Source organism: Rhizobium sp. N122 (genome assembly GCF_002211295.1).
In the GTDB taxonomy this organism is placed as follows: domain Bacteria; phylum Pseudomonadota; class Alphaproteobacteria; order Rhizobiales; family Rhizobiaceae; genus Rhizobium.
This window is the reverse complement of record NZ_LOKU01000015.1, coordinates 1-55,347: the sequence shown is the minus strand read 5'-3', so window position 1 is coordinate 55,347 and position 55,347 is coordinate 1. Positions and strand designations below refer to the sequence as shown.

General features: G+C 61.8%; 58 protein-coding genes and 2 pseudogenes (1 of these 60 only partly in view). 32 read left to right on the top strand and 28 right to left on the bottom strand.

The genetic code is table 11. From position 1 onward, the window contains the following. Nucleotides 1-1,867: the 5' portion of an ATP-binding protein gene (locus ATY75_RS13625; RefSeq protein ID WP_088937959.1), read on the bottom strand. 1,520 nt of this gene lie to the left of the window's left edge; the window shows 1,867 of its 3,387 coding nt (coding positions 1-1,867); the start codon lies at nt 1,865-1,867; the stop codon falls past the left edge of the window. Between the two features lie 177 nt (nt 1,868-2,044). Between ATY75_RS13625 and ATY75_RS13620 the strand changes: the two genes are divergently transcribed. From ATY75_RS13620 to ureG, 19 genes are all read left to right on the top strand, one after another. Next, complete coding sequence (locus tag ATY75_RS13620) at nt 2,045-3,949, top strand: phosphatase PAP2 family protein (RefSeq protein ID WP_088937958.1); 1,905 nt, start codon at nt 2,045-2,047, stop codon at nt 3,947-3,949. A 187-nt stretch (nt 3,950-4,136) separates the two neighbouring features. Beyond that, a complete protein-coding gene (gene urtA, locus ATY75_RS13615) occupies nt 4,137-5,429 on the top strand; it encodes an urea ABC transporter substrate-binding protein (protein WP_088937957.1) in 1,293 nt (430 codons plus the stop codon). A 115-nt stretch (nt 5,430-5,544) separates the two neighbouring features. Then, the gene (urtB, locus tag ATY75_RS13610) at nt 5,545-7,212 is read left to right on the top strand and encodes an urea ABC transporter permease subunit UrtB (protein ID WP_088937956.1); all 1,668 of its coding nucleotides are present in this window, start codon (nt 5,545-5,547) and stop codon (nt 7,210-7,212) included. After that, the gene (urtC, locus tag ATY75_RS13605; RefSeq protein WP_088937955.1) at nt 7,209-8,372 is read left to right on the top strand and encodes an urea ABC transporter permease subunit UrtC; all 1,164 of its coding nucleotides are present in this window, start codon (nt 7,209-7,211) and stop codon (nt 8,370-8,372) included. Before urtB ends, urtC begins: the two co-directional genes overlap by 4 nt. Before the next feature lie 5 nt (nt 8,373-8,377). After that, nucleotides 8,378-9,133, top strand: coding sequence for an urea ABC transporter ATP-binding protein UrtD (gene urtD, locus ATY75_RS13600; protein ID WP_190241355.1), 756 nt, complete (start codon nt 8,378-8,380; stop codon nt 9,131-9,133). Between the two features lie 76 nt (nt 9,134-9,209). Continuing rightward, a complete protein-coding gene (locus ATY75_RS13595; RefSeq protein ID WP_088937954.1) occupies nt 9,210-9,728 on the top strand; it encodes a hypothetical protein in 519 nt (172 codons plus the stop codon). Nucleotides 9,729-9,746: 18 nt separating this feature from the next. Next, the gene (gene urtE, locus ATY75_RS13590; RefSeq protein ID WP_088937953.1) at nt 9,747-10,442 is read left to right on the top strand and encodes an urea ABC transporter ATP-binding subunit UrtE; all 696 of its coding nucleotides are present in this window, start codon (nt 9,747-9,749) and stop codon (nt 10,440-10,442) included. Between the two features lie 151 nt (nt 10,443-10,593). Next, on the top strand, nt 10,594-11,415 hold the full coding sequence (locus ATY75_RS13585) for an urease accessory protein UreD (RefSeq protein ID WP_088937952.1): 822 nt from the start codon (nt 10,594-10,596) through the stop codon (nt 11,413-11,415). Nucleotides 11,416-11,435: 20 nt separating this feature from the next. Then, nucleotides 11,436-11,738 (top strand): urease subunit gamma, encoded by a 303-nt coding sequence (locus tag ATY75_RS13580; RefSeq protein ID WP_088937951.1) that lies wholly within the window; start codon nt 11,436-11,438, stop codon nt 11,736-11,738. A gap of 10 nt (nt 11,739-11,748) precedes the next feature. Continuing rightward, the gene (locus ATY75_RS13575; protein WP_088937950.1) at nt 11,749-12,000 is read left to right on the top strand and encodes a DUF1272 domain-containing protein; all 252 of its coding nucleotides are present in this window, start codon (nt 11,749-11,751) and stop codon (nt 11,998-12,000) included. Between the two features lie 9 nt (nt 12,001-12,009). Beyond that, nucleotides 12,010-12,315 (top strand): urease subunit beta, encoded by a 306-nt coding sequence (locus tag ATY75_RS13570; RefSeq protein WP_003542314.1) that lies wholly within the window; start codon nt 12,010-12,012, stop codon nt 12,313-12,315. A gap of 11 nt (nt 12,316-12,326) precedes the next feature. Beyond that, the gene (locus ATY75_RS13565; protein ID WP_088937949.1) at nt 12,327-12,734 is read left to right on the top strand and encodes a lysozyme inhibitor LprI family protein; all 408 of its coding nucleotides are present in this window, start codon (nt 12,327-12,329) and stop codon (nt 12,732-12,734) included. Nucleotides 12,735-12,750: 16 nt separating this feature from the next. Beyond that, nucleotides 12,751-13,374 (top strand): Urease operon accessory protein, encoded by a 624-nt coding sequence (locus ATY75_RS13560; RefSeq protein WP_190241354.1) that lies wholly within the window; start codon nt 12,751-12,753, stop codon nt 13,372-13,374. A gap of 3 nt (nt 13,375-13,377) precedes the next feature. Next, entirely contained in the window at nt 13,378-15,090 is a 1,713-nt protein-coding gene (gene ureC / locus ATY75_RS13555) for an urease subunit alpha (protein WP_088937947.1), read from the top strand. Nucleotides 15,091-15,123: 33 nt separating this feature from the next. Then, entirely contained in the window at nt 15,124-15,795 is a 672-nt protein-coding gene (locus ATY75_RS13550; protein WP_088937946.1) for a TIGR02117 family protein, read from the top strand. A 328-nt stretch (nt 15,796-16,123) separates the two neighbouring features. After that, nucleotides 16,124-16,987, top strand: a complete 864-nt coding sequence (locus tag ATY75_RS13545; protein ID WP_088937945.1) for a GGDEF domain-containing protein — start codon at nt 16,124-16,126, stop codon at nt 16,985-16,987. 84 nt (nt 16,988-17,071) lie between these two features. After that, the gene (ureE, locus tag ATY75_RS13540) at nt 17,072-17,683 is read left to right on the top strand and encodes an urease accessory protein UreE (RefSeq protein ID WP_064840404.1); all 612 of its coding nucleotides are present in this window, start codon (nt 17,072-17,074) and stop codon (nt 17,681-17,683) included. A gap of 6 nt (nt 17,684-17,689) precedes the next feature. Beyond that, nucleotides 17,690-18,361 carry an urease accessory protein UreF gene (locus ATY75_RS13535; RefSeq protein WP_088937944.1) on the top strand — a complete coding sequence of 224 codons (672 nt, stop codon included), beginning with the start codon at nt 17,690-17,692 and terminating at the stop codon, nt 18,359-18,361. A gap of 89 nt (nt 18,362-18,450) precedes the next feature. Further along, a complete protein-coding gene (ureG, locus tag ATY75_RS13530; RefSeq protein ID WP_003542294.1) occupies nt 18,451-19,062 on the top strand; it encodes an urease accessory protein UreG in 612 nt (203 codons plus the stop codon). A gap of 105 nt (nt 19,063-19,167) precedes the next feature. On the opposite strand, the gene ATY75_RS13525 is transcribed toward ureG, so the two are convergent. The 7 genes from ATY75_RS13525 to ATY75_RS13495 all read right to left on the bottom strand — a co-directional run bounded on the left by ATY75_RS13525 (nt 19,168) and on the right by ATY75_RS13495 (nt 28,472). Next, nucleotides 19,168-22,491 (bottom strand): efflux RND transporter permease subunit, encoded by a 3,324-nt coding sequence (locus ATY75_RS13525; RefSeq protein WP_088937943.1) that lies wholly within the window; start codon nt 22,489-22,491, stop codon nt 19,168-19,170. A gap of 12 nt (nt 22,492-22,503) precedes the next feature. After that, the gene (locus ATY75_RS13520; protein ID WP_088937942.1) at nt 22,504-23,694 is read right to left on the bottom strand and encodes an efflux RND transporter periplasmic adaptor subunit; all 1,191 of its coding nucleotides are present in this window, start codon (nt 23,692-23,694) and stop codon (nt 22,504-22,506) included. A 400-nt stretch (nt 23,695-24,094) separates the two neighbouring features. Next, a complete protein-coding gene (locus tag ATY75_RS13515; RefSeq protein WP_049731650.1) occupies nt 24,095-25,066 on the bottom strand; it encodes an ABC transporter substrate-binding protein in 972 nt (323 codons plus the stop codon). 59 nt (nt 25,067-25,125) lie between these two features. Then, nucleotides 25,126-26,253 carry an ABC transporter permease gene (locus ATY75_RS13510; RefSeq protein ID WP_088937941.1) on the bottom strand — a complete coding sequence of 376 codons (1,128 nt, stop codon included), beginning with the start codon at nt 26,251-26,253 and terminating at the stop codon, nt 25,126-25,128. Continuing rightward, nucleotides 26,250-27,179 (bottom strand): ABC transporter permease, encoded by a 930-nt coding sequence (locus ATY75_RS13505; RefSeq protein WP_088937940.1) that lies wholly within the window; start codon nt 27,177-27,179, stop codon nt 26,250-26,252. Before ATY75_RS13505 ends, ATY75_RS13510 begins: the two co-directional genes overlap by 4 nt. Continuing rightward, the gene (locus ATY75_RS13500) at nt 27,176-27,487 is read right to left on the bottom strand and encodes a DUF559 domain-containing protein (protein WP_245317571.1); all 312 of its coding nucleotides are present in this window, start codon (nt 27,485-27,487) and stop codon (nt 27,176-27,178) included. The genes ATY75_RS13505 and ATY75_RS13500 overlap by 4 nt, the downstream gene beginning before the upstream one ends. A 199-nt stretch (nt 27,488-27,686) precedes the next feature. Beyond that, complete coding sequence (locus tag ATY75_RS13495; RefSeq protein WP_064822589.1) at nt 27,687-28,472, bottom strand: ABC transporter ATP-binding protein; 786 nt, start codon at nt 28,470-28,472, stop codon at nt 27,687-27,689. A 94-nt stretch (nt 28,473-28,566) separates the two neighbouring features. On the opposite strand from ATY75_RS13495, the gene ATY75_RS13490 reads away from it, so the two are divergent. Then, complete coding sequence (locus ATY75_RS13490; protein WP_064822588.1) at nt 28,567-28,980, top strand: cupin domain-containing protein; 414 nt, start codon at nt 28,567-28,569, stop codon at nt 28,978-28,980. A gap of 57 nt (nt 28,981-29,037) precedes the next feature. On the opposite strand, the gene hydA is transcribed toward ATY75_RS13490, so the two are convergent. The 3 genes from hydA to ATY75_RS13475 are packed head-to-tail and all read right to left on the bottom strand — an operon-like array spanning nt 29,038 to nt 32,331. After that, nucleotides 29,038-30,492 carry a dihydropyrimidinase gene (gene hydA / locus ATY75_RS13485; RefSeq protein ID WP_088937939.1) on the bottom strand — a complete coding sequence of 485 codons (1,455 nt, stop codon included), beginning with the start codon at nt 30,490-30,492 and terminating at the stop codon, nt 29,038-29,040. Between the two features lie 16 nt (nt 30,493-30,508). After that, complete coding sequence (locus ATY75_RS13480) at nt 30,509-31,078, bottom strand: endonuclease domain-containing protein (RefSeq protein ID WP_088937938.1); 570 nt, start codon at nt 31,076-31,078, stop codon at nt 30,509-30,511. Then, nucleotides 31,078-32,331 (bottom strand): Zn-dependent hydrolase, encoded by a 1,254-nt coding sequence (locus ATY75_RS13475; RefSeq protein ID WP_088937937.1) that lies wholly within the window; start codon nt 32,329-32,331, stop codon nt 31,078-31,080. Before ATY75_RS13475 ends, ATY75_RS13480 begins: the two co-directional genes overlap by 1 nt. A 275-nt stretch (nt 32,332-32,606) precedes the next feature. On the opposite strand from ATY75_RS13475, the gene ATY75_RS13470 reads away from it, so the two are divergent. Beyond that, nucleotides 32,607-33,284, top strand: coding sequence for a TetR family transcriptional regulator C-terminal domain-containing protein (locus ATY75_RS13470; protein ID WP_088937936.1), 678 nt, complete (start codon nt 32,607-32,609; stop codon nt 33,282-33,284). A 3-nt stretch (nt 33,285-33,287) separates the two neighbouring features. Here ATY75_RS13470 and ATY75_RS13465 read toward each other — a convergent pair whose 3' ends face one another. The 3 genes from ATY75_RS13465 to ATY75_RS13455 form a co-directional block, all read right to left on the bottom strand. Beyond that, nucleotides 33,288-35,855 (bottom strand): HWE histidine kinase domain-containing protein, encoded by a 2,568-nt coding sequence (locus tag ATY75_RS13465; protein ID WP_088937935.1) that lies wholly within the window; start codon nt 35,853-35,855, stop codon nt 33,288-33,290. Continuing rightward, the gene (locus tag ATY75_RS13460) at nt 35,852-36,388 is read right to left on the bottom strand and encodes a biliverdin-producing heme oxygenase (protein ID WP_088937934.1); all 537 of its coding nucleotides are present in this window, start codon (nt 36,386-36,388) and stop codon (nt 35,852-35,854) included. Before ATY75_RS13460 ends, ATY75_RS13465 begins: the two co-directional genes overlap by 4 nt. 159 nt (nt 36,389-36,547) lie before the next feature. Beyond that, the gene (locus tag ATY75_RS13455; RefSeq protein ID WP_088937933.1) at nt 36,548-36,958 is read right to left on the bottom strand and encodes a rhodanese-like domain-containing protein; all 411 of its coding nucleotides are present in this window, start codon (nt 36,956-36,958) and stop codon (nt 36,548-36,550) included. Nucleotides 36,959-37,028: 70 nt separating this feature from the next. Here ATY75_RS13455 and ftrA point away from each other — a divergent pair, with 70 nt between their 5' ends. After that, nucleotides 37,029-38,030 (top strand): transcriptional regulator FtrA, encoded by a 1,002-nt coding sequence (gene ftrA, locus ATY75_RS13450; protein ID WP_088937932.1) that lies wholly within the window; start codon nt 37,029-37,031, stop codon nt 38,028-38,030. Nucleotides 38,031-38,153: 123 nt separating this feature from the next. Here ftrA and ATY75_RS13445 read toward each other — a convergent pair whose 3' ends face one another. The 5 genes from ATY75_RS13445 to ATY75_RS13425 all read right to left on the bottom strand — a co-directional run bounded on the left by ATY75_RS13445 (nt 38,154) and on the right by ATY75_RS13425 (nt 43,875). Further along, complete coding sequence (locus ATY75_RS13445; protein ID WP_245317570.1) at nt 38,154-38,690, bottom strand: hypothetical protein; 537 nt, start codon at nt 38,688-38,690, stop codon at nt 38,154-38,156. Nucleotides 38,691-38,779: 89 nt separating this feature from the next. Further along, nucleotides 38,780-40,093 carry an NAD-dependent dihydropyrimidine dehydrogenase subunit PreA gene (gene preA, locus ATY75_RS13440; RefSeq protein ID WP_088937931.1) on the bottom strand — a complete coding sequence of 438 codons (1,314 nt, stop codon included), beginning with the start codon at nt 40,091-40,093 and terminating at the stop codon, nt 38,780-38,782. A gap of 15 nt (nt 40,094-40,108) precedes the next feature. Continuing rightward, on the bottom strand, nt 40,109-41,470 hold the full coding sequence (locus tag ATY75_RS13435) for an NAD(P)-dependent oxidoreductase (protein WP_088937930.1): 1,362 nt from the start codon (nt 41,468-41,470) through the stop codon (nt 40,109-40,111). A gap of 422 nt (nt 41,471-41,892) precedes the next feature. Further along, nucleotides 41,893-42,879 (bottom strand): sensor histidine kinase, encoded by a 987-nt coding sequence (locus tag ATY75_RS13430; protein ID WP_088937929.1) that lies wholly within the window; start codon nt 42,877-42,879, stop codon nt 41,893-41,895. A 201-nt stretch (nt 42,880-43,080) separates the two neighbouring features. Then, entirely contained in the window at nt 43,081-43,875 is a 795-nt protein-coding gene (locus tag ATY75_RS13425; RefSeq protein ID WP_088937928.1) for a response regulator, read from the bottom strand. A gap of 254 nt (nt 43,876-44,129) precedes the next feature. Here ATY75_RS13425 and ATY75_RS13420 point away from each other — a divergent pair, with 254 nt between their 5' ends. Together ATY75_RS13420 and ATY75_RS13415 are read left to right on the top strand one after the other, a co-directional pair. Further along, nucleotides 44,130-44,336, top strand: a complete 207-nt coding sequence (locus ATY75_RS13420) for a NepR family anti-sigma factor (protein WP_007630755.1) — start codon at nt 44,130-44,132, stop codon at nt 44,334-44,336. A gap of 10 nt (nt 44,337-44,346) precedes the next feature. Then, entirely contained in the window at nt 44,347-44,904 is a 558-nt protein-coding gene (locus ATY75_RS13415; protein ID WP_049731632.1) for an RNA polymerase sigma factor, read from the top strand. A 304-nt stretch (nt 44,905-45,208) separates the two neighbouring features. On the opposite strand, the gene ATY75_RS13410 is transcribed toward ATY75_RS13415, so the two are convergent. The 7 genes and pseudogenes from ATY75_RS13410 to ATY75_RS13380 form a co-directional block, all read right to left on the bottom strand. Next, the gene (locus ATY75_RS13410) at nt 45,209-45,607 is read right to left on the bottom strand and encodes a hypothetical protein (protein WP_088937927.1); all 399 of its coding nucleotides are present in this window, start codon (nt 45,605-45,607) and stop codon (nt 45,209-45,211) included. A gap of 9 nt (nt 45,608-45,616) precedes the next feature. After that, entirely contained in the window at nt 45,617-45,961 is a 345-nt protein-coding gene (locus ATY75_RS13405) for a DUF883 family protein (protein WP_088937926.1), read from the bottom strand. 146 nt (nt 45,962-46,107) lie between these two features. After that, nucleotides 46,108-46,902 carry a heme ABC transporter ATP-binding protein gene (locus tag ATY75_RS13400; protein ID WP_088937925.1) on the bottom strand — a complete coding sequence of 265 codons (795 nt, stop codon included), beginning with the start codon at nt 46,900-46,902 and terminating at the stop codon, nt 46,108-46,110. A gap of 20 nt (nt 46,903-46,922) precedes the next feature. Next, nucleotides 46,923-48,035 (bottom strand): iron ABC transporter permease, encoded by a 1,113-nt coding sequence (locus ATY75_RS13395; protein WP_088937924.1) that lies wholly within the window; start codon nt 48,033-48,035, stop codon nt 46,923-46,925. A gap of 2 nt (nt 48,036-48,037) precedes the next feature. Further along, a pseudogene (locus tag ATY75_RS13390) lies at nt 48,038-48,445 on the bottom strand (ABC transporter substrate-binding protein); the annotation flags it as partial. Nucleotides 48,446-48,461: 16 nt separating this feature from the next. Then, nucleotides 48,462-49,511 (bottom strand): ChuX/HutX family heme-like substrate-binding protein, encoded by a 1,050-nt coding sequence (locus tag ATY75_RS13385; RefSeq protein ID WP_088937923.1) that lies wholly within the window; start codon nt 49,509-49,511, stop codon nt 48,462-48,464. Nucleotides 49,512-49,531: 20 nt separating this feature from the next. Further along, nucleotides 49,532-49,714 carry a hemin uptake protein HemP gene (locus tag ATY75_RS13380; RefSeq protein WP_049731625.1) on the bottom strand — a complete coding sequence of 61 codons (183 nt, stop codon included), beginning with the start codon at nt 49,712-49,714 and terminating at the stop codon, nt 49,532-49,534. 176 nt (nt 49,715-49,890) lie between these two features. On the opposite strand from ATY75_RS13380, the gene ATY75_RS13375 reads away from it, so the two are divergent. The 5 genes from ATY75_RS13375 to ATY75_RS13355 all read left to right on the top strand — a co-directional run bounded on the left by ATY75_RS13375 (nt 49,891) and on the right by ATY75_RS13355 (nt 52,822). Beyond that, nucleotides 49,891-50,316: a hypothetical protein gene (locus ATY75_RS13375; protein WP_088937922.1), complete on the top strand. Its 426-nt coding sequence runs from the start codon at nt 49,891-49,893 to the stop codon at nt 50,314-50,316. Between the two features lie 56 nt (nt 50,317-50,372). Continuing rightward, entirely contained in the window at nt 50,373-51,716 is a 1,344-nt protein-coding gene (locus ATY75_RS13370; protein WP_088937921.1) for an energy transducer TonB, read from the top strand. Between the two features lie 102 nt (nt 51,717-51,818). After that, nucleotides 51,819-52,229, top strand: coding sequence for a DUF2325 domain-containing protein (locus ATY75_RS13365; RefSeq protein ID WP_088937920.1), 411 nt, complete (start codon nt 51,819-51,821; stop codon nt 52,227-52,229). Further along, nucleotides 52,226-52,498, top strand: a complete 273-nt coding sequence (locus ATY75_RS13360; protein ID WP_088937919.1) for a hypothetical protein — start codon at nt 52,226-52,228, stop codon at nt 52,496-52,498. The genes ATY75_RS13365 and ATY75_RS13360 overlap by 4 nt, the downstream gene beginning before the upstream one ends. A gap of 9 nt (nt 52,499-52,507) precedes the next feature. Beyond that, complete coding sequence (locus ATY75_RS13355) at nt 52,508-52,822, top strand: antibiotic biosynthesis monooxygenase (RefSeq protein WP_088937918.1); 315 nt, start codon at nt 52,508-52,510, stop codon at nt 52,820-52,822. Between the two features lie 275 nt (nt 52,823-53,097). On the opposite strand, the gene ATY75_RS13345 is transcribed toward ATY75_RS13355, so the two are convergent. Further along, nucleotides 53,098-53,469, bottom strand: a complete 372-nt coding sequence (locus ATY75_RS13345) for a DUF423 domain-containing protein (RefSeq protein ID WP_088937916.1) — start codon at nt 53,467-53,469, stop codon at nt 53,098-53,100. A gap of 2 nt (nt 53,470-53,471) precedes the next feature. Next, complete coding sequence (locus ATY75_RS13340) at nt 53,472-53,861, bottom strand: group II truncated hemoglobin (RefSeq protein ID WP_085739019.1); 390 nt, start codon at nt 53,859-53,861, stop codon at nt 53,472-53,474. A 167-nt stretch (nt 53,862-54,028) separates the two neighbouring features. Between ATY75_RS13340 and ATY75_RS13335 the strand changes: the two genes are divergently transcribed. The 3 genes and pseudogenes from ATY75_RS13335 to ATY75_RS13325 form a co-directional block, all read left to right on the top strand. Then, nucleotides 54,029-54,592, top strand: coding sequence for a TetR/AcrR family transcriptional regulator (locus ATY75_RS13335; protein ID WP_088937915.1), 564 nt, complete (start codon nt 54,029-54,031; stop codon nt 54,590-54,592). A gap of 17 nt (nt 54,593-54,609) precedes the next feature. After that, complete coding sequence (locus tag ATY75_RS13330) at nt 54,610-54,951, top strand: SMR family transporter (RefSeq protein ID WP_027683409.1); 342 nt, start codon at nt 54,610-54,612, stop codon at nt 54,949-54,951. A 191-nt stretch (nt 54,952-55,142) separates the two neighbouring features. Continuing rightward, a pseudogene (locus ATY75_RS13325) lies at nt 55,143-55,347 on the top strand (trehalose utilization protein ThuA); the annotation flags it as partial.

Below are 55,347 nucleotides of genomic sequence, written 5' to 3'. Positions count from 1 at the left end.
CGCCTGAAATCACCGAGAAGACAAAGAAGACGATGAGGATGGTGCGGTTGACGACCTCGGCCGTCTCGGGTGAGGCGGCGGCGACCTGATGGGCGATCATCGCCAGGATCGCGCCGATGGCGGTCAAGGCCAGCGCGACGGCGATGCCGTAGCGGCCGAGGCGCGTCGTCAGCTTGCCCAGAACGGTTTCCGGCAACAGCACCTTGGCGACGGTGCCGACCTGCGCGTTGAAACGGGCGGCCGGCTTGCACATGTCGTGGCAGCGGCTGTCGAGCGAGCAGCAGAGCGAGCAGATCGGTGCGGCGTAGGCCGGGCACCAGGCCATGTCCTCCGGCTCGAAGGGATGCTCGCAGACGGAGCAGGTGATGCTCGTCAGGTTCTTCCAGCTGTGGCGCGGCTTGCGGGCGAGGTAGAACTTGCCCTTCGTCGCCCAGGCGAGCGCGGGCGAGGCGATGAGCGCGATGACGAGGGTGATATAGGGCGCCAGCGAGGCGGCGGTTGCGCCAAAGGCGCCGAAATGGGCAATCAGCGATACCGTCGCCGACAGCGTCATGGCGCCGAGGCCGACCGGATTGATGTCGTAGAGATGGGCGCGTTTGAACTCGATGCCGGGCGGAGCGAGGCCAAGCGGCTTGTTGATAAAGAGATCGGCAGAGATCGTGCAGAGCCAGGCCATGGCGATGATCGAGAAGATGCCGAGCGTCTCCTCCAGCAGCCGGTAGATGCCGAGTTCCATCAAAAGCAGGGCGATCGCGACGTTGAAGACCAGCCAGATCACGCGGCCGGGATGGCTGTGGGTCAGCCGCGAGAAAAAGTTCGACCAGGCGAGTGAGCCGGCATAGGCATTCATCACGTTGATCTTCAGCTGCGAGACGACGACGAAGGCGGCCATCAACAGTAGTGCGGCATTCTGCCAGGGCACCATATAGCCGAAAGCGGTCAGATACATCTGCGCCGGATCGGCGGCCCGATCGAGTGGCACGCCCGAGGCGAGGGTCAGCACGACGAGGAAGGAACCGGCCAGCAGTTTCGGCGCGCCGATAATGACCCAGCCGGGCCCGGCGAGAAAGACGGCGAGGCGATGGCGCCATTTGCGCTGCGGGTCGGGCGGCAGGAAGCGCAGGAAGTCTGCCTGCTCGCCGATCTGCGACATCAGCGCCAGGATAACGGCAGAGGCGGCGCCGAACTGCACCAGATCGAATTCGGCGATGGTGCCGGGCGGGCCCGAGGCATGGCGAATGCCGGCAAAGGCGCGCCAGAGATCGAACTTTTCCCAATCCATGAAGGCGATGAAAATGAAGGGCAGGATGTTCAGCACGATCCAGAAGGGTTGGGTCATCAGCTGGAATTTGCTGATCAGCCGCACGCCGTGCGTCACCAGCGGGATCACCATGACGGCGCTGAGGATGTAGCCGATCCAGAGCGGAATACCGAGGGTAAGCTCCAGCGCCCCGGACATGATCGAGGCCTCGATCGCAAACAGCATGAAGGTGAAGCTCGCATAGATCAGCGAGGTGATGGTCGAGCCGATATAGCCGAAGCCGGCGCCGCGGGTCAGAAGATCGATGTCGACGCCGTGGCGGATGGCGTAGCGGCTGATCGGCAGGCCGATCGCCAGCATGGCGATCGAAGCGACGATAATAGCATAAAAGGCATTGGTGGTGCCGTAGGAGAGGGTGATGGCGCCGCCGATCGCCTCGAGCGCCAGGAAGGAGATGGCGCCGATCGCTGTCTGGGCGATGCGCTGCGAGGAGAAATGGCGGGCGCTCTTTGCGGTGAAGCGCAGCGCATAATCTTCCAGCGTCTGGTTGGCGACCCAGCGATTATATTCGCGTCTCACCGGAATGATGCGTTGGCGCGCTGCCATGTCTTCCTTCCGGCATTCCGGTTGGCCTATCGTCTCGAAACAGTTTTGGCGGGATGGGTGAGAAAGGCAAGGGCGGAGCACTGGCAGATTCACGGAACCGCCATATTTTTGAAGCCGGTCTGTCACACGGGCCGTCTAACTCTCCCGCCGTTCCTTCAACCATTTCAGGTATCACCCATGTCTGTTTCACGCCTTTTCCGCCTGAGCACCGCCCTCGTCTGCCTCGTTTCGATCGTGCCGTCGCTGGCGGGCGCCGAGCAGGCCACAGCGGCGAAAGCGCCTTATGCCGAGACCGGAAACACCAACAAGCGCGGTGACGCCTGCTTCTCGACGGTGGACACCAATGCCGCCGTTCATCTGCTCTCCGGCTTTCTCGAAATCTGGACCCCGCGCACGCCCTTCGTCGATGCGGGCGTGGAAGCCCCGGCCAAGGACAATTGCCCGGCCGTCGCCAAGACGGATTGGGACGGCATTCCCGCCAGCAAGACCGACGGTCAGGTCGTCAACAAGCTCGTCCATGATGCGAACATCGCCTATGTGGTCAAGGCGACGCGGGCGCGGACGGCCGAGCAGGCGGTGGCCGCCTACCTCGACGACCGGCGCGGCAAGAATGCCAGCATCGTCGATGGCCTCGGCCCGCTGACGGCTGCCTGGAAGGCCGGCTCCAAGCAAACCACCACGATCACCGAGGTGGCCGCCGATGCGACGACGGTCAAATATGACGATAAGGGTAACAATCGCGGCGCCGGCAGCAAGCCGGACACCGAAAACAAGACCGATGCCAATCCGGACATGGGCCTCGCAATCGACTTCATCAACGCCGCCAGCGGTGACGGCTCGACGGAGCCCGCCAAGCGCTATTTCAAATATGGCCGTCCCTACCGCTGGAGCCAGGAGGTCTCGGTCGTCCCGACGCTCGAGCCCGCCAAGAGCGGCAAACCGGTCGAGGATGGCGGCTTCCCGAGCGGGCATACGGCGGAAGCCTGGCGTGATGCGCTCGCCATGGCCTATCTTGTGCCGCAGCGCTTTCAGGAAATGATCACGCGCGCCAGCGAGCTGGGCGAGGATCGCATCCTTGCCGGCATGCATTCTCCGCTCGATGTGATGGGCGGCCGGATGCTCGGCACCGCGACGGTCGTCTACAATCTGAACAAGGCCGACAATACAGCGCTGAAGAGCGATGCCTATGCCCAGGCGCAGTCCTGGCTCATTGCCAAATCCGGCGTTGCCGATGCGGGCGCGCTCGAAGTTGCCGCGCATGCGGCGCCGATCGCCGCGGACCGCTTCGCCGATCATGACGCCAATCGCGCCTACGTGCTGCAGCGCCTGAGCTACGGCCTGCCGGCGATCCATGCGACCGATCAGCCGGCCCGCGTGCCGCAGGGCGCTGAAGCGCTTCTCGAAACACGTCTGCCTTATCTCGACGGCGAACAGCGCCGGGAGGTGCTGAAGACGACGGAGATCGCCTCCGGCTATCCGCTCATCGACGACGCGGAAGGTTATGGCCGCCTCAACCTGTTTGCCGCCGCCGACGGTTACGGCGCCTTCGATCAGGACGTGAGCGTCACGATGGACGCGGCAAAGGGCGGCTTCCATGCGATCGACAGCTGGCGCAACGACATCGGCGGCAAGGGCAAGTTTGTGAAACGCGGCAGCGGCATCCTCGGACTATCAGGCGCCAACAGCTATGCCGGCGGCACCGTACTTGAAGAGGGCGCTCTGGTGGCCGGATCGTCGTCGGCTTTCGGCTCCGGCGGACTGACGGTCGATGGCGGTTCGCTCGTCGTGGCGGCTGACAAGCCTCTGACGGTCGGCGGCGACTACCAGCAATCCGCCAATGCGACGGCGAAACTGGCGCTCGGTGCCAACGGCGCCGGCACGCTTATTGTCCAGGGCCAGGCGGCACTCGCCGGCGATCTCGACGTGACGCTTGCCGATGGTTTTGTCCCGGCCGCCGGAACGAAGATCGAGATCCTGAAGGCAGGCAGCCTTTCTGGCACCTTCGGCAAGCTCACCATCTCCGGCCACAAGGCGAGCCTCTCTTATGGCCCGACATCGGTCACCCTGACGATCGACGGATAATTTTCTTCTCGAACCAAGAGGGCATTCCCAACGGTGGGGATGCCCGTTGCTTCCGTATGTCCGTTTGCCCCCTGCGCCTACGTCATTTTGCGTATGTGTTTTTGCGATGCAGCACCCGATAGTCCCCTCGGCAACAGTTAAATTCCGTTTCCGGCCTGTTGCGGAACAAGAAGAGGGGCTCAACCAGATGAATCTCAGATCCACGATCACCAGCGCTGCGCTCGGTGCCGTCATGGCGGCATCGGCCGCTTTCCACGGCGCGGTTGCCGCCGACGACACGATCAAAGTCGGCGTATTGCATTCGCTTTCCGGCACGATGGCGATTTCCGAAACCACGCTGAAAGACGCCATGTTGATGCTCATCGACGAGCAGAACAAGAAGGGCGGCCTTCTCGGCAAGAAGCTCGAGGCCGTCGTCGTCGATCCGGCCTCCGACTGGCCGCTGTTTGCGGAAAAGGCCCGCGAGCTGATCCAGAAGGACAAGGTTGCTGCGGTCTTCGGTTGCTGGACGTCCTCGTCGCGCAAGTCTGTTCTGCCGGTTTTCGAAGAGCTGAATTCGCTGCTCTTCTACCCCGTGCAGTATGAGGGCGAAGAATCCTCGCGCAACATCTTCTACACCGGGGCCGCTCCGAACCAGCAGGCCATTCCGGCCGTCGACTACCTGATGGAAAAAGAAGGCGTCAAGCGCTTCGTGCTCGAAGGGACCGACTACGTCTATCCGCGCACGACCAACAAGATTCTCGAGGCATACCTGATTTCGAAGGGTATTCCGAAAGAAGACATCATGACCAACTACACGCCGTTCGGCTTCTCCGACTGGCAGACCGAAGTTGCCAAGATCAAGGAATTCGGTTCGGCCGGCAAGAAGACCGCCGTCGTCTCGACGATCAACGGCGACGCCAACGTTCCGTTCTACAAAGAACTGGGCAACAAGGGCATTAAGGCAACCGACATTCCCGTCGTCGCCTTCTCGGTCGGTGAAGAAGAACTTGCCGGTCTCGACACCAAGCCGCTCGTCGGCCATCTCGCTGCCTGGAACTATTTCGAGTCCGTGGAAAGCCCGGCCAACAAGAAGTTTATCAAGGACTGGCATGCTTACACCAAGAACGACAAGCGCGTGACGAACGACCCGATGGAAGCTGCATATATCGGCTTCAACGCATGGGTTAAGGCCGTCCAGGCCGCCGGCACGACCGATACCGACAAGGTCCTCGACTCCATCATCGGCGTCAGCGTTCCAAACCTCTCCGGCGGTTATGCGACCGTCATGCCGAACCACCACATCACCAAGCCCGTGCTGATCGGTGAAATCCAGGCCAACGGCCAGTTCGAAATCGTCCAGCAGACGCCCGCCGTCGTCGGCGACGAATGGTCCGATTACCTGCCCGACTCCAAGGACCTGATCTCCGATTGGCGTAAGCCGATGTCCTGCGGCAACTTCAACGTTGCCACCGGCAAGTGCGGCGGCAAGGGTTCCTGAGTACGACCCCGATCAGATGATTGCTTGAAGACTTCCGTCCGGGTTCGATCCCGGGCGGAAGCTCCGTCCCAGCGATTACGCCGCGACGCCAACACTATCCAGGGCGAGAAAGCCGATGTATCGCGCCATAAAGATTTTCCTTCTCACGCTTTGCCTGACGTTCTCGGGCCTGACGTTCTCGGGCCTGACATTTTCCGGCCATGCATTTCCGGGCTCGGCAATATCGAGCGAAGCTCGGGCAGAGGACGATATCCACCTGCTCATCGATGCGCTCGGCGTCGGCGACTTCCCGGAACGCGAGGCAGCCATCAAGGCGCTGGTCGCCTCCAAGGATCCGCATGTCAGCCAGATCCTGCAGCAGTTGAGCGACGGCCTTCTCTACGTCAATTCCGATGGCGGCCCGGTCCTCCTCCAGGGCGGCACCGATGACGAACCGACCTATTCCGATCCGATCAGCGGTGAAGCGGCCGCCGATGTCGATCCTGACATGATGAGCAAGGTCAAGATCAACAATGCACTTCGCGGCGTCATCAGCGCCGCCACCAGCCAGCTGACGCTGATGAGCCCGGATCGCTCGGCGCGGCTTGCCGCGGCACAAGGCCTGCTGAAGGATGCCGATCCCGCCAATCTCGACCTGCTGAACGCGGCGCTTGCGGCTGAAAAGGACGCCGAGATCAAAAATACGATGGAAGCGGCGCGCGCCGTGCTGCTGCTGAAGACGGATGCGAGCGTCGAAGACAAGAAGGCAGCGATCGATACGATCGCGGCTCGCGGCAATCGTGATGCGCTGACCATTCTGACGACCACACTCGAAACCGCGCCTGACGATCTGAAGCCGGCAATCCAGGCAGATATCAGCAGCATCAATCGCAGCCTGGCGCTGTGGGATATCGTCCAGAACGTCTGGTACGGATTATCGCTCGGCTCGGTGCTGCTGCTGGCGGCGATCGGCCTTGCCATCACCTTCGGCGTCATGGGCGTCATCAACATGGCGCATGGCGAAATGGTGATGATCGGCGCCTATACGACCTATGTGGTGCAGGAAACGATTACCTCGTCCTATCCCGCGCTTGCCGATTATTCGCTGGCCTTTGCGGTACCGGCCGCCTTCGTCTTCACCGGCTTCGTCGGCCTCGTCATCGAGCGCGCCGTCATCCGCTATCTCTACGGCCGGCCGCTCGAAACGCTGCTCGCCACCTGGGGCGTGTCGCTGATCCTGCAGCAGGCCGTGCGTAGCATCTTCGGGCCGACCAACCGCGAGGTCCGCAATCCGACCTGGATGTCCGGTGTTTTCGATCTCGGCGGGCTCTCCATCACCTGGAACCGACTGTGGATCATCGTCTTTTCGATGGTCGTCTTCGTAACGCTGCTCCTGCTGCTCAAGCGGTCAGCTTTCGGCCTGCAGATGCGCGCTGTCACGCAGAACCGCCGCATGGCATCGTCGATGGGCATCCGCACCGGCTGGGTCGACGCCTTCACCTTCGCGCTCGGTTCGGGCATTGCCGGTATTGCCGGCGTGGCGCTTAGCCAGATCGACAATGTTTCACCGAATCTCGGTCAATCCTACATCATCGACAGCTTCATGGTCGTCGTCTTCGGCGGTGTCGGCAACCTCTGGGGCACGCTGGTCGGCGCGCTCTCGCTCGGCGTCGTCAACAAGTTCCTCGAGCCCTTCGCCGGCGCCGTGCTCGGCAAGATCCTGGTGTTGGTCCTCATCATTCTCTTTATTCAAAAGCGTCCGCGCGGGCTCTTCGCGCTCAAAGGAAGGGCAGTGGAAGCATGATAACGGCCTTCCTTCTCCGGTCTCTCGATCGCAGGATCTCGATTGCGGTCGCCTTGTTGCTGGCGGCCGCCATTCTGGTGCCGGCGCTGAACCTTGCGACCGGACCCACCCACCCGCTGCATATCCCGACCTATATCATGGCGCTGTTCGGCAAGTATCTGACTTATGCGCTGCTGGCGCTGGCGCTCGATCTCGTCTGGGGGTTCTGCGGCATCCTCTCGCTCGGCCATGGCGCCTTCTTTGCGCTGGGCGGGTATGCGATGGGCATGTATCTGATGCGTCAGATCGGCTCGCGCGGCGTCTACGGCGACCCCGTGCTGCCGGATTTCATGGTGTTCCTGAACTGGAAGGAACTGCCGTGGTTCTGGTACGGTTTCGATCAGTTCTGGTTCGCGGCGCTGATGGTGCTTGCCGTCCCTGGTCTGCTCGCCTTCGTCTTCGGCTGGTTCGCTTTCCGCTCGCGCGTCAACGGGGTCTATCTCTCGATCATCACCCAGGCGATGACCTATGCGCTGCTGCTCGCCTTCTTCCGCAACGACATGGGTTTCGGCGGCAATAACGGCATGACCGACTTCAAGGACATTCTCGGCTTCAACGTCCAGGCTGACGGCACGCGTGCAGCCCTCTTTGCGGCAACCGCGGTCTTCCTGGCACTATCGCTGATTGTTGCGTCGGCGATCGTGCGCTCGAAATTCGGCAAGGTGCTGGTCGGCGTGCGCGATGCGGAAAGCCGCACGCGTTTCCTCGGTTACCGCGTCGAACATTTCAAGCTCTTCACCTTCGTCGTCTCGGCGATGATGGCGGGCATTGCCGGTGCGCTCTACGTTCCGCAGGTCGGCATCATCAACCCCGGCGAATTCGCTCCTGCCAACTCGATCGAAGTCGTCATCTGGACGGCGGTCGGCGGGCGGGCGACGCTGATCGGGCCGATCATCGGCGCGATCCTCGTCAATGGCGGCAAGACGATCTTCACCGGTCTCTTCCCGGAGTTCTGGCTGTTTGCGCTCGGCGGTCTCTTCGTCGCCGTCACGCTGTTTCTGCCGAAGGGCGTGGTCGGCACGATCGCCCCCTATCTCGGCAAACGGAAAACCGCTTCCCCTGTGAAGCCGCCGGCGGCGCAGGAAGACGGCATCGAGCCGAAAATCCAGGCAGCGGAGTGAGCACAGTGATTCCCGACGTCAAACCCAACAGCGTACTTTATCTCAACGGCGTTTCGGTTTCCTTCGATGGCTTCAAGGCATTGAATTCGCTATCGATCGTCATCGAACCCGGCGAGCTTCGCGCCATTATCGGCCCGAACGGCGCCGGCAAGACGACGATGATGGATATCATCACCGGCAAGACCAGGCCCGATGAGGGCGAAGTGTTCTTCAACGGCACTGTTGATCTCACCAAGAAGGACGAGGCCGATATCGCCCAGCTCGGCATCGGCCGCAAATTCCAGAAGCCGACGGTCTTCGAAAGCCATACGGTGTGGGACAATCTGGAACTGGCGCTGAACCGCCGCCGCGGCGTATTCTCGACGCTGTTCTATCGCCTTTCGGGGGAGGACAAAGCGCGTATCGAGGAAATCCTCGATACGGTGCGGCTGACGCACCGCCGTGACGAATTTGCCGCCAACCTGTCGCATGGGCAGAAACAATGGCTGGAAATCGGCATGCTGCTGGCGCAGGAGCCGAAGCTGCTGCTGGTCGACGAACCGGTGGCCGGGATGACCGATGCGGAAACCGCGGAAACCGCGATCCTGCTCAAGGACATCGCCAGGACCCGCTCGGTGGTCGTCGTCGAGCACGACATGGGCTTCATCCGCGACCTCGGCGTCAAGGTGACATGCCTTGCAGAAGGCTCGGTGCTGGCTGAGGGATCGATCGATTTCGTCAGTTCCGATCCGAAGGTGATCGAGAACTATCTGGGGCGGTGATCCATGCAACTTACAGGCTTGAACCTGACAATAGAACACGCTTTAAAACGGGCGGGTTTTATTGTGGGGGTTCATCATGGCTTTTCTCGGTATTCTGGTCGCGGCTATCAGCGGCGCGGTCATCTGGTATTGGCGTTTTAAAATGGTGCGTGAGGCCGGAAGCGAGATCATCGATTCCGTCGAGAGGATGCGGGGCGTCTATAGGCGCGGAAAGTTGCGCAAGCAGGCGGAGGCAGCGCCGCTGGCCGCAATCGCCGATCCGGCGATTGCGGCAGTGGCCTTCTTCTTCTGCCTTGCCAAGGAAAAGCCGATCCATCTCGACGCCGCGAAGGATGTCGTCCGCAACCGTATGAAAGGCATCATCCGGCCGGGCGATATGGAAGAGGTGCTGGTTTTTGCCGATTGGGCGTCCAAAAACGTCACCAGTCCCGAAGATCCGATCCGCCGGTTCCGGGATCTCTGGCTCAAGGCGCTCGACATGCAGGAGCGCCAGGAACTGATCGGCATTGCCGAGGACGTGGCCGCTGCCGGCGGTGAGAGAACGAAAGAACAGGAGCACGCCTTGCAGATGCTGAGGCGCACGCTGATGAACTGATGGGGAATGGGTGAACGGATGCTGACAGTCGAAAACGCAAATCTGCATTATGGCGCGGCGCAGGCGCTGCGCGGCATCTCCATCAGGGCGGAGATGGGCAAGATCACCTGCGTGCTGGGGCGCAACGGCGTCGGCAAAAGTTCGCTTCTGCGCGCCGTGACCGGACAGCATCCACTGTCGGCCGGCACCGTTACCTTCAACGATACCAGGCTGAACGGCCTGCCGCCCTTTGCCCGCGCCAAGCAGGGCATCGGCTATGTGCCGCAGGGGCGGGAAATATTCCCGCTGCTGACGGTCAAGGAGAATCTCGAAACCGGCTTTGCTCCGCTCGGCCGCCGCGACCGCAGCATCCCCGACGACATCTTCAGCCTCTTCCCGGTGCTGAAGTCGATGCTGTCGCGCCGCGGCGGCGATCTTTCCGGCGGCCAGCAGCAACAGCTGGCGATCGGCCGCGCCATGGTGACGCGGCCGAGGATTCTCGTGCTCGACGAGCCGACCGAAGGCATTCAGCCATCGATCATCAAGGATATCGGCCGGGCGATCCGTTATCTCCGCGATTCCACCGGCATGGCGATCCTGCTCGTCGAACAATATCTCGATTTCTGCCGGGAGCTTGCCGATTACGTCTACATCATGGATCGCGGCGAAATCGTCCATGAAGGCCTTGCCGAGACGCTGGATACGCCCGAGGCCCGCCGTCATCTGACCGTATGACCGGCAAATGCCGTAATTTTCGGCAGACGGCGGAGCGTTTTTCAAATCTGCCTGCTCCCCCTGCGGCTATCCTCGGACGGCATGGGAATTGCTTGCTTTCGTTACCCGCACGATTGAATGGAAAACCGGTGGCGCGACCGAAAGGCACGATATGGTGATTGCCGCGGCAGGCACGAGACCGCAAAGAGCGGAAGGACGCGGGCATCTGGCGGCAAAGCTGCTCGATGGCCGCACGCGTCTGCGTGAGCTCTATCAGGAGGGAGCGGCGAAGATCCGTCTGCCCGATACGTTCGATGCCTCGATGGAAGCCGTCATCATCAACACGGCAGGCGGGCTGACCGGCGGCGATCGAATGGACTGGAGCATCGCGGCCGGCGCCGGCACCAAGATCGACGTCACCACCCAGGCCTGCGAGAAGATCTACAAGGCATCGGCCGGCACCGCCGAGGTGACGACCAGCATCAAGGTCGGAGGGCAAGCCCGCGTCGACTGGTTGCCGCAGGAAACGATCCTCTTCGATCGAGCCGCGCTTTTTCGCCGGCTGGATGTCGATCTTGACGAGAGCGCCGAATTCCTGGCCGTCGAAGCCATACTGCTCGGCCGCAAGGCGATGGGCGAGACGGTTGAGACCGGGCTTTTCCGCGACCGCTGGCGCATCCGCCGCTCGGACCAACTGATCCATGCCGAAGAGCTGAGGCTTTCCGAAGGGGTGGCGGCGCTCGCAGCACGTCAGGCGGTGCTCGGCGGGCAGGTGGCTTTTGCGACGCTGCTTTATGCCGGGCCGCTGTCGGAAGCCTATCTCGGCAAGGTGCGGCCGCTCGTCGAGGGCGCGATGGGCGGTGCGAGCGCCTGGGACGGCAAGCTCGTCGTCCGCCTCGCGGCAGCCGACGGCTTCTCGCTCAGAAAAATCCTGATCCCGGTCATTTCCGCCTTGCGCAATGGTGCGCCTGTGCCGAAAGTTTGGAATCTATGAGTTCAATAAGCAGGTAGATAATGAACCTCACTCCGAGAGAAAAAGACAAGCTGCTGATATCGATGGCGGCGATGGTGGCGCGGCGGCGGCTGGAGCGCGGCGTCAAGCTCAACTATCCCGAGGCGATCGCGCTGATCAGCGACTTCGTCGTCGAAGGCGCCCGCGACGGCCGTGCGGTCGCCGAGCTGATGGAGGCCGGCGCCCATGTCATCGGCCGCGACCAGGTGATGGAAGGCGTTGCCGAGATGATCCACGACGTGCAGGTGGAGGCGACGTTCCCGGATGGAACCAAGCTCGTCACCGTGCACGAACCGATCCGGTAAGGAGACCGATATGCTCGAGCTCAGGCCGAATTGCGAATGCTGCGACAAGGATTTGCCGCCGGAAAGCAGCGAGGCACGGATATGCACCTATGAATGCACCTTCTGCGCCGATTGCGTCGATGGCGTGCTCAAGGGCGTCTGCCCGAATTGCGGCGGCAATCTTGTTGCCAGACCCATCCGGCCGGCGGCGATGCTTGCCAAACATCCGGCGTCGACGAAGCGTGTGCTGAAGGCCGAGGGCTGCGCGCCCAGGGCGGCTTAAGGAGATAAGATGATTCCGGGTGAGATCATTGCCGCAAGCGGCGACATCGAACTGAATGCCGGCGCGCCGACGGTGACGCTGGAGGTTTCCAATACCGGCGACCGGCCGGTGCAGGTCGGCAGCCACTATCATTTCGCCGAGACCAATGCCGGGCTCTCCTTCGACCGGGCGGCGGCGCATGGCAAACGGCTGGATATTCCGGCGGGAACGGCGGTGCGCTTCGAGCCGGGACAGACCCGCTCGGTGACGCTGATCCCGCTTTCCGGCAAGCGCGAAGTCTATGGCTTCCGTCAGCTGGTGATGGGCAAGCTTTAACGGAGGGATGCATGCGTTTGAATATCTGCCTCATCGGGGCGGCGCTGCTGCTGATGGCCGATAGCGCTTTCGCTCAGGACATCGATTGCCAGAATCCCAAGACGCAATCGGATATGACTTCTTGCGAAGCGGCGCGCCACGAGGCCGCCGACAAGGCGTTGAATGCGCAATACAAGAAGACCCGCGCGGCTCTTGCCGCGGTCGACAAGGATCTCGACGGCGACATGAAGGGCGCGGAGCAGGCGCTGGTCAAGGCGCAGCGCGCCTGGATCGATTATCGGGACGCCGAGTGCGACGCCTTCGGTTTCCAGGCCCGCGGCGGCACGATGGAGCCGATGCTGGTCGCCGGCTGTCTCGCCAACATCACCGACAAACGCACCAAAGAGCTGAAAGAGCTCGAAGACACGATGAGCAATTAAGGTGACCAAGAAGATCGTGATCGTCGGCAATGGTGAGGTCGCACAGGCGGAAGCAGGTGTGATCGATGCCGCCGATTTCGTCATCCGCTTCAACGATTGCCGTTCTTACGGGACCGGCGGCACCCGGACGGATGCCGTTGCGGTCTGCAATACCGGCCGGCCGGCAAAGGCGATGCTCGGCGCGCCGCAATGGCGTGCCCATCCCGGCGTCGGATCGGCCCGCGAAATCTGGAGCGTGCGCGACCCGGAAAAATTCGCCGCGATGCGGGCGCCACTTGCCGTCTCGCATCCCGATCTCGATGATTTCTGCGACGATTATACGGACGCGTTCGCTGCCTTCTGCGCGGAGACCGGCAAGGCGCATGTCGTTATCGGCAAGGCGGTCCACGAGGCGGTTGACGTCTCGCTTTCGGCCTTTGCGCCGGCGCCTTATGTGGTGCCGAGCAGCGGCATGATTGTCATCGCCGAAGTGCTGGACAAATATGCCGAGGCCGAGGTGATGCTGGCCGGCTTCGGTCACGCCGGCTGGGAATGGCATCCGTTTGCGGCCGAAAGGCAGCTTGTCGATACCTATGTTGCCGCCGGCCGCCTCTCGCGGCTTGGCGGAAAAATGTTTTTCTCTTCCTCCCATGGAGCTTGATGAATGCCCTACAAGATCTCCCGCGCCGCCTATGCCGGCATGTTCGGACCGACCACCGGCGACAAGGTGCGCCTTGCCGATACGGAGCTCTTGATCGAGATCGAAAAGGATTTCACCACCTATGGCGAGGAGGTGAAATTCGGCGGCGGCAAGGTGATCCGTGACGGCATGGGCCAGAGCCAGGTGACACGGGCGGACGGCGCGGTCGATACCGTCATCACCAATGCGGTGATCGTCGATCACTCCGGCATCTACAAGGCCGATATCGGGCTTAAGGACGGCCGCATCGTTGCGATCGGCAAGGCGGGCAATCCCGATATGCAGCCCGGCGTCAATATCATCGTCGGCCCGGGCACGGAGGCGATCGCCGCCGAAGGCAAGATCGTCACGGCCGGCGGCATGGACAGCCATATCCACTTCATCGCGCCGCAGCAGATCGAGGAAGCGCTGATGTCGGGCATGACCTGCATGCTCGGCGGCGGCACCGGGCCGGCGCACGGCACGCTCGCCACCACCTGCACGCCCGGTCCCTGGCATATCGCGCGGATGATCGAAGCGGCCGACGCCTTCCCGATGAACCTTGCCTTCGCCGGCAAGGGCAATGCCTCGCTGCCGGGGGCGCTGACCGAGATGGTGCTGGCCGGCGCCACTTCGCTGAAGCTGCACGAGGACTGGGGCACGACGCCAGGCGCCATCGACTGCTGCCTGTCGGTCGCCGACGAATATGACGTTCAGGTGATGATCCACACCGATACGCTGAATGAAAGCGGCTTCGTCGAGGATACGATCGGCGCCATCAAGGGCCGCACCATCCATGCCTTCCACACGGAAGGGGCGGGCGGCGGTCACGCGCCCGACATCATCAAGATTTGCGGCCAGCCCAATGTCATCCCGTCGTCTACCAATCCGACGCGGCCCTATACGGTCAATACCATTGCCGAGCATCTCGACATGCTGATGGTCTGCCATCACCTGTCGCCGTCGATCCCTGAGGATATCGCCTTCGCCGAAAGCCGCATCCGCAAGGAGACGATCGCTGCCGAAGACATATTGCACGATATCGGCGCCTTCTCGATCATTTCGTCCGACAGTCAGGCCATGGGCCGCGTCGGCGAAGTGGCGATCCGCACCTGGCAGACGGCCGACAAGATGAAGCGCCAGCGCGGCCGGCTGAAGGAGGAAAAGGGCGACAACGACAATTTCCGCGTCCGCCGCTATATCGCCAAATATACGATCAACCCGGCGATCGCCCATGGGCTCAGCCACGAGATCGGCTCTGTCGAAGTCGGCAAGCGCGCCGACCTTGTGCTGTGGAATCCGGCCTTCTTCGGCGTGAAGCCCGACATGGTGCTGCTGGGCGGCTCGATCGCCGCCGCGCCGATGGGGGATCCGAACGCCTCGATCCCGACGCCGCAGCCGGTGCATTACCGGCCGATGTTTGCCTCCTACGGCCGAAGCCTCACCAATTCCTCCGTCACCTTCGTCAGCCAGGCCTCGCTCGATGCCGGCCTGAAGGGCCGGCTCGGGGTCGCCAAGCAGCTCGTGGCGGTGAAGAATACCCGCGGCGGCATCTCCAAGGTGTCGATGATCCACAACGACCTGACACCGGAAATCGAAGTCGATCCGGAGACCTACGAAGTCAGAGCGAACGGCGAATTGCTGACATGCGAGCCGGCGACGGTGCTGCCGATGGCGCAGCGCTATTTCCTGTTTTAGGCCAAAGGGCCCTCTGTGCGACGGATGTCTCCGATGAAAACAGGCATCCGCTGGCTGTTGCGGACCGTATTCCTGCTGGTGTTTCTGGCGGCCTGCGGGACGCTCGTTCCCCGGCCGCTGATTGCCCCGGTCAAGGCGTCGTCTGCAGTGGTGACACATCGCATTCTCCTGCTGTCCGGGCCGATCCATACCGATATTGCCATTCCGCTCGACGAGGAGACGCGGGCTGCCTTTTCCTTTCTCGCCGAGACCGGTTTTCCGCTCGGCCATCCGGATGCGAAATGGCTCATTGTTGGCTGGGGCGGCCGCGCCTTCTATCTGGAAACCCCGAGCTGGTCGGAGCTGAAGCCGCTGCCGGTGCTGCGGGCGCTGACGATCGACCGCTCGGTGCTGCACGTCGACCTTGCCCGGGATATCACCGAGCCGCAGCCGAGCGTTGCGGCATTCGATGTCAGCGACGATCAACTGGCGCGCCTGCGCAATTTTATCGCGGACAGCTTCATTCGTGACGCCGGCCTTGTGGGGCCGATCCCGGATGCCGGTTACGGCGAGATCGACCGGTTCTTCGAGGCCAAAGGATATTTCAACGCTCTCTTCGGCTGCAACACCTGGACGGCTGCCGCGCTCCGCTCGGCGGGGCTGCGGACCGGCTTATGGAACCCGCTTCCACAATCATTGCGATTGTCTATGAGTGTCTACAATTGAACCAGTCGCCGGTTGCTCCGTTCATAAAGTGAATCGTGACAGGCACTCTCCATTCGGTTGTAAAAATCGGTGGAAAAGCGATATTTTCCCCAGTTACACCATTCTGAAGCGGCCCGGTGTTGTATCTCAATAAATATGTTTTAAAACAATGACTTAATTGACCATCCGCGCTGTCCGAGTCAGGATCGGTGGGCTGCATCTCCTGCTAGAAAAAATCTGTCCACGGAAAGGTCCGAAACCGTTCGAATTTTAACGAGTGGATTAAGACACCCGCAGCAATTGGGCTCCTATCAATGCTTGGAAACGCCGGGCAGGAAGGTCGATTCTCATGAGAAACTGGATGTCGCTGCAGGCCGATTTCGGCAATTTTCAATATCGCGGGCATGTCTATCTTTTTGCATTAAAGATGAGCTTTCTCACGATCATTCTCTCCGGCGTCATCATGGCGCTGACCATCCCGCCGCTCGGTTTTTTCGGACTGCTGCCGGCGACGCTCTCGCACGCGGTCGGCTTTGGCGCCATTTTTTCCTGGCTCGTCGGCGGCACGGTTTCCGGCATACTGTCGCTGGCAGCCGGCTTTGCCCTGCATGAGTTGACGCTGTCGCGGGCCGAGTTCGAAAAGCTCAGCCGCACGGACACGCTTTCGGGCCTGTTGAATCGCCGCGCCTTCACGGAAGCGTTGGAGAATAGCGAGGGCAACGCCTCGCTTGTGATTTTCGATGTCGACCGGTTCAAGGCGATCAACGATCGCTTCGGCCATGGCTGCGGCGATGCCGTTATCACCGCGGTCTCGGCCATGCTCAAATTCGCCTTCGATGAAATGTCCGTCGTCGCAAGGCTCGGTGGAGAGGAGTTTGGCGTCATCGTCTCCGGCGAGCCGCTGGAGGCGCGGATGGAGCGCATCGAAGGGGTGCGAGCCCGGATCGCGAGCGGCGCCATCGCGGCCGAAGGGCACGATATCCGCATCACCGTTTCCGGCGGTGTTGCCGATCTCGCCGCCGGGCGCAGCAAGCAGGCGGTCTATGCTTCGGCAGACCGGGCGCTCTATCTCGCCAAGGCGCTCGGACGCAATCGCGTCGTACACGAGCGGGAAGGCCTGCATCATGCCTGGCACGGGCTCGCCGATAATGGCCTCGATGCCAAAGGCGGGGGAGCCGAGAGCGACAACGTGATGCAGGCTTACGGAATATAAAAGCCCGACGCGGGCACAAAGGCCATTGGTGCTTGCATCGGGAAAGGCTATTTTGCATGGTCGCCTCAGCAAAACGGACATATCATGCAGCGCGTTACCTCCTATCTTCCCGCCGGAACCCCGTCCTCCCATCCGATTGCCCAGGTCAAGCTGCCGCACGATCTGCGCCATCTGCGCCGCAAGCTGCTGCATCTGGAAAATGGCGAAATGGTCATGCTCGATCTCAAGGACCCGGTGCTTTTCGCCAATGGCGATCTGCTGGTGCGCGACGACGGCGAACTGATCGAGATCCTCGCGGCCGATGAGAAACTCTTCGAAATTCGCGGCCGCGACCGCACGCATCTGGTCGAGCTTGCCTGGCATCTCGGCAACCGCCATCTCGCGGCCCAGATCGAGGAAGACCGGATCGTCATCCTGCGCGACCACGTCATCCGCAGCATGCTGCAGGGGCTCGGCGCCACCGTCCTCGACATCGACGAACCCTTCCAGCCGGCGCGCGGTGCCTATCATTCCCACGGCGGGCATTCGCACGATCACGGTCATGCGGCTCATGACCACGGTCATGCCACGCATGACCATGGGCATGAGCACAAACATGATCACGGCCACGACCATGTGCATGGGCCGGGGTGTAATCATGACCATGACCATGACCATGATCACCACCACGGGCATCACGGCCACAAGCACGATTGAGGCTCGATGACCAGGGATTACGAGCTGCAAGCGTTGCTGCGCCTGACGGCATGGCTCTCGCCGGCCTTTCCGACCGGCAGCTTTGCCTATTCGGGCGGGCTGGAGCGGGCGGTGGCCGACGGGCTGGTCACTGATGCCGCCTCGCTCGCGGCCTGGATCGGGACGCTGGTCGGCCATGGTTCGGTCTGGAACGATGCGGTGCTTTTGGCCGAAAGCCACAGGTGGCAGGAAGAGCCCGCGCGCCTTGCCGAGATCGCTGCCCTTGCCGCCGCACTTGCCGGATCGCGCGAGCGCCATCAGGAAACCATGCTGCTCGGTGAGGCCTTCCTGGCGGCGGCCCGCGCCTGGCCGGATGGCGTGTTCGAAAGGCTGCCTGCCAAGGCGGCCTATCCCGTCGCCGTCGGGGCGGTGACCGGCGCGCACGGCATAGGGCCTAAGAAGGCGCTCGCCGCCTTCCTGCATGCCTATGCCTCGCAGGCAGTCTCTTCCGGCATCCGCCTTGGCGTCACGGGTCAGCGGGACGGTGTCGCCGTGCTTGCCGGTCTCGAAGAGCAGATCACCGAGGTCGCCCGGCGGGCGGCGGCCTCGACGCTCGACGATCTAGGTTCGGCGACGGTGCAGGCCGATATAGCCGGCCTGCGCCATGAGACACAGGCTACGCGGCTGTTCCGCTCGTGACGGCGCAAAATTATCCGAGCATCTGCGTCATTTGACGGTGGCGTGCACAGCGGCCACGGCTATCATCGGGTTCGATTGGAGTAAGGCATATGAAATCAAGAAACGGACCCCTGCGCGTCGGCATCGGCGGGCCGGTCGGCTCGGGTAAGACGGCGCTGACCGAAAAGCTCTGTAAGGCGATGCGCGACGACTATTCCGTCGCCGTCGTCACCAACGACATCTACACGACCGAGGATGCCGAGGCGCTGGTGCGCATGCAGGCATTGACTTCGGACCGCATCGTCGGCGTCGAGACCGGCGGCTGCCCGCACACCGCCATTCGCGAGGATGCGACGATCAATCTTCAGGCGATTGCCGGTCTCAACCAGCGGATCCCGGATCTCGACGTGGTCTTCATCGAATCCGGCGGCGACAATCTGGCGGCGACCTTCTCGCCCGATCTTGCCGATATCACCATCTATGTCATTTCCGTCTGCCAGGGCGAAGAAATCCCGCGCAAGGGCGGGCCGGGCATCACCCGCTCGGATCTTCTCGTCATCAACAAGAAGGATCTGGCGCCCTATGTCGGCGCCGATCTCGAGGTGATGGACCGGGATGCCACACGCATGCGCGCGAGCCGCCCCTTTGTCTTCTCCGACATGAAGCGCGGCGACGGCGTCAGCTCGATCGTCAGCTTCCTCAGGGAGCAGGGTGGGCTCTGAGGATCATACCTGCCGCAGTCAGCCGAAATCGCCGGCGGCGGCAGAACGGCAAAAAGAAACGGGCCGGGAGATCACTCCCGGCCCGTTCGATTTTGTAAATCCTGCCTATTCCGCTGCGAAGGGGGGCAGGCGGAGCACGTTGGTGTCGTTGGCTCCCTTGCGCTTGCTTTCCGGCTTTTCGATCGCGGTCAGCCGCTCCTCCAGCGAGTCGATGTCGCCGCGGTTCTCGCGGGTAACACGGGTGAGATCCTCGCGCGACAGTGGCAGTTCCTCTTCGTCCTTCCGGCCGACCAGGCGTCCGAACATCCAGCCGAGCAGGCGGGACAGATCGTCCATGATCAGGAAGAAAGAGGGCACGACGACCAGCGACAGCACGGTCGAGACGATGATGCCGCCGATCACCGCGATCGCCATCGGCGCGCGGAACGAGCCGCCTTCGCCGACGCCGAGCGCGGAAGGCAGCATGCCCGCCGACATGGCGATCGAAGTCATGATGATCGGCCGAGCACGCTTGCGGCCGGCTTCGACCATGGCCTCGACGCGGGCCATGCCCTGATGGCGCATCTCAATCGCGAAATCGACGAGCAGGATAGCGTTCTTGGTGACGACACCCATCAGCATCAGAATGCCGATCATGACGGGCATGGACAGCGGATTGCTGGTGATGATCAAAGCCGCCGCGACGCCGCCGATGGCAAGCGGCAGCGAGAACAGGATGGTGAAGGGCTGGATCACGTCCTTGAAGAGCAGGATCAGCACCGTCAGCACCAGCAGCAGGCCCATCAGCATGGCGTTGACGAAGCTCTGCTGCATCTCGGTCTGCACTTTGGTATCGCCGCTTTCGGCAAGGTGCACGGAGGCCGGGATGTTGGCTGATTTGACGATCTCGCGGAAGCGGGCCGACGCCGTGTCGAGGGCTACACCCTGCGGCAGGTCGGAGCCGATCGCCACGACGCGGTAACGGTTGTTGCGCTTGATCGAGCTTACGCCTTCCGAGTAGTCGATATTGGCGACGCTTGCGAGCGGAACGGTGCCGCCGCTGGCGGTCTGGATCTTCAATGCGCGGATGGCCGAGAGATCGCGGCGCATGTCGACTGCCGCCTGCACCCGGATCGGGATCTGGCGATCGTCGAGCGAGATCTTGGCAAGGGCCGCATCGACATCGCCGATGGTGGCGACACGGATCGTCTCGGAGATCTGCTGCGGCGTAATGCCGAGGCGGGCGGCCTCATCCTTGCGCGGGTAGACCTGCAGTTCTGGTCGGGGCAGGGCGCCGTCGGCGCTGACATTGGCAAGCAGCGGATCGGCGCGGAGCTTGGATTCCAGAATGCCGACGGCGTCGTTCAGGTCCTTCTCGTTCTTGGAGAGGAAGTTGAAGGCGAGGTCGCGTTCGCCGCGGTCGTTGAGCTTCAAGATATGGACGTCGGGAATGTCGCGCAGCTTGGCGAAGACTTCCTTTTCGATATCCCACTGCGGACGCTCACGGCCATGGACTTCCACCTTCGGCAGCATCGGTCCGATGACCGGGATGGCGCCGAAGACGTCGTTGACCATCTTCTTGATCAGCGACTGGTCGAGCTTGTGGAGTGCCAGCGTGATGGTGGCGCGGCGCAGTTCGAGTTCGCCCTTCGGCGATGCGCCGCCGAGGACGAAGACGCTTTCGACGCCGTTGATGTCCTTGACCCTGTCATAGATCGCATCGGTCGTCTTTTCGGTGTCATCAAGCCGTGCATTGGGCGGCAGTTCGACGGAGAGAACGATGCGCGAAGCATCTTCCGTCGGCAGGAAGCTGCCGGGCACGAACATAAACAGCGAGATGACCGAACCCACCGTGAAGATGAGGGCTACGATCAGGGTCGTATAACGCCAATACCACTTGCGGGTCGTGCCGGTGACAAGGCGCGTATAGCCCTTCATCAGCAGACCGTCATTGTCGTGATGATCGTCGACGCCGTCTTCGGCGCGCATGAGGTAGGCGGCCATCATCGGGGTGATGAGGCGCGCCACCATCAGCGAGAAGAAGACGGAGAAGGCGACGGTCAGGCCGAACTGGATGAAGTACTGGCCCGGAATGCCCGGCATGAAGGAAACCGGTACGAAGACGGCGATGATGGTAAAGGTGGTGGCGATGACGGCAAGGCCGATTTCATCCGCTGCCTCGATCGCCGCCCGATAGGGCGTCTTGCCCATCTTGATGTGGCGGGCGATGTTCTCGATTTCGACGATCGCATCGTCGACGAGGATGCCGGTCGCCAGCGTCAAGGCAAGGAAGCTGACGAGGTTTAGCGAGAAGCCCATCATGTCCATGACCCAGAAGGTCGGGATCGCCGATAGCGGCAGGGCGATCGCAGAGATCAGCGTCGCGCGCCAGTTCCGGAGGAACAGTAGAACGACGATGACCGCAAGCAGCGCGCCTTCGAGCAGCGTGTGGATGGCGGCTTCGTAGTTGCCGTAGGTGAAATAAACCGAATCGTCGATCAGTTCGATCTTCACATTCGGGTTTTCGCCCCTCACCTTGTCGAGGCTCTGGGCCACGGTTTCGGCGACGCTGACTTCGCTGGCGCCCTTCGAGCGGAAGACGCCGAAGGTGACAACAGGCGTATCGTTGAAGCGCGAGAAGGATTTCGGCTCCTCGTAGGTGTCCTTGATGACGCCGAGATCGGACAGCTTGACGAAACGGCCGTTCGGCAGCGCAATGGTCGTATCGGCAAGTTCGGCGACATTGCGGGCGTCGCCGAGAACGCGGATTGCCTGTTCGCTGCCGGCCACCTGGCCGCGGCCGGAGCCGAGATCGACGTTGGTGCCGCGCAGCTGCTGGTTGACGCTGGCGGCGGTGATGCCGTGGGCGTCGAGCTTGCCGGGGGTGAGTTCGATGCGCACTTCGCGCTCGGCGCCGCCGTACCGGTCGACGCGGCCGATGCCGGCCTGGCCCTGCAGCGCACGCTTGACCGTATCGTCGACGAACCAGGAGAGTTCTTCCAGCGACATATCGGGCGAGGACACGGCGAAGGTCTGGATCGCCTGGCCCTCGACATCGACCTTGGTGACGATCGGCGCTTCGGCCGTTGCCGGCAGATCGCTGCGGATGCGGTCGATCGCATCCTTGACGTCCTGCACAGCCTGTTCCGTCGGCACTTCCATGCGGAACATGACATTGGTCTGCGAGCTGCCGTCGGTCACCGTCGACTGGATTTCGTCGATGCCGGTGATGGAGGCGATCGCGTCTTCGATCTCCTTCGTCACCTGCATTTCGAGTTCGGCCGGCGAAGCGCCGCTCTGCGTCACGCTGATCGACACGAGCGGCACGTCGATATTCGGGAAGCGGGTGATCGGCAGCTTGTTGAAGGACTGCATGCCGATGAATATCAGCAGGCAGAAAGCCAGCAGCGGCGCGATCGGATTTCGAATGGACCAGGCTGAAAAATTCATCGGATGGTCTCTTTAGTTGGAAGCCGAGGGCTGTTCACGCACCGGCGTGATGTGGTCGCCATCGCGGACATAGGCGCCCGCCTTGGCCACGACCTCGTCGCCGCTCTTCAAACCACTGACGATCTCGACATAGGGGCCGTCCTGGATGCCGGTTTCGATCTTGGCGAATTTTACCACGCCGTCCTCGACCTTGCGGGCCGACGAACCTTCATTGCCGGTCAGCACCGCTGTCAGGGGAAGCGAGACGCCTTCGGTCTCGCGGACGATGATCTCGGCGCTGCCATACATGCCGGAACGCGCCTTGCTGTCATCGTCGATCGAGATATGGACGAGACCGAGGCGGGTGGCCGGATCGACGGTCGGAGACACCAGGCGCACGGCGCCGGAAAGCTTCTCGCGGCTGCCCGAAAGGGAAATGCTCGCCTTCTGGCCGGCCATGATCCTGACGATATCGCTCTCGGCGACCTCGGCGACAAGCTCGATATCGCCGTCGCGGATGAGGGTGAACAGCGGATCGCCGGTGCCGGCGGCAATCGCGCCGACCTTGGCGTTCTTTGCCGAGATCGTGCCCGCCACCGGCGTCTTCACATCCGTGCGGGCGAGTTTCAGATCCGCATCGGCAATCTGGCTGTCGAAGACCTTGAGATCGGCTTCGGCGACCTCGATCGCCTGTTCGGCGGAGACGACACGCGCATTGGCGGCGGCGGCGGTCGCATCTGCCTGTTCGACCTGGGCGGTTGAAACCGTGCCCTTCTTGCCCATTTCCTGGGAACGGGCTTGTTGCTGCCTTGCCTGTTCGGCATTGGCCTGCGCCTCAATGAGCTGGGCGCGCAGCTGGGCAAGGCTAGCCTCGCCCTTGGCTTTCGTCGCCATCATCTGGCTCTTCGTCAGCACCAGCGCATCATCGTTGAGGGTTGCCAGCGTGCTTTCCGCTTGAACCTTGTCACCGACGTCGGCTTTCAACGCGCGGATCGAGAGGCCTTCGACCTGCGGTTGGATATAGACTTCCTCGACCGGCTTGACCGTCCCCGTGCCGATGACACGGTCGACGAGGGTGCGGTTCGCAGCCGTGGTGACGACGATCGCGGGCAGGTTCTGCTGCGGTTTTTCGACCGGCTTTTCCTGTGAAAATGCGGTGGATGCAGCAAGAACAGCTGCAAATAGGGTGGATGCGCCTAAAGTTCCAATCGGCTTGCGTGCCATGCGTCTTCGTCCAATCTTGTAACAAGCTTAGCCGAACTCGCGCGTCTGTCCTTCAGCTCGCGACCAGGCCACTGCCTTTCCTGCATTCTCAAGGGTATCCACACATCATTTGCCGCCTTCATCCCTCGCCGGCAAATCGGCTTCTAATTGGTATCGATTTGCTCGATATGCAAGCCCGGCAGAAAACAATTCCCCATGAGCCGATAATAATTACCATCAGAACCTGAATCAATCACGGAAGGGTTATGCGAACATGACGATGATTGATCCTGCTTCTACCCAATGACGTTTGACCCCGGACAAATGCGACAGTGGCAAGGCGTTTTTTTCATGCAGGCCGAAAAAATACGAAACGCGCGGAAATCTCTCCCCGCGCGTTCGCCTCGAAATGGTGCCGCGATTACTTGGATGCGGCGTCGGTGATGTCGTGCGTCCAGGCGCCCGAGGGCTCCTTGCTGATGATCTTCTGGTCGAGCAGCGCCTTTGCCGTACGGGCATAGAGCGCTTCGTCCAGCTTGCCGGAGCCGTCGCCGACGAGCTTGGCGACTTCGCCCATCATGCGCTTCTGGTGGTTCTCGTCCTGGCCGCCATTGTCCATGACGATCTCGGCAGCTTCATCAGGGTTTTCGGTCGCGTACTTCCAGCCCTTCATCGAGGCGCGGACGAATTTGACCATCTTCTCCTTGAAAGCCGGATCCTTCAGCTTGTCTTCCATCGCGTAGAGGCCGTCTTCCAGGAGGTCGTTGCCCATCTCGGTATAGTTGAAGACCGTCAGCTCCTCCGGCTTGAAGCCGGCATCGATCGCCTGCCAGTATTCATTATAGGTCATGACGGAGATGCAGTCGGCCTGTTTCTGCACGAGCGGCTGCACGTCGAAGCTCTGTTTCAGCACGGTGACGCCGTTCGCGCCGCCTTCGGTGGAGAGGCCGAGTTTGTTCATCCAGGCGAAGAAGGGATATTCGTTGCCGAAGAACCAGACGCCGAGCGTGTGGCCCTTGAAGTCGGCTTCGGTTTTCACCGGGCCGTCCTTGCGGCAGATCATTTCCAGGCCGGACTTCTGGTAGGGCTGGGCGATGTTGACGAGGGGAACGCCCTTTTCGCGGGCAACGAGCGCGCCGCCCATCCAGTCGACGATGACATCGGCGCCGCCGCCGGCGATCACCTGTTCGGGGGCGATGTCGGGGCCGCCCGGCTTGATGTCGACGTCGAGGCCCTCTTCCTTATAGAAGCCCTTGTCCTTGGCAACGTAATAGCCGCCGAACTGGCCCTGCGTGACCCATTTCAACTGCAGAACCACCTTGTCGGCGGCCATCGCGTGCGCGGCGGCCAGCGTCATGGCGCTCGCCATCATTGCAACCATCAACTTTTTCATTTTCTTATCCTTACCCTCTGAAGTTATGCCCGGACCCCGTTTGCGAAGCCCGCGCGCGCCTAGCCACCACGGATAGACGGATGCCAGAATGTCACCGCCCGTTCGGTCAGGGCGATGACGCCATAAAAGATCGAGCCGGCCAGCGCCGCGACGGCGATTTCCGCCCAGACCATGTCGACATTCATGCGGCCGATCTCGGTGGAGATGCGGAAGCCCATGCCGACGATCGGCGTTCCGAAGAATTCGGCAACGATGGCACCAATCAGCGCCAGCGTCGAGTTGATCTTCAGTGCGTTGAAAATGAAGGGCATGGCAGCGGGAAGCTTGAGCTTCAGCAGCGTCTGCCAGTCGCTCGATGCATAGGTGCGCATCAGGTCGCGTTCCATGCTGCCGGAGGCGGCAAGGCCGGCGACGGTGTTCACCAGCATCGGAAAGAAGGTCATGATGATGACGACAGCGGCCTTCGACGGCCAGTCGAAGCCAAACCACATGACCATGACGGGGGCGATGCCGATAATCGGCAGGGCCGACACCATATTGCCGATCGGCAGCAGGCCGCGCCGCAGGAAGGCGACGCGATCGGCCAGCACGGCGACGATGAAGCCGCTGAGGCAGCCGGTGATATAACCGATCAATACCGCCTTGAAGATCGTCTGTCTGACGTCGTCGCCGAGGATCGGCAGGGAGGCCATGATACGGGTGCCGATGGCGCTTGGTGGCGGCAGGATGATGAAGGGAATGCCGGCGCCGCGCGTTGCCGCCTCCCAGAGGATGAGGATCCAGGCGCCGAAGATGGCCGGGATCAGCAGCTGGAGCGCCGATTTGCCGAAAGCAGTGACGGGCTGCAGTTTCGACAGCTCCGTGACGCATCGCCAAGCCAGCAGCCAGCAGGAAAGGAGCAGCAGGAAGAAAGCCCGCGTTGCCGTGCCCTCGTTGCCGGATAGCGCGGAAAGCAGCATCCAGGCGGCGCCGTGGGCGCCGATGAACAGCACGGTCGCACGGTAGGCCGGCGGTTGCGGCGCAAAGGACAGCAGCGCGGCGGCGATGACGATGATGAAGACGAGGCTTGCCGTGCCGTCGCTGAAGGGCCGCGCTGCGCCGTCGGCCAGAAGCGGCAGGGTCATCAGCGCTGCGAGGCAGAGGAGGAGGGCGGTTACGCCCTGCCAGGAGAAGGTCAGATGTCTCATGCCGGCCTCCCGCCCATGGCGCGGTCGACGATTTTCGCGGCAAGCCCGACGATCGCGACCAGGATGCCGGCCAGCAGCGATCCGGCGACGAGAGCCGCCCAGATATCGATGGTCTGACTGTAATAGGAGCCGGCAAGCAGCTTGGAGCCGATGCCGGCGACAGCGCCGGTCGGCAGTTCGCCGACGATGGCGCCGACGAGGCTGGCGGCGATCGCCACTTTCATCGAGGTGAAGAGGAAGGGGATAGAGGCCGGAACCCGCAGCTTCCAGAAGGTCTGCATCGGGCTGGCATAATAGGTGCGCATCAGGTCGAGATGCATGATCTCCGGTGACCGCAAGCCCTTCACCATGCCGACTGCAACGGGAAAGAAGGAGAGGTAGGTGGAGATCAGCGCCTTGGAGACAAGGCGGGAAGCGTCGGAATCGAGGTTCAAGAGGTGGGCAATCGCATTGTCGCCGGTCAGCACATTGTAGGAGATGATGACGATCATCGGCGCGATGGCGAGGATCGGGATGGTCTGGCTCGCCACCAGCCAGGGCATGAGCGAACGGTCCATGGCGCGGTTGTGCACGATCAGCACCGCAAGAAGAATGCCGAGCAGCATGCCGAAGCCGAAGCCGAGCAGGGTAGAGGAGAGCGTCACCCAGCTGTGATAGACAAGGCTGCGGTTGCTCGAAAGGCTGCGCAGGACAGTGTTTTCATAGACATTCTGCGCCACCTGATGCGGCGCCGGCAGGATCGGCTTCGGCTGCGCCAGCGTCTTGCCGATGAATTCGAGCGTCGTCGGCGTGGCGCCGGCGCGGCTGTCCATATCGCGCTGGAACGGCGCGTTCATCAGCACGGCTGCGACATACCAGATGGCGATGAGGACGAGCAGGATGGTGGTGACGGGAACGATCTTGTTTTTGAGGGTGTCGGGTTTCACGCTGCGCGCTCCTTCAAGAATGGAGCCGCGTGTAAGCCTTGATCGCGCAGGAAGGCGTCTCGGGCAAAATCGTGACGGCGGCCGGCCGCTGTCTCGTGACTGTCGCCGTCGACTTCGACAATGATCCGTGCCGATAGCCAGGCGAAATCGGCAATATAGGGGCCGATTGGCGTCTCGCGCCTGAATCTCGCGCCATAGGGCCTGAGATCGCGCAGCATGTCCCACATGGCGGCCTCGGCTTTTGTCAGTTCACGACGAAGGCATTTTGCCGTGTCGCGAGTTTTGGGAGTGATGTTGGAGTGGGGCATCTAGACCGTTCCCCTACAGTTCTGGGGGAAGACCCCTCCCCAACCCCTCCCCACAAGGGGGAGGGGCAAGCCTGTGGCGCTCGCCGAGCTTTTTATCAGACGCTGCGAATGAACGTGGAGGTCCTCCACGGACTCGGCGCTAAAGCCCCTCCCCCTTGTGGGGAGGGGTTGGGGAGGGGTTTTTTCCAACGACACGCGCCTAAACCTCATGGCTATGCCCCGTCCTCAGCCCCTCGCGGACGCGATGGGCGATCTCCAGGAATTCGGGGGTGTCGCGGATGTCGAGCGGGCGCTCGGCCGGCAGCGTCGAGTCGATCACATCGGTGACGCGGCCCGGGCGCGGCGACATCACCACGATCTTGGTGGAGAGATAGACTGCCTCGGGGATGGAATGGGTAACGAAGCAGATCGTCTTGTTGGTGCGAGCCCAGAGTTTCAGCAGCTCTTCGTTCAGATGGTCGCGGACGATTTCGTCGAGCGCGCCAAAGGGTTCGTCCATCAGCAGCAGGTCGGCGTCGAAGGCGAGTGCGCGGGCGATCGAGGCGCGCTGCTGCATGCCGCCGGAAAGCTGCCAGGGGAATTTCTTCTCGAAGCCGGAGAGGCCGACGAGATCGAGCGCTTCGGCGATCCGCCGCGTGCGATCAGCGCCGCGATAACCCATAATCTCCAGCGGCAGGGCGATATTGTCTTCGATGATCCGCCAGGGCAGGAGCGCCGGGGCCTGAAACACATAGCCATAGGCACGGGCCTTTCGGGCTTCCTCCGGCGTCATGCCGTTGATCGAGATTTCGCCCGACGTGCTCTTTTCGAGATCGGCGATGACGCGCAGGAAAGTCGTCTTGCCGCAGCCGGACGGGCCGATGAAAGAGACGAAGTCGCCCTTGCGGACATCGAGATTGACATCGCTCAGCGCATTCACCGGGCCGTCATTCGCCTGGTAGGTGAGACAGAGATCCTTGGCGGATACGACGGAGGGTGCTTGCATCAATGCGACCGTTCTTGTTTTCGCCGCGGGGAGGCGGATTGCGTGTTACCATCGCCGCAGGCCCTGCCGGCGGCGCATTTCATGGAGGAAGAGAATGGACGCGACATCAAAACCCACCTGCCACATCGTTCGCCCCAACCATGCCTATGACGGCAAGCAGGGGCTCAGCTATTTCGAAGGGATAGCGGCCGAGACGGTCGGCGCCAAGGGCATCTGCATGCATTTGCTGACGATCCCGCCCGGCGTGCGAGCCAAGGCGCATCTGCACGAGGCGCACGAGACGGCGATCTACATGCTCTCCGGCGAGGCCCATACCTGGTACGGAGACCGGCTCGAGCATCACGTCGTCGTCCATGCCGGCGAACTTTTCTATATCCCGGCCGGCGTGCCGCATCTGCCGGCAAATCTCAGCAGTACGCCGTGCACGGCTGTTATCGCCCGCACCGACCCGAACGAGCAGGAGAGCGTCGTGCTGCTGCCGGAGCTGGATGTGCTGGTGCCGGCGTGAGGTCATTGGCATGGAGGCATCGGTCCCCGATTGATGGCCGTATGGTGACGCACCATATTACACGCCCGTTGCCGGGATGCCGCTGCGCTCGACCTTGCGCGGAGAAGTGATTTCCTTCCAGGTGGACAGCGCCTTGCTGACGGCCGTCACCGGCTCGCGCCGGACGAACTCGCCGTGGCCTTCCTGGGTCTTGATGGTGCTTTCCTCGATCGCGACAACGCCGCGCGTCAGCGTGTAGCGCGGCAGGCCGGTCACTTCCTTGCCTTCGAAGACATTGTAGTCGATCGCCGACTGCTGGCTCTTCGACGAGATGGTCTTGGAGCGTTTCGGGTCCCAGACGACGATATCGGCATCGGCGCCGACGAGGATCGCGCCCTTTTTCGGATAGATGTTGAGGATCTTGGCGATGTTGGTGGAGGTGACGGCGACGAATTCGTTCATCGTCAGCCGGCCGGTGTTGACACCGCGCGTCCAGAGCATCGGCATTCGGTCTTCGAGGCCGCCGGTACCGTTGGGGATCTTGGTGAAGTCGCCGACGCCGAAACGCTTCTGCGCCGTGGTAAAGGCGCAATGGTCGGTGGCGACCACCTGCAGCGAGCCGGAGGCAAGCCCGGCCCAGAGGCTGTCCTGATGCTGCTTGTTGCGGAAGGGCGGCGACATCACCCGGCGGGCGGCGTGATCCCAGTCGGGATTGGAATATTCGCTCTCGTCGAGCGTCAGATGCTGGATCAGCGGTTCGCCGTAGACGCGCATGCCCTTGGCGCGGGCGCGGCGGATCGCTTCGTGCGCCTGCTCGCAGGAGGTATGGACGATATAGACCGGGCAGCCGGCCATGTCGGCGATCATGATGGCGCGGTTGGTGGCCTCGCCTTCTACTTCGGCCGGGCGGGAATAGGCATGTGCTTCCGGGCCGTTATTGCCGTCGGCCAGCAGCTTTGCCGACATCGAGGCGACGACGTCGCCGTTTTCGGCGTGCACCAGCGGCAGGGCGCCGAGTTCGGCGCAGCGCTGGAAAGAGGCGAACATCTCGTCGTCGTCGACCATCAGCGCGCCCTTGTAGGCCATGAAGTGCTTGAAGGTGTTGATGCCCTTGTCGCGAACGATGGTCTCCATCTCCTTGAAGACCTGCTCGCTCCACCAGGTGACCGCCATATGGAAGGAATAGTCGCAATTGGCGCGGGTGGATTTGTTGTCCCACATAGTCAACGCTTCGAGCAGCGACTGGCCCGGGGCGGGAAGGGCGAAATCGACCACCATGGTGGTGCCGCCGGAAAGGGCCGCACGCGTGCCGCTCTCGAAATCGTCGGAGGAATAGGTGCCCATAAAGGGCATTTCGAGATGGGTGTGCGGGTCGATACCACCCGGCATGACATAACAGCCGGAGGCGTCGAGCGTCTCGTCGCCCGAGAGGTCAGGGCCGATCTCGACGATCTTGCCGCCGTCGATCTTGACGTCAGCCTTGTAGGTGAGGTCGGCGGTGACGATGGTGCCGTTCTTGATGACTGTGGTCATGATCGTTCCCTATTCTTTATCGTTGTTCGGCAGGCGAATAAAAGCTCAGCAATTCGGAGCTGAATTCGAGGCGGCCCAGCAATGCCGCCAGGATCGTTTCAAGAACCGAGCGTCGTTCGCGTGAAATTTCCTGATTCCAGAAGCGCAAGACCGAATAGCCGTTGGCATTGAGCCATTTGGTTCGGCGTTGATCGGTGACGCTCTCGGCATGCTGGAAACCATCGACCTCAACAATCAGTCGCTCTTCGCGACAGAGGAAGTCGACGATAAACGGGCCGAGCGGAACCTGCCTTGCAAATTTGTAGCCGTTCAGGCGGCGGGCGCGCAGGTCGCTCCAGAGGTGGTATTCCTCTTCGGTTTCGTTGCGGCGAAGCTGGCGGGCTTGCCCGGTTTTCGCTGGGCGATGTTTACGAATATCCTGTCTGATAATTTTCGTCGCGCCCGGAGCCCCCTCATCCGCCCTTCGGGCACCTTCTCCCCGCGGGGAGAAGGGGGAAGCCGCAACGTTAGCCGCTCCCTTCTCCCCAGCGGGGAGAAGGTGGCCCGAAGGGTCGGATGAGGGGGCTCCGGGCGCGACGATAGACATCACACCACGATCTCCGCCGTCTCCACGACCGCATGGAACAGCACGTCGGCACCCGCCGTCGCCCACTCCTTGGAAATCTCTTCGGCTTCATTGTGCGAGAGGCCGCCGACGCAGGGGCACATGACCATCGTCGCAGGAGCGACCTTGGCGGCCCAGCAGGCATCGTGGCCGGCGCCGGAGATGAGGTTCATGTGGGTGTAGCCGAGCCGTTCGGCGGCGGAGCGGACCGCGGTGACGAGCTTTTCGTCGAAGGTAACCGGCGCGAAATGGCCGATCGCCTCGATCGAACAGCCGACGCCCAGCGTATCGCAGATCTTGGGCGCTTCCGCCTCGATCTTTGCCCGCATGCGATCGAGCTTGGCCTTGTCGGGCGAGCGGATGTCGACGGTGAAAACCACCTTGCCCGGCAGCACGTTGCGGGAATTCGGGGCGAAAAACACCTGGCCGACGCCGCCGACGGCGCCCGGCTGCTCGCCCATCGCCACACCCTGAACCATTTCCAGGATGCGCGACATGGCAAGCCCGGCATTGACGCGCATGTTCATCGGCGTCGAGCCGGTATGGGCTTCCTTGCCGGTCAGCGTGAATTCCAGCCACCACAGGCCCTGACAGTGGGTGACGACGCCGATCTGCTTGTCCTCGGCCTCGAGGATCGGGCCCTGTTCGATGTGATATTCGAAATAGGCGTGCATCTTGCGGGCGCCGACCTCTTCGTCGCCGACCCAGCCGATGCGCTTCAGCTCGTCGCCGAAGAGATTGCCCTCGGGATCCTTTCGATTATAGGCGAAGTCGAGGCTGTGGACGCCAGCGAAGACGCCCGAGGCCAGCATGGCCGGGGCAAAACGGGCGCCTTCCTCGTTCGTCCAGTTGGTGACGACGATTGGATGTTTGGTCTTGATGCCGAGATCGTTCATGGTGCGCACGACTTCGAGGGCCGCAAGCACGCCGAGCACGCCGTCATATTTGCCGCCGGTCGGCTGAGTGTCGAGATGCGAGCCGACATAGACGGGCAGGGCATCGGGATCGGTGCCTGGGCGGGTGGCGAACATCGTGCCCATCTGGTCGACGCCCATGGTCAGGCCGGCCTCGTCGCACCATGTCTTGAAGAGGCCGCGGCCCTCGGCATCCGAATCCGTCAGCGTCTGGCGATTGTTGCCGCCGGCGATGCCGGGGCCGATTTTCGCCATGTCCATGAGACTGTCCCAGAGACGGTCGCCATTGACGCGCATGTTCTCGCCTGGTGCTGCCACCATTCTTTATGCCCTCACCTGTTTGCGGCAGCCATGTGAAGTGGCATGCCCGCCTGTTCCCGTGGTCTATTCCTGCGCCTTTTATTGGTTTTGTCGAGCGCCGGAAAATCGCCAGTTGCCTTTGTTTTTCATCTGGCGGATAATTTGACCGATTGGTAAACATTACAACTTCCATCGCCGGGCTCAAGACGAAAATCACGAAAATTGCCGATAAAAATACGGGCAGTTGCTCAAGAAAGCGGCAGGGGTTGCCTTCAGCCAAAACTTGAGCGAAGAAGTTGAACTTCAAGGGGAAACGACAGCCTGTGACCATACCGAGAGCAGCGAAAACCCTGAGGCGGACGCGAATCCAGGAGGAAAAGGAAGAGCAGATTCTCGAGGCGGCGCTCGACGTGTTTTCGGCAAGCGGCTTCCGCGGTTCGACCATCGACCAGATCGCCGAAGTGGCCGGCATGTCGAAACCCAATCTGCTCTATTATTTTCGCACCAAGGAAGCCATGCACCGGGCGCTGATCGACCGGGTGCTTTACACTTGGCTGGAGCCGCTGCGCGCCTTCGACGCCGAGGGCAATCCGGAAGAGGAAATCCGCAGCTACATCAGACGCAAGCTGGAGATGGCCCGCGATTTTCCGCGCGAGAGCCGGCTTTTCGCCAATGAGGTGCTGCAGGGCGCGCCGCATATCGAGGACGAGCTCAAGGGGCCGTTGAAGCAACTGGTCGACGAGAAGGCGGAGGTCATCCGCGCCTGGGCGAAATCAGGCAAGATCGCCAAATGCGATCCCTATCACCTGATTTTCTCCATTTGGTCGACGACGCAGCACTACGCGGATTTCGACGTGCAGGTGCGTGCCGTGCTCGGACAGGAGCACTCCGGCGACGGCCGCTTCGAGGATGCGGCGCGGTTTCTGGAACAGCTCTTTGTCGGCGGGCTGCGGCCGGATCGCTCGGAGAGCTGAGGTTTATCGCTTTCTGATAAGCGGCAGACGGGCGAGGGTGTCGGTCACGCCTTCCATCGTATAGGGTTTCTGCAGCACGGGCGCGTCCGAGTGGCTGTTCGCCTGAGCGATGCCTTCGCCATAGCCTGTGGCAAAAACGAAGGGCACGCCTTCGGCCGCCAGCCGGTCGGCAATCCCGAAACTCGTCTCATCGCCGAGATTGACATCGAGAAGGGCCAGATCGAAGGAACGGCCGGCCAGGATCTGCATCGTCTCGGCGACACTTGGCGCCGTTGCCACGTCGGCGCCCATCCGGCGCAGGATGTCCTCCCCATCCATGGCGATGATCAGGTTGTTTTCCACCAGCAGCACCTTCAGCCCAGAGAGCGGCTGATGATCGCCAGCAATCGTCCGGCGTTCGGCCGCTCCGACCGGCGCTGAATTTGACCGCTCGCTCGTTGGCCCAACGACAAACCGCGCCGGAATACGAAAATCCGCTTCGAGACCGTCCTTGACGTAGCGGACATCCGCCTGGCCGCCGAGGTCATAGGGGATCGAGCGCCGGATGATCGTCGAACCGAAGCCTTGGCGTGTGGGTTCGATGACGGGCGGACCATTCTTTTCGCGCCAGCCAATCTGCAGATTGGCTTCGTCGTCGCGATGCCAGCCGAGTTCGACCGTGCCGCCGGTGCCGGAAAGGCTGCCATATTTGGCGCTGTTGGTCATCAGCTCATGGAAAACAAGGGCGGCGGTGGAGAAGGCTTGCGGCTCCAGCAGCACGTCCTCGCCGTTCATCCGAATACGCTCCGCGTTTTTGCCGAGATAGGCGGCGGTCTCGGCCACCAGCAACTGCCGCAGCGAGGCCGGCGCCCAGTGATCGCGGGTGATCTGGTCATGAGCGCGGGCGAGCGACTGGACGCGGCCCTCGATCTGGCGGATGTAGTCGCCGACGGTGACCGAGGTCGTCTGCGATTGCCGAATGATCCCGGTAATGAGGCTCAATATATTGCGGACGCGATGGTTCAGCTCGGCGATCAGCAGTTCCTGGCGCTCGTTTGCCGTCTGCCGCGCCATGCTGGCCTCGTCGGTGAGGCGCAGCACCACTTCGATCAGCGTGACGCGGATGGTCTCGGCGACACGGCGCTCGGCCTCGGTGAAGGGCAGGGAGCGGCCGCGCACCAGTTCCGACCAGGCTTCGAAACTCTTGCGCGGCGTCAGCCGCGGACCGTTGGGGCCGTACTCCACCGGCTTGTGCGGGTCGCCGCCCCATCGCACCGTTCGCACCAGTTCCTGACGGAAAAGCACGACATAGTCGCGCGGCGAACGCGAGATCGGGATGGCGAGCATGCCGGCCACGGCATCGTCGAGCGCCAGATCCGGATAGGTCTCCGTCAGCCTGTCGACCGCATAGATGCGGCCGGCGGCATTGCGGTTGAGATGGCGGACGAGGGCTGCGAAACTTCTCTCATCCGGCCCGATGCCGGCAAGCGCCAGCCGGCCGTTGATCCAGACGCCGATGCCATCGGCAGGAATGGCGTCGGCGAGCGCCTCGATCAGCCAGGCCGGATCGTCGAGCAGGCTGGCATTGTCGGCCACGGAGGTAAGCAGCCGGTCGGCGATGCGGCGTGCCTTGGTCTCGTAGTCGAGCGCCAGCCGCCGTTCGCGGCTTTCAAGGCGCGAGGCAAACATCTGGCCGAACAGTTCGGCGGTGGATCGGCTTTCAGCCGAGGGCAGGCGCGGGCCGTAATGATGGCAGGCAAACAGGCCCCAGAGCTTGCCGTCGACGACGATCGATATGGAGAGCGAAGCGCCGACGCCCATGTTTTTCAGATATTCGATATGGATCGGCGAGACCGAACGCAAAACCGACATGGAGAGATCGAGCGGCTGTCCGTACTCATCGCGTTCAGGCAGGATCGGGACCGGGACGGCGTCGACATCGGCAATAATGCGGAACAGGTTGCGCAGATAAAGCGCCCGCGCCTGCACCGGAATGTCGGATGCCGGATAGTGCAGCCCGAGGAACGAGCCGATGCCGGCCCGGGCGGCTTCGGCCACCACTTCGCCGGAACCGCTTTCGTCGAAGCGATAGACCATGACTCGGTCGAAGCCGGTCAGGGCGCGCGCCTGCCTTGCCCCGTCGCGAAAGAAAGCCTCCATCGTTTCCGTGTGGTCGAGGCGGGACATCATGCTGCGCATGGAGAGGGAGGGGGCGTTGCGCCTGTCTTCCTGGCAGTGCTCGCCTTCGACGATGACCCCATTGTCATTCATATGCACGGCAAGATCGAACTTGTTCTGATCCGAGGTCAGAGCAATGCCGAAAATGCGCTCGACGACATCGGATCCGCGCAGCGTGGTCAGCTTGTTGCGGATGGTGTGAAGTGCCTCGGGCGTGATCAGCGAGGTGACAGGCCGGCCGAGCGCATCTGCCTGCGCAATGCCGAGGAACTCGGCCAGATTTGTCGAGGCACGTGTGACGATCCAGTCCGAAGATATCGCCAGCAGAAAGCCGAAAGGCTGAACCGCGCCGAGCTGATGGATCGGCTCGCGGTCGCAATTGGTCAGATCGACGGGGTCAAACGTGCCGCTCATAAGACGGCTTCCAGTTCGAGTTGCCCGGCTTTGAGGAAGAGGCCGAAAACATCGCGGGCTGCGAAAACGGCGGCAGCGGGATCGTCTACACCGCTGGCATCGAGACGATCCATGAAGGTCCTGATGGCGCCCTTTGGACCCTGCGGTCTGAGATAGCTGCCGGGCAGGTGATCGGGCACGGATTTGGCAAGCAGGGCGCCCCCGAGCTTGGAACCTTCGAGCACGTAGAGCGCACCCCAGAGCGCTGCCTCGCTGTGCAAGGCCGGTGGCGGAAGGGGCTGTGGCAATGGATCGCCGAACTCCGCGATATCGGCCAACAACAGCTGCGCGCGCCGACGTTCCGGCCAGTCGGGCAGCAGGCGGATGATTCCCGCGTCATCGAGCGCCTTTTCGGCCGCCGGCACGACGCGGGCATGGGCGCGCAGGAATGTTTGATACTGCTGTTTATTGGAGAGATCGAACGTGCCGAAAAGCGTGTCGACCTCGGCGTGGCAATCTGCTGTTTGTGCGCGGAGCACGCTGCGAAGTGACATGCGGACCGTGTTCTAAGTAAATTGGCATTCGATGCCGTTCATGCGGGATGGCAAATTAGCGATATATTGCAGCATCCCGGTATTTCCAGGGAAACCCATAGAAAAACATGGGCTTCCCCTGCTTTGCGTCTCTTCGCATGAGGAAGGAATGGCGCCTTCCTATTCGGCGGCAATGGCTTCGCTTTCAAAGGCGAAACCCTCGTCGGCCCAGCCGGTCATGCCGCCGATCATCAGCTTGGCCTTGAGGCCGAGCTTGGCCAGGCGGAAGGCGGCCTTGTCGGCGCCGTTGCAGTGCGGACCGGCGCAATAGACGACGAAGAGGGTGTCCTCTGCCCATGCCGACATGCGGTGCGCGGTCATCTTGCCATGCGGCAGGTTGATCGCGCCCGGCAGGTGGGACTGGGAAAACAGCGCCGGCGAGCGCACGTCGAGGAGAATGAAATCGACCTTGGCGCCGGCAAGGGCAGCGTGGACATCCGAGCAATCGGTTTCGAAGGCGAGCTTGGCGGCATAGCGAGCGGCGGCGAGATCAGGCTCGGCGGCCGGGATTTTGGTGACGGGGCTTGGCATCGGTCTTCCTTTCCATGTTTGAGTTGCCGCCCGGTATCGCCGATGTTAAAGCTTTGCGAAATTGGCCATCATGACCGACAGCGTAAAGATCATGCCAAAGACATTACCGCAGCAGACGAAAGGACCGTTGGTCGCAGCCCTTGCCTATGACGGGCTCTGCACCTTCGAATTCGGCATCGCCTACGAGGTCTTCGGCCTGCCGCGCCCGGAGATGGGTGAGAGCTGGTATCGCTTCGCGGTCTGCGGAATCGAGCCGGGGCCGCTCCGCGCCGCGGGCGGGCTGACGGTCGCGGTCGACAAGGGGCTGGAGGTGCTCGACGAGGCCGATCTGATCGTCGTGCCCGGCTGGCGGGCGATCGAGGCGCCGGTGCCGGCGCCGCTCGCCGCAGCGCTCAGGGCAGCGCATCAGCGCGGCGCGCGGATTATGTCGCTTTGTTCCGGCGTTGCGGTTCTCGCCGCATCGGGACTGCTTGCCAACCGCAGGGCGACGACACATTGGCGCTATGTCGGCTCGATCGCCGCGCGTTATCCCGACATCGCGCTCGACGCCGGCGTTCTCTACATCGACGAGGGCAGCCTGCTGACGGCGGCGGGCAGTGCGGCCGGCATCGATCTCTGCCTACATGTGGTGCGCGGCGATTTCGGCGCGGAGGCAGCAAACAGCGTCGCCCGCCGCCTCGTCGTGCCGCCGCACCGCGAAGGCGGACAGGCGCAGTTCATCAGCGCACCGGTCCCCGAGGCGCGCGAGGGCATCCGCCTGGGGCCGCTGATCGAATGGATGCGCGGAAGCCTTTCTGAGCAGCAGCCGATCAGCCTGCTTGCCAAAAGAGCGGGTATGAGCATGCGCACCTTTCAGCGCCGGTTCGAAGCGACGACGGGTCTCAGCGTCGGCGAATGGCTGCTGAAGGAACGGCTGCGCCATGCCCGTGACCTTCTCGAGAAAGAACTTGCGGTGTCGCTCGACGACATCGCGATATCAAGCGGCTTCGGCACGATGGCGACAATGCGCCATCATTTTCGCAAGCGGCTCGGGACGAGCCCAAGCGCTTACAGGCGGTCGTTCGGTCTTTGACCTGGTCTAAAGCATTGTCTTCCAGACGGAGGTTGTGCCCGTCATTAAATCGTGGGGCAGGCTGGAAGTAAGAAGATGGCGAAGCCGGTATGTCCGGCTGACCGAGATGTCGTCGTTGCCGCTTCAATCTAAGTCGCTACGTTTTCTCACCGACAAGATGGGCTCGCAGGTACAGGCGACGTCAACGATATGATCGAGGCAGATCACGGCGAAATGTTTCAGTGGCTCACCGATCCAATCCGATGCACATGTTGCCGTCGCCATATGATTGAGAAACCGAGACTTTTCATAGATGCGAAGCTTCTTTGAGAAATCGTCTGTGGGTTCCAAAAGTGACATCATCTCGCTCTTGATCTGAAATGCGGCGTAGCCTTCAAAGAGGATTGTGAAGATTGCCGAATCCAGGTCAACGATAAGCGGATCGGCGTGAGCTTCAACGATCCGCCGGATGTCTTCAGAAGTGTGGACTTCTGGGGATGTAACGGCGTCTTGGTCCTCCGACGGGCGGTCAGTCTGACGCGATTGGCTTTTGAGTTCGGCGACCTCAAGGATCAGGTCGAACTGAGCATCCTCTCCCCGGCGAGGTCCGAATGACTCCAATGATAAGAGATGACAGGCATCGAGACGCTGCCTAATTTGTGCTTGGTCAATCATTTTCATGCCACAGGCTGGTTTAGGTCGACCCTAATTTGATCCATGCGCAAACAAAATCCCCCGTTGCCGGGGGATTGCTCAATTCAAATGAAGTTTCACTCCGCCGCCTGGCGGGCCATCGGGTTGTTCGGGTGCGTCGTCCAGTTGGCGTAGTTCGGGTCGACCAACTTGCCGGTGCGCTTGTCGAGGGTGCCGGCGGGGAGTGGCTCCATGGTGATGCAGTTCTCGACCGGGCAGACGCTGACGCAGAGATTGCAGCCGACGCATTCCTCATCGATCACTTCGAAATGACGCAGGCCGTTGACGACGTTGGTGATCGCCTGGTGCGAGGTGTCTTCGCAGGCGATATGGCAGCGGCCGCATTTGATGCAGGCGTCCTGGTCGATCTTCGCCTTGGCGATATAGTTGAGGTTCAGATATTGCCAGTCGGTGACGTTGGGCACGGCGCGGCCGGTGATGTCGTCGAGATTGCGATGGCCCTTTTCGTCCATCCAGTCGGAGAGGCCCGTGATCATCTCGTCTACGATCTTGAAGCCGTAGGTCATCGCCGCGGTGCAGACCTGGACGTTGCCGGCGCCGAGAACGAGGAATTCGGCGGCGTCGCGCCAGGTGGTGATGCCGCCGATGCCCGAGATCGGCAGGCCGTAGGTTTCGGGATCACGGGCAATTTCGGCCACCATGTTCAGCGCGATCGGCTTGACCGCCGGGCCGCAATAACCGCCATGGCTGCCCTTGCCGCCGACGGTCGGGTTGGGAGCAAAGTTGTCGAGATCGACGGAGACGATCGAGTTGATCGTGTTTATCAGCGAGACGGCATCGGTGCCGCCGGCCTTGGCAGCGCGGGCCGGACGGCGGACATCGGTGATATTCGGCGTCAGTTTGGTGATGACGGGCATGCGGGTGTACTGCTTGCACCAGCGCACGACCATTTCGATATATTCCGGCACCTGGCCGACGGCAGAGCCCATGCCACGCTCCGACATGCCGTGCGGACAGCCAAAATTGAGTTCGACGCCATCGGCGCCGGTCTCTTCGACGAGCGGCAGGATCGACTTCCAGGCTTGTTCCTCGCAGGGCACCATGATCGAGGCGATCAGCGCCCGATCCGGCCAGTTCATCTTGACCTGCTTCATTTCCCTGAGATTGGTGTAGAGGTCGCGGTCGGTGATCAGCTCGATGTTGTTGAGACCGAGCAGGCGGCGGTCGGCGCCCCAGATCGCGCCGTAGCGGGGGCCGTTGACGTTGACGACGGGCGGGCCTTCCTCGCCCAGCGTCTTCCAGACCACACCGCCCCAGCCGGCCTTGAAGGCGCGCTCGACGTTATAGGCCTTGTCGGTCGGCGGCGCGGAGGCCAGCCAGAACGGGTTGGGCGACTTGATGCCGACGAAATTATTGCGAAGATCAGCCATTGTTCATTCTCCCCTTCAGGCGACCGCGACAGCCGGAGCGGCTGCTGCAGTCAGGGCGCGATGGATGGATTCAGCCGCGTCGCGGCCATGGGCGACGGCGGAAACCGTGAGATCGTCGCCGCCGAAGACGCAGTCGCCGCCGGCCCAAACACCATCGAGCGAGGTGTGGCCGTCGACATCGACGGCGATACGGCCGGATTCCATGCGCAGCGAACCGAGACCCGAGGCATCAAAGCTCTGGCCGATCGCCTTGAAGATCTGGTCGGCGGCGATGACGCCGGTCTCGCCGGTGCCGATGAGGCGGCCTTCGACAATCCGCGTATATTCCACCTCGATGGCGGCGACCTTGCCGTCCTGCGACAGGATCGATTTCGGCGCCAGCCAGTGGCGGATGATCACGCCCTTGGAGCTTGCCAGATCCTGCTCGTATTCGGAGGCGTTCATCTGCTCCTTGCCGCGGCGATAACAGATCGTCACCTCCTCGGCGCCGAGCAGCTTGGCCTGGACGGCAGCGTCGATCGCCGTCATGCCGCCGCCGAGGACGACGACACGGCGGCCAATAGCGATTTGGCCCTTGTCCTCAGCCTGACGGAGTGCGGCGATGAAATCGACGGCGTCGTCGACGCCGGCGAGGTTCTCGCCGTCGATGCGCAGCGCATTGACACCGGCAAGGCCGATGCCGAGGAAGACGGCGTCATATTGCGCCTGCAGGTCGGCGAGCGAAAAATCGCGGCCGAGAAGAGCGCCGTGGCGGACATCGATGCCGCCGACCGAGAGGATGTAGTCGACTTCCTGCTGGGCGAAATCGTCGACGGTCTTGTAGGTGGCAATGCCATATTCGTTGAGGCCGCCAGATTTTTCCCTGCCGTCATAGATGACGACCGAATGGCCCTTCACGGCCAGGCGATGGGCGGCGGCAAGGCCCGCCGGGCCCGCGCCGACGACGGCGATCGTCTTTCCTGACGCTTCGGCCCTGGCATAGAACTGTTTGCCGGCCTGCATGGCGGCATCGGTCGCATAACGCTGCAGCCGGCCGATCTCGACGGGGCGTTCCTCGGCCGTGTTGCGCACACAGGCTTGTTCGCAGAGCTCTTCGGTGGGACAGACGCGGGCGCACATGCCGCCGAGGATGTTCTGATCGAAGATCGTCTTGGCCGAGCCGATCGGGTTACCGGTCGAAATCTGGCGGATGAACAGCGGAATGTCGATCGAGGTGGGACAGGCCGTCATGCACGGCGCGTCGTAACAGAAATAACAGCGATCGGCGGCGACCAGCGCCTCATGATTGTCGAGGCGCGGATGAAGATCGGAAAAATTAGCCTCATACTCGGCGGGCGAAAGCCGGCCGGCATGAATCCCGGTTTCCAGTCGTTCCATTGAAGTTCCCTCATTATTGGTAAACGGCCTGTGAGGGAAAGCGTAACTCAGGTTTAAAAATTTATCAAACGGTAAAATTTTGACGATCTTGTCTTGGACGCTGTTCGATAAGTAACTGTTTTGTCGGTTTAATTTTCAGCGGCGCTCGTTGCTGAAATGATCGGGCGTATGGCCGGAGACGGGTATCCCAAAAAAGATTAAAAAAAGTCGAATTTTTTTGTCGGCGGAGGGAACCAATGTCTGAGGTCGTCGTTATTGCGATATCCGGATGGTGATCGCATCGACCCAACATGCGCGCCCCCAACCCACTATCCGGACGTACTCACGGTCCCCTCCCGGTGAGTGAAGACAGCCGGTGCGCCGCCCTCGCACCGGCTGTTTTTCCGTTCGGCTGTAGTGTTTCCCAGGCTTTTCCCAGAGTTTCACACGCGCTTGAAAATCTCGAATTCGGTTTCCGGAATGGTCAGGCGATATTCGATGCGGCCGGGAACGAGGTTCAGCTCCGCCTTGCCGTTGACCGACGAGGGTACGACACGCTCGAGCACGGTGCGGCCGAAGCTGTTGTCGCTGAATTCGTGGACTTCCGACTGGTTCTGCAGCACCTCTGCCCAGATGACTTCGATCGCCTTCCTGTCGCCGATCATGGCGTCGCGGCAATTCAAGGTGATCGAGGCGGCGCCACCGGATATCGCGCCATAGGAGGCGGAGTTGACGATGAGTTCGTGCAGGGCGAGCCCGAGATGCACGGCGGCATTCGGCGTCAGATGGGCGTTGATGCCGTAGATCGGCATCGAGCCTGATGTTTCCGGCCAGTAGGGAGCGAATTGCTTTTCGGCAAGTTCGAACAGATAGGCGCCGCGCCAGCTCGAATCCGTGATCAGATCCTGCGAGTTGGAAAGCGATTGCAGCCGCCCGCGGAACTTGAGGAGGAAGCTGTCGAGGGAGAGCGTATTGCGCGCCGTCTGCGTGGCGATGCCCTGGATGATGGCAAGAAGGTTCTTCGAGCGGTGCGAGAGTTCACGCAGCAGCGATTTCAGCACTTTTTCACGATGCCGGCTTTCGGTGACCTCCGCCATGACCGACAGAAGTCCATGGGTGCCGCGTTTGCCGGTGCGCTGAATCTTCAGCTCATAGGTGCGCATTTCGCCGTCGATGTCGATCTCGACTTCGGCATTGTTGGGGATGCCGGTTTCCAGCACCTTGTGTTTCAGCGCCGTCAGATACCGGCCGTGCGCGTCGCCAAACAGGGCGGCATCGCCGCCGCCCGGGATGAAGAGCGCTGCGAAATGCGGCGGCAGATTTTCGGCATAGAATATTGCCAGCCGGGCGTCCTGGCAAAGGATTGAAATCCCGGCGCTGCCGAGCGCGCGTTCCATCATTGCGGCTTTGCCCTCGAAGGTAAAAGGCATGCCGGATAATGGTTCCGTCGTATTCACTCGGCCGCCTTTCCTTGTGACATCTTGAACGTCGCTGAAGGAAGCGCCCTCAGAGACGCCGCCCGTCAACTCTAGAACAAAGCGCTGCAAAAACCGTTAAGGCCAGCGGAGCGTCCCGGTAGCACCGGAACGCCTGCTTTGGCGATTTGGTTCCGAAGGCCGGAAAATTGCGTCTCAGGCGGCCACTTTGGTCGATTCGTTGAAGAAAAGAGCTTGGCTGATCAATGCCTTGACCATGTCTGGGTTGAAGGGTTTGGTGACAAGGAAAGTCGGTTCGGGGCGCTCGCCGGTCAAAAGCCTTTCCGGGAAAGCGGTAATGAAGATCACCGGCACGCTCGACGTCTTGAGGATGTCGTTGACGGCGTCGATGCCGGAACTGCCGTCGGCCAGCTGGATATCGGCCAGCACCATACTCGGCTTGGTCTTGTTATAGAGCGCGACGGCCTCGGCATGGGTGCGGGCAATGCCGGTGACGCGATGGCCGAGGCTTTCGACCATTTGCTCGATATCCATGGCGATCAGCGGTTCATCCTCGATGATCATGATATCGGTCGCAACCTGGCGGGAAATCTCCTGCGAGGCCATGTCGAGCAGACGCATGACGTCCTGTTCGTCGAGCTCCAGGATTTCGCCGATCTCGGCGACGCGGAAATTCTCCACGGAGGCAAGCAGGAAGGCCTGACGGGCGCCCGGTGAAACCTTCGAAAGGTTCAAGGTGGCGCGCTGTTCCCAGGCATAGGGCGAGGTCGGTTCCGGAATCTGGACGGCGGTGGAACCAAACAATTGTGTAAACAGTTTGTAGAGTGCCACCCGGTCATTCGCCGTATCCGGGAAAATGGTGAGATCGGCGATGATAGCTTCGAGAACGGCGGCGACATAAGCGTCGCCCGAAGTCTGAGTGCCGGTCAGGGCGCGGGAATAGCGGCGCAGATAAGGAAGGTGCGGCGCAATTCGAGTAGAAAGTGTCATTAAGGGCTCCCGTATGCAGGCCGGTCATTGGCTCCAATGAGCGGTTAACGTCGCCTTGATAAAAAAGTTCCGGAACGGCAGGAACTTTTTTTGTCGCGCCGCATTATTCAAGCCGACGAAGAAAGGGCGTAGCGTTTTGACCCATGCAGCAATAAATGCCAGCGACATCGGCAATCGAAGGGTCGGTGTCGATGGTTGAAATCGTGATCAGCCCCATGCACGCCCCAACAGACAACCGGCGAGAAGACGAATTGATGACGACACGCAAGAAAGAAGCAGCCGATCAGCGCAAGCTGGAGCTGCGGGCAAGCGATATCCTCGACCCGAACAATCAGATCGGCGTCAGGCTGCGGTCGCTCTATGCCTCCGCGCAGGAGGAGGCGATCCCGGACCGTTTTCTCGACCTTCTCGAAAAGCTCGACCATGCCGAAATGATGGCTTCTGCCAAGATGGCCGAATAGGATCGTCCGCATGGAAGAAAAAACGCAACCCAGCTTCAAGCGGGAATTGCTGGCGGCCCTCCCAAGTCTCCGCGCTTTCGCAATTTCGCTCATCGGACGGCATGATCGTGCCGACGATCTCGTCCAGGACACCATCATGAAGGCCTGGGCCAAACAGGATCATTTCGAGATGGGCACCAATATGAAGGCCTGGCTCTTCACGATCCTGCGCAACGAACTCTACAGCCAGATGCGCAAGAGCGGCCGCGAGATCCAGGACAGCGACGGGCTGTTCACCGAATCGATGGCGATGCACCCGTCGCAATACGGCGCCCTCGATCTGCAGGACTTCAAGAAGGCGCTCGACCAGCTGCCGCCGGACCAGCGCGAGGCGATCATCCTCGTCGGCGCCTCGGGTTTTTCCTACGAGGAAGCCGCCGAAATCTGCGGCTGCGCCGTCGGCACCATCAAGAGCCGGGTCAACCGCGCCCGCCAGCGACTGCAGGAATTGCTGCAGATTTCCGGCGAGGCCGATTTCGGCCCTGATGCCACCTCGGCGCCGCTGACGTCGAAGGCGTTTGCGTTTTAAGAAGTGATAGAGAAGCCGGTTGCTCTGTTAGGCTCCGGCTCTTTTGACGTTGTCGGTTGGCGAGCAGAACGAGCGTCTGCTTGGCCGATGCCATTAGGGCACCCCCTCTCCACCCTCATTCCCGTGCTTGTCACAGGAATCCAGTTCGCCCAAGTCCTTGGGCGCGAAAGACTTTTTCATCGCGATTCGGTTCATTCACGGCGCGGACGCGCCGTGGCTGGATTCCTGTGACGAGCACAGGAATGAGGGAGGCGAGGTGGGTGCTTCCCCTCTTCGGATCGGGGAGGTGGTCGTCGCAAGAAGATCAATCCTCCCGCTTCGTCCCCACCAGATTAGCCGCAGCGATCGCCGCCAGCACGCCGGCCGCCAGCAACGGCTGGGCGCGGACGAGGCCGAGGCCCACTGTCGCCAGAGATTCCAGCGCGGCACGGCGTTCGCGGGCGCGGCGCTTCTCCCGGGCGTTGATGACGACCATCACCACCAGCGCGATGATGGCGATCAGCAGCGCGCAGGCGGCCAGGAAAAGAACGGCGGCGAGCGCGCCGTAGATGCCGGCGAGCCAGATGGCGCCGGCGGTGACGGCCAGCGCGTAGGCGGTGAGGAGGAAAAGTGCGGCAAGCGCGATGAAAATGCTATTGCGCTTGGCGCGTGCAACGGTCCGGTGCACGCTTGCGCCAGTCAGCAGGCTGAGGATCGACAGCATCGCGCTTCCTCAGCGGCGGGCGAGGAAGGCGATGGCCAGGCCGAACGCGGCAGCGGCGCCGATGGTTGCCAGCGGATGTTTGCGCACGGTGTCGCGCATTTCGGTCGCGCCGCGCTCATAGCCGTGCTGCAATTCGCGCAACAGATCCTCGCTGCGGCCGAGCAGTTCCTCATAACCGGCGCCGGCCTGGCTGCGGATTTTCTCGCCTTGGTAACGTGAACTCTTGCCGACGAGGCGCGTCAGTTCCGCGAGTTCGTCACGCAGCGCCTCGATCTGCTCCTCGATGCCGGATTCGAGATGGTGGAAGGTGCCGTTGCGGCGGCTGCGGCCGGACTGGAAGATAGAATAGCTCATGGCTGTCTCCATTGGCTGGGGCGCGCGCAAGCCCGCCTATTTCGCACTGGGGTTACCACCGTCCGTTGCATAAGAGATATCGCCCGGCATTGACCCAGATCACTGCCGAAAACGTGCCGGGCGGTCAAAAGTTCCGCCAGCGGCGGTCAGGAGCGGGAAATGGCGCTGTGGGCGAGGACGAAGGGCGTGCCGTCGGCCGGTACCTGGTTGATGCGCAGCGCGCAGCCGAATACCGACAGCATAGTTTCATCCGTCAACACGTCACCGATATTGCCTGCGGCGGCGAGGCGGCCGGATTTCATCAGCACGATGCGGTCGGCAAAGAGCGCTGTCAGGTTGAGATCATGCATGACGGCGATGACGCCGCCACCGCGTTCGCAGAAATTTCGGGCAAGCGTCATGATCGTCAGCTGGTGGCTGATGTCGAGGCTTGAGACCGGCTCGTCGAGCAGCAGCCAGCAGGGTTTGCCGTCGACGATGGGTTCGGCGATCTGGCAGAGCACGCGGGCAAGCTGAACGCGCTGCTGCTCGCCGCCGGAGAGTTCCTGATAGAAACGGCCTTCGAAGCCGGTCAGGTCGACCGCTGCGAGTGCGGCAGCCGCCGTCTGCTCGGCCTTGTCGGGATTGAGGTTGATGCCCGATGTCAGGCCTATGCGGACGATTTCGCGCACGGTGAAGGGAAACGAGATGGTGCTTGCCTGCGGCAGCACGCCGCGAAGGGCGGCAAGCCGCCAGGGTTTCAGCTCTTTCACCTCGTTGCCGCCGATGCGCACCGAGCCGCCATAGGCAAGCTCGCCCGATATGGCTTTCATCGTCGTCGTCTTGCCGGAGCCGTTCGGCCCGGCAATCGCCGTCAGCTCGCCGGCCTTGGCCGCGAAGGCGACGTCACTGATGATTGATTTGCCGGAAAGGCGCACGGAGAGGCCGGACACTTCGATCATCTCGTCACTCACGACAGCACTCACAGGGCAAGGCGCGAACGCTGCCTCAGCAGAATCCACAGGAAGAACGGCCCGCCGACCGCCGCGGTGATGATGCCGATCGGCAGCTCGGCCGGGGCGACCAGGGTGCGCGCCAGGACATCGGCGAATATCAGCAGCGAGCCGCCGAGAAGAGCTGCGGCCGGCAGCAGGAAACGATTGTCCGGGCCGATCGCCATGCGCAGGATGTGCGGCACGACGATGCCGACGAAACCAATGCCGCCGCTGGCGGCGACGGAGGCACCGGTCGCCGCGGCGACGCCGACGATCGCGACATTCTTCAGCCGCTGCACCGGCACGCCCATATGAAAGGCGGCGGCCTCGCCGAGCGTGATGGCATTGAGGCCGCGAGCCATGAGGGGCAGGGCGGTAAAGGACAGCAGAATGATTGGGCCGGCGGCGGCGATCTTCGTCCATGTGGCGCCGGCCAGCGAGCCCATGCTCCAGAAAGTCAGGTCGCGCAGCTGCTGGTCGTTGGCCATGTAGATCAGCAGACCTGTCATCGCCAGGGCTAGCGCGCTGAGCGCGATGCCGGCCAGCAGCATCGTCGCCACCGAGGTCTGGCCGTGGCGGGTGGCGATCCTGTAAAGCAGCAGCGTCGTGACGAGACCGCCGCCAAAGGCGGCCGCCGGCAGGGCATAGATGCCGAGAAGTGCCTCAAGCGGTGCTGCAAGGCTGCCGCCGAGCACGATCATGGTGACGGCACCGAGACTTGCTCCGGAGGAGACGCCGATGAGGCCGGGATCGGCCAGTGGATTGCGGAACAGGCCCTGCATCACCGTGCCGGAAACGGCCAGCGAGGCGCCGATCAGGAAGCCGAGGATCGCTCTCGGCAGGCGGATGTCGAAGATGATGATCCGGTCACGCATGCTGAGCGCCGTCTCGGAACCGGCCATGTTGCCGATCACGTCGAGGATCGAGGCATCCGAGGCGCCGGTCGTCACCGCAAACAGCATCGAGAAGACTGAGCCGATGACGAGCAGCGCGATGACCAGCAGGGCGAGCCGCGTTCTGTCGCCCGCCTGCCGGTTTGCGCGGATTTCCACCATCGGGAATGGTCGCCTTCGTTCCATCATGGCTCGCGGCAGGGCCATGATCAGCCCCCGTAGATCGCCGCGTTGAGCTCACGCGCGGCGGCTGCAGTGCGCGGGCCGAAGCCGAGTAGGTAGATGCCGTCCATGCGGATGATCGCCTTCTTCTCGCCGGCCGGCGTCAGCGCGATCGCCGGCTGGGCCAGCAGATCCTCGTTCTTGGTGCCGGCGCCATCGCCGCGGTTCATCATCAGGATGATGTCGGGCTTGGCTTCGATGATCGCCTCATCGGTCAGCGGCTTGTAACCCGGGAATGCGCCGACGGCGTTGATGGCGCCGGCGAGCTTGACGATGCCGTCGGCCGCCGTGCCGGTGCCCGAGGCCATGATCCGGCCGTTCTGGGCGCTGAGGATGAAGAGGACGCGCTTGCGATCGGCCTCCGGACGCTTTTCGGCCTCAGTGATCGCCGCATCGTCATCGTTGCAATCCTTATGCGGCGACACTTGCTGCCCGCGGCAGGTTTTCCATGATCTCGCGCCACTCGGGGCGTTCGTCGGAACCTTCCTTCCGCTTGCCGAAGAACTGGATGATCATCTCGCCTTGCGTATTGTAAGCCTCCAGCGAAGTGACGTGGCCGTCCGTGGTCGGCTTGCGCACGGCCCAGGTCTCGGCGATGTGATCCTGGCGCAGATGCAGATGGAAGGTCGGGTCCATGATATTGATCCATGGGCCCATCGCCTGGACATTGAAGATCGGGCCGGAATGGATCTGGACGATGCCGTCATTGGCGACGAAGCACATGATCGGCAGGCCGGATTTCACCGAGGCATGCATCATCTCCGCCGTCGCGCTGTTGTCGACCTTCCAGGCATAGTCGTCGCCGACGCTGCGCACGGCCGCCTGGCGGCCGATCTTCAGGCGCTTGAGCATGCCGAAGAATTCGTGGGTATCGGTGAGCCTGCTCCAATTGTCGCGCAGTTCGTCGCGGCTGACGTCGGCGGTTTCATCGACGATATTTGAGGTCGCGACCTCGACGAAATCCTGCGACTGGTCTTCCAGCCTCAACGCGGCAACCATCGCATGATAGGCCTCGACATTCGAATTCGGGCGCAGGTGCACCTTGTGCACGGCGTTGCCCGCCTTGTCGAAATATTGCAGGCTGAGGCGCACCTGGTCGCCATCCGCCTTGGATACGGCGAAGCCGTGTTCCCAGCGGCTCGGGAAGATGCGCAGGTCGATATTCTCACCGAGAACGATGGCCGCCTGCGCGCCGCTTTTGATGTTTTCGAAGATGCCGATCTTTTCGTGCACGGCACTTTCGTTGCGCGACAGCGCCATCACTTCGCCGAGGCTCGCCACGCGTTCGAGAAACTTCAGCGCGCTGCCATCGATGCGGGTGACGCTGATGCCGGTCTCGGCGGCGACGAGGGCGGCCTCGGAAATCTTCAGCCGGGCGGCGATATCGCGCTCGCGCAGTTTCGGATTTTCGGCGCGAAACGCACGGATTTCGGCTGGCGCCGGTCTTGTCTGTTCGGTCATGTGTTACCTAACTATTGGCCCTACTTATTGAGAATGAGCTTGCCCTGGCGGGTGATCTTCAGGCGATAGATCACGCCGTCGTGTCTGATCATGATCTCGTTCGCGCCGCGGAAAAGATCCGCGCTTTCGACGATCCTGTGCTGCGCCGCGGGCTCGCTCGGCAGCGGCACGTGCTTAAAGTTATCTGGCTTTTCAACCATCATTTCGGTTGGCAATTCCGTGAGGCCGGGGTTCTGGGTCCCGGTGGTGGCGACATTTATCTTGACTTTCTTACTCATAGTTTTTTAAAGACGCAATAGGAGACTAATACAGTCAAGTTTTCGAAATTGCTGATGCGAGCTGCCTGCCGGCGGCACGCGACCACGACGGAGAAGGTTTTATGACAGGTAGGTTTGCGGCTGTTGCGGCCGGCATGGCGATGGCGTTTTCAAGCGTTTCTCAGGCGCAGGAGGCGGCACCGGCAGCCTCCCTCGATGTCGAACTCAATGCGCTGGCGCCCTCGCAGAAGGGCTGCATGATGACCTTCGTGGCGCTGAACCAGCTGCCGACCGCCATCAACAAGATCTCCTTCGAGCTTGCCTTCTTCAACGACAAGAAAGCCGTCGACCGCATCACCGTGCTCGATTTCCGCGATCTGCCGCAGGGCAAGAAGCGGGTGCGACAGTTCGATATGCCGAATGTCAAATGCGAGAGCGTAACGCGCATCCTCATCAACGACACGCCCGTCTGCGACGGGCCGGCGGCGGGCGAATGCATGAAGGGCCTCGTCACCCGCTCGCAGATTTCCGTTCCCTTCGAGGGCTAAGATAACGCCGGGGCTGACCCCGGCGGACATGTTTCAGGCTGTCCGAGGCGTAGACAATGGCGATTTCAGCGAAATCCAGATCGAGACAGGCGCTCATCGGGGAGGCGGACGCCGATAGCAGCCTGAACGACAACACGCCCGGCATGCATCCCGGCCATGAGCTTGCCGAATTGCGCAATGCGCAGCGGCAGCCGGCCGGCGAAACGGTGATCCACTACACGCGTTTTGCGCAGATATCCTCCTTTCCCGACCATCCTGAAGCCGAACCGGCCGCTCCCGCTCCTGCGCCGCCGATGGATGCGGCGGTGGAGAAGCAGGAAGATGAGCAGAAGCCGGTGCGGCGGCGGGTGGCGCTGACGTGTGTCGGTTCATTCCTTTTTCACGCCGGTTTGGTGGTTGCTCTCAGCTTATTTATGCCACGACCGCCGGACGAAGCAATCGAAGACGCTGGTGAAGCTGTCAGCGTCGTCGTTTACGGCGATTCTGACTTCAATCAGACATTGGCAGGTGATCCGGAATTAGAACGGCAGCCCGAGCAAGTTGCGGCGGAAGAGGTTGAACCGGATACAGTTCAATCGGAAGAGGCCACTGAGCTAGATGCCGTGCCGCCGAACCATACCCAGCGGGTTGAAACCGACACGGCGGAGTCCGTGCCGGTGGTGCAGGACGTTACGCATATTTCCCCTGAGACCGTTGTTGCCGCCGTGCCAGAGGTGCTTGTCTCAGAGAGCCCTGCAGAATCTTTCGTCGTTCAGCCGATGGCGACGACTTTGCCCGAACAGCTGACGCCTGATGCCTCGCAGGCAATAGTATCGGCAGAGATAGCGCCAATGGCGGTACAGCCCACCGAAGTTCCGCCGGAAGAAGTAAGACCGGTCGAGACTGCAGAGGTCTCGCCCGAATCTGAAGAAAAGCCGGTGCCAAAACCGAAGCCAAAGGCTGAAAAGCCGAAACCGGTCGAAAAGAAACAGTCTCAAAAGAAGGCGAAACCTGCGGGTGGAGACGAGGGCTTAGATCGTGAAAACCGGACGAGGGGCGTGGTCAACGGTCAGAACGGGCCGGAAACTGATGGAACATCAACCGCGACCGGCGGAAGCGATGGTATGGGAAGCGCGGCCGTAGCCAACTACCCGGGCAAGGTACAGAAGCGGATCCGGCGCGCCGTTCGAGTGCCCAATGCATACAAGAACATGGGCGGTAGCATTACCGTCAGGGTTCAATTGACGATTAACGGAACAGGTAGGGTGGCATCGGTTTCCGTTGCTCGCAGTTCGGGTGTTGCGGAGTTGGATAAAGCTGTTTTGGATGGTGTGCGGCGCGCGGCGCCGTTCCCCCCTCTGCCTTCCGAATGGGGGAAGGCTAGCTGGACCTTTTCCCAGGAGGTCCAGGTCACCAGATAATATGATAATCAACTTTATACTTTACTATAAAAATCAAGTTTAATAAGGTCCACCCGCACACGCAGGAATCGTGTGACGATCAACGAGTGAACGGGGTGGTATATGGCTCGCAAGGGCAAGAAGGGATCGAACCGGGAGGTCCGCGATGTCGTCGCGGCTGAGGGCGTTGGTCAGGCCTCCTCCGGGCGGCCCAAACTGGATGGCCGCAGTTTCCTCTATGTCGGCGGCCGTGACTGCCAGGTGGCGCATCTTCGCCAGATTGCCAGCAATTTCGGCGCCGAGCTCATTCATCACGACGGCGGTCTTCGCGAGGCGGTTTCCCGCATCGACACGTTGCTTCCTTCTGTCGATTGCGTGTTCTGCCCCATCGACTGTATCAGCCACGATGCCTGCCTGCGGGTGAAGACGGGCTGCAAGAAGTTCAGCAAGGCCTTCATCCCGCTTCGCAACGGCAGCAAGTCCAGCCTGGAACGTGCGCTGCAGACAATGAACGAACGAGACAATTCCCGATGAACGATCAGCGTCCCGACGGCTTCACCATGATCGGCCTGCACAAGCTTGCCGCGCAGACGGGCGAGGGCCTCGTGCCTGAGCTCTACGAACTTTTCCGCCAGCATGCCGAACGCCAGGAGATCTACCAGAATGTGGCGCTGTTCCCGACCTGGGAAGCGCGCATGCCCGGAGAAGCGACGACGAGGCCGCTTGGCGCGGCGGCGGCAAACGGCAATAATATTCTCGCCTTTCCCTCGTATGCGGCAAGGGCCGGCAAGAGGAAGGCGTAAGGAGATCGCATGTATATCGCAATGAACCGCTTCAAGGTCGCAACCGGGAACGAAAGTGATTTCGAGACGGTCTGGCGTAATCGCGATTCCAGCCTGGCCGAAGTGCCCGGTTTTGTCGAATTCCGCCTGCTGCGCGGCAAGCTCAACGAAGAGGAGGGCTACACGCTCTATTCCTCGCACACGGTCTGGAAGAGCGAAGCGGATTTCCAGAACTGGACGAAGTCCGAGAATTTTCGCGCCGCGCACCGTAATGCCGGCGACCGCAAGGCGATGTACAAGGGCCCGCCCGTTTTCGAAGGCTTCAATGTGGTTGAGGGCATTTGATTGCGGTTTGCGTGGGTGGAAGGCGAGGCGTTCTCCACCCTCCCTCATTCCTGTGCCCGTCACAGGAATCCAGCCACGGCGCGTCCGCGCCGTGAATGACTGATACGCTGGAAGCGAGTTTCGTGCGTCCAAGGACTTGGGCGCGCTGGATGCCTGTGACGAGCACAGGGATGAGGGAAGAGAGGCGGAGCTTCCCATCAACTGTCCCGATATGCCGATGACCAATTTGAGGCACATTCGTCATCGAGAAGAGGATGTGCGGATCCAACGCTCTCTCAGGAGCGTATCCGAAAAACGGCGCCCGCCGCAATGGCCAGCCAGCCAAGCATCATCGCCCAGCCGCCGGTCGGGGCGGCATAGGGGAAGAGGCCGGAGCCGCCAAAACGCAGCGAGACCAGATCGCCCGCAAAGAGCAGCGTTCCCAAGATCATCAGCAAACCGGCCAGCCAGGCGGTTTTGAGCCTGGCGGTGCCGAGAGCCAATGCCAGCAGGGCAGGGGCGTGTGCGAGACACATGGTCGATGCGGATGCGGCGAGATTGGCTTGCCCGCCGCCATGGGCGGCAAGAGCGGCGAGTGCCACGCCGGCTGCGCCGAACAGGCCGGCAAAGAGATAAAGCACCGGCTCCAGGCGCGTGTTCAGGCTCATGACTATTCCTTGTTCTGCATGTGATGGGCGAGCCGTTCTACCGGCGCCCAGATGAGATCGCGCAGCGCCTGGCTCGCGATCGTCTCGTCGAGCGCGCGGCGGAAGCAGAGCAGCCATTCGTCGCGCTCGACCGGGCCGATCTCGGCGACGAAATGGCGGCTGCGCAGGCGCGGATGGCCGCGTTTGTCGGTATAGAGCGGCGGGCCGCCGAGATAACCGGTCATATATTCGTAGAACTTCTCTTCGCTGCCTTCGAGGCTTGGCGGATGCACCGCGCGCACGTTGCTTGCCTCGGGCAGCTTATCCATCAGCGCATAGAAGCGATGCGTCAGCGCCCGCACGGTGGGATCGCCGCCGATCGCTTCATATAAAGTGGTGACTTTCTCCGTCACGAAACCATCCCCGATATCATCCCCATTCCCCGATCCTTCATGCACCTGATGGAAAATGATCGCAACTGTCATCAAGGTGCCGCGGCATTTCGCGCATAATGCCCGCGGGGCAGGGGATACAGCGATTCTTCTTGACAAAACCGTCCGGACGGTATCTTTTATTCGGCATGTCAAACGCTCATCATCGCAAAAAACAGCCTGTCCTCGTGCGCCAGCAGTTGCTGGATGTCGCGGCGCGCCTTGCTGCCAGCGAAGGCATGGCCGCCGTCACGCTCGATGCGGTTTCCGCCGCCTCCAGCGTCAGCAAGGGCGGGCTGCTGCATCACTTCCCGACGAAGAATGCGCTGCTTGATGCCTTGTTCGAGAGCCTGCTCGAAAAGTTCGACGCCGATATAGAGGAGCTGATGCGCGGCGATCCGCTGCCGCAGGGCCGTTTTACCCGCGCCTATGTGAGGGCCGTATCCGGTCTCAGGGATCGTCCCGACGATTCCAGGAGTTGGACGCAGGTGACGATCGCGCTTCTTGCCGAACCCCGGCTGCGCCTTCGCTGGCGCCGATGGGTGCAGGCGCGGGCGGAGGAATATGTGGGCACCGATTCTTCCCTCGACACACAGCTCGTGCGTTTTGCCGCCGATGGGCTGTGGTTTGCGGATACGCTGGAAAGCCATGATATCGACGGCGTTCTGAGGCGGCACCTCATCGATCGCCTTATCGAACTGACCGGGAAATAATCCGAAGGAATTTCGTCATGAGCCAGGCCGCCGTCTACGGGCTGTTGTTTGCCGCCATCGTGCTCGAGGTCATCGGCACGACCGCGCTGCAGCTGTCGCAGCAGTTTACCCGCATCGGGCCGACGGCGCTCGTCGTCGCCTGCTATGCGGCCGCCTTCTATTGCCTGTCGCTGACGCTGAAAAGCATCCCCGTCGGCATCGCCTATGCGATTTGGAGCGCTTTGGGAATCGTGCTGATTTCTTCGGTCGGTCTGGTCTTCTTCAAGCAGCGTCTCGATCTGCCGGCGATCGTCGGGCTCGGGCTGATCATTTCAGGCGTTGTCGTCGTCAATCTCTTCTCCAAATCCGTTTCCCATTGATATTGTTGTGATATTGCCTGCAATATTTCCAGAGTTCCACCGATAAATTTTCCCCTTTGTCAAATTCCTGACAAAGGTCTATGTGTTGCTGAGACGTGGAGGAGGCGAGGCGCAGCCAGCGCTGTTTTCCAAAGCGCTTTGAATTCCGCCTTCCCGTCTATCGATACTTCCAGTTTCTGCAGGAGCACATCATGGCCATTCGCACCGTCGTCTGGGGAGAGAATATCCACGAGACTACCAATGCGATCGTCCGGGGCATCTATCCCGAAGGCATGCATACGACGATCGCCAATGCGCTGAATAGCGACCCCGCCATCTCGGCAACGACCGCGACGCTGCAGGAGCCGGAGCATGGGCTCAGCGAAGCCCGGCTTGCCGAAACCGATGTGCTGACCT

Bases quoted from the DNA above. Each gene is read 5' to 3' on its own strand.
- ATY75_RS13345 (WP_088937916.1), bottom strand. From the start codon at position 53,469: ATGAGCCTGAACACGCGCCTGGAGCCGGTGCTTTATCTCTTTGCCGGC.
- ATY75_RS13535 (WP_088937944.1), top strand. From the start codon at position 17,690: ATGACCAGGGATTACGAGCTGCAAGCGTTGCTGCGCCTGACGGCATGG.
- ATY75_RS13570 (WP_003542314.1), top strand. From the start codon at position 12,010: ATGATTCCGGGTGAGATCATTGCCGCAAGCGGCGACATCGAACTGAAT.
- ATY75_RS13575 (WP_088937950.1), top strand. From the start codon at position 11,749: ATGCTCGAGCTCAGGCCGAATTGCGAATGCTGCGACAAGGATTTGCCG.
- ureC (WP_088937947.1), top strand. From the start codon at position 13,378: ATGCCCTACAAGATCTCCCGCGCCGCCTATGCCGGCATGTTCGGACCG.
- ATY75_RS13580 (WP_088937951.1), top strand. From the start codon at position 11,436: ATGAACCTCACTCCGAGAGAAAAAGACAAGCTGCTGATATCGATGGCG.
- ATY75_RS13510 (WP_088937941.1), bottom strand. From the start codon at position 26,253: ATGAGACATCTGACCTTCTCCTGGCAGGGCGTAACCGCCCTCCTCCTC.
- hydA (WP_088937939.1), bottom strand. From the start codon at position 30,492: ATGACCACAGTCATCAAGAACGGCACCATCGTCACCGCCGACCTCACC.
- ATY75_RS13370 (WP_088937921.1), top strand. From the start codon at position 50,373: ATGGCGATTTCAGCGAAATCCAGATCGAGACAGGCGCTCATCGGGGAG.
- ATY75_RS13330 (WP_027683409.1), top strand. From the start codon at position 54,610: ATGAGCCAGGCCGCCGTCTACGGGCTGTTGTTTGCCGCCATCGTGCTC.
- ATY75_RS13460 (WP_088937934.1), bottom strand. From the start codon at position 36,388: ATGTCACTTCGCAGCGTGCTCCGCGCACAAACAGCAGATTGCCACGCC.
- ATY75_RS13425 (WP_088937928.1), bottom strand. From the start codon at position 43,875: ATGACACTTTCTACTCGAATTGCGCCGCACCTTCCTTATCTGCGCCGC.
- ATY75_RS13495 (WP_064822589.1), bottom strand. From the start codon at position 28,472: ATGCAAGCACCCTCCGTCGTATCCGCCAAGGATCTCTGTCTCACCTAC.
- ATY75_RS13445 (WP_245317570.1), bottom strand. From the start codon at position 38,690: ATGAAAATGATTGACCAAGCACAAATTAGGCAGCGTCTCGATGCCTGT.
- urtB (WP_088937956.1), top strand. From the start codon at position 5,545: ATGTATCGCGCCATAAAGATTTTCCTTCTCACGCTTTGCCTGACGTTC.
- ATY75_RS13525 (WP_088937943.1), bottom strand. From the start codon at position 22,491: ATGAATTTTTCAGCCTGGTCCATTCGAAATCCGATCGCGCCGCTGCTG.
- ATY75_RS13400 (WP_088937925.1), bottom strand. From the start codon at position 46,902: ATGATCGAAGTGTCCGGCCTCTCCGTGCGCCTTTCCGGCAAATCAATC.
- ATY75_RS13490 (WP_064822588.1), top strand. From the start codon at position 28,567: ATGGACGCGACATCAAAACCCACCTGCCACATCGTTCGCCCCAACCAT.
- ATY75_RS13500 (WP_245317571.1), bottom strand. From the start codon at position 27,487: ATGCCCCACTCCAACATCACTCCCAAAACTCGCGACACGGCAAAATGC.
- ftrA (WP_088937932.1), top strand. From the start codon at position 37,029: ATGACCGACAGCGTAAAGATCATGCCAAAGACATTACCGCAGCAGACG.
- ATY75_RS13465 (WP_088937935.1), bottom strand. From the start codon at position 35,855: ATGAGCGGCACGTTTGACCCCGTCGATCTGACCAATTGCGACCGCGAG.
- ATY75_RS13360 (WP_088937919.1), top strand. From the start codon at position 52,226: ATGAACGATCAGCGTCCCGACGGCTTCACCATGATCGGCCTGCACAAG.
- ATY75_RS13365 (WP_088937920.1), top strand. From the start codon at position 51,819: ATGGCTCGCAAGGGCAAGAAGGGATCGAACCGGGAGGTCCGCGATGTC.
- ATY75_RS13430 (WP_088937929.1), bottom strand. From the start codon at position 42,879: ATGCCTTTTACCTTCGAGGGCAAAGCCGCAATGATGGAACGCGCGCTC.
- ATY75_RS13475 (WP_088937937.1), bottom strand. From the start codon at position 32,331: ATGGTGGCAGCACCAGGCGAGAACATGCGCGTCAATGGCGACCGTCTC.
- ureG (WP_003542294.1), top strand. From the start codon at position 18,451: ATGAAATCAAGAAACGGACCCCTGCGCGTCGGCATCGGCGGGCCGGTC.
- urtE (WP_088937953.1), top strand. From the start codon at position 9,747: ATGCTGACAGTCGAAAACGCAAATCTGCATTATGGCGCGGCGCAGGCG.
- ATY75_RS13405 (WP_088937926.1), bottom strand. From the start codon at position 45,961: ATGAGCTATTCTATCTTCCAGTCCGGCCGCAGCCGCCGCAACGGCACC.
- ATY75_RS13335 (WP_088937915.1), top strand. From the start codon at position 54,029: ATGTCAAACGCTCATCATCGCAAAAAACAGCCTGTCCTCGTGCGCCAG.
- ATY75_RS13375 (WP_088937922.1), top strand. From the start codon at position 49,891: ATGACAGGTAGGTTTGCGGCTGTTGCGGCCGGCATGGCGATGGCGTTT.
- urtA (WP_088937957.1), top strand. From the start codon at position 4,137: ATGAATCTCAGATCCACGATCACCAGCGCTGCGCTCGGTGCCGTCATG.
- ATY75_RS13550 (WP_088937946.1), top strand. From the start codon at position 15,124: ATGAAAACAGGCATCCGCTGGCTGTTGCGGACCGTATTCCTGCTGGTG.
- ATY75_RS13585 (WP_088937952.1), top strand. From the start codon at position 10,594: ATGGTGATTGCCGCGGCAGGCACGAGACCGCAAAGAGCGGAAGGACGC.
- ATY75_RS13545 (WP_088937945.1), top strand. From the start codon at position 16,124: ATGAGAAACTGGATGTCGCTGCAGGCCGATTTCGGCAATTTTCAATAT.
- ATY75_RS13455 (WP_088937933.1), bottom strand. From the start codon at position 36,958: ATGCCAAGCCCCGTCACCAAAATCCCGGCCGCCGAGCCTGATCTCGCC.
- ATY75_RS13355 (WP_088937918.1), top strand. From the start codon at position 52,508: ATGTATATCGCAATGAACCGCTTCAAGGTCGCAACCGGGAACGAAAGT.
- ATY75_RS13595 (WP_088937954.1), top strand. From the start codon at position 9,210: ATGGCTTTTCTCGGTATTCTGGTCGCGGCTATCAGCGGCGCGGTCATC.
- ATY75_RS13420 (WP_007630755.1), top strand. From the start codon at position 44,130: ATGACGACACGCAAGAAAGAAGCAGCCGATCAGCGCAAGCTGGAGCTG.
- ATY75_RS13620 (WP_088937958.1), top strand. From the start codon at position 2,045: ATGTCTGTTTCACGCCTTTTCCGCCTGAGCACCGCCCTCGTCTGCCTC.
- ATY75_RS13515 (WP_049731650.1), bottom strand. From the start codon at position 25,066: ATGAAAAAGTTGATGGTTGCAATGATGGCGAGCGCCATGACGCTGGCC.
- ATY75_RS13480 (WP_088937938.1), bottom strand. From the start codon at position 31,078: ATGTCTATCGTCGCGCCCGGAGCCCCCTCATCCGACCCTTCGGGCCAC.
- ATY75_RS13435 (WP_088937930.1), bottom strand. From the start codon at position 41,470: ATGGAACGACTGGAAACCGGGATTCATGCCGGCCGGCTTTCGCCCGCC.
- ATY75_RS13395 (WP_088937924.1), bottom strand. From the start codon at position 48,035: ATGGCCCTGCCGCGAGCCATGATGGAACGAAGGCGACCATTCCCGATG.
- ATY75_RS13380 (WP_049731625.1), bottom strand. From the start codon at position 49,714: ATGATGGTTGAAAAGCCAGATAACTTTAAGCACGTGCCGCTGCCGAGC.
- ATY75_RS13565 (WP_088937949.1), top strand. From the start codon at position 12,327: ATGCGTTTGAATATCTGCCTCATCGGGGCGGCGCTGCTGCTGATGGCC.
- preA (WP_088937931.1), bottom strand. From the start codon at position 40,093: ATGGCTGATCTTCGCAATAATTTCGTCGGCATCAAGTCGCCCAACCCG.
- ATY75_RS13410 (WP_088937927.1), bottom strand. From the start codon at position 45,607: ATGCTGTCGATCCTCAGCCTGCTGACTGGCGCAAGCGTGCACCGGACC.
- ATY75_RS13415 (WP_049731632.1), top strand. From the start codon at position 44,347: ATGGAAGAAAAAACGCAACCCAGCTTCAAGCGGGAATTGCTGGCGGCC.
- ATY75_RS13520 (WP_088937942.1), bottom strand. From the start codon at position 23,694: ATGGCACGCAAGCCGATTGGAACTTTAGGCGCATCCACCCTATTTGCA.
- ureE (WP_064840404.1), top strand. From the start codon at position 17,072: ATGCAGCGCGTTACCTCCTATCTTCCCGCCGGAACCCCGTCCTCCCAT.
- ATY75_RS13385 (WP_088937923.1), bottom strand. From the start codon at position 49,511: ATGACCGAACAGACAAGACCGGCGCCAGCCGAAATCCGTGCGTTTCGC.
- urtC (WP_088937955.1), top strand. From the start codon at position 7,209: ATGATAACGGCCTTCCTTCTCCGGTCTCTCGATCGCAGGATCTCGATT.